Here is a 55,617-nt window from a genome sequence, read left to right on the forward strand (position 1 = left end):
GAAGACGCCACGCCAGCGTGGGTAGCGCCAGCCGGAAATGCCGATGCGCAAAGCCATGCGCCGACCATGCCGGCGGCGGCGTGCAGCGTTCGTGCAGGCTGCGCCAAGGCGGCGTCGTGCCGGCTCGCGCGCGCCGGCGGTCTCAGCCGGCGCGCATCCACGGCGGATCCAACTGCGCGATGCGCGCGAACGCCGGGCAATCTTCGCGGTGCGCGCCGGGCAGATAGCCCAGGCTCATCAGGAACTCGCCGGTGATCTCGCCGCCGGTGAAGCGGAAGGTGCGCTTGAACAGCTTGATCCACTCGGCCTTGCTGCGCGGATGCTGCGCGTCCAGCCAGGCGGCGAAGCTGCCGTGGCTGGCCCGCAGGCCCTGGATCACCTGGGCGTTGTGGATCGCCGCCTGCACCTTGAGCCGGTTGCGGACGATGCCGGCGTCGCCGAGCAGGCGCAGCACGTCGTCCTCGCCGAAGGCCGCCACCGTGTCCACGTCGAACCCGGCGTAGGCGGCGCGGAAACCCGCGCGCTTCTTCAGCATCAGCTCCCAGCTCAGCCCGGCCTGGTTGATCTCCAGCACCAGCCGCTCGAACAGGTCGGCTTCGGCGCGTTGCGGGACGCCGTACTCGTGGTCGTGGTAGTGGCCGTGCACCGGATGGCCAGGGGCGATATCGCAATAGCTGCTCATGCGGCGGGTATCCGTCAGTCGGGCTGGTCGTTGGGGTCGGCGGGGTACAACTCGGTCCGCTGGGTGCCGGGCAGTTGCAGGTCGGGCCAGCGCCGCGGCAGCACCTGCAGCTTGCCGTCGCGCAGCGCCTGATACAGCGCATCGGCGTTGTCGCCACGACGCGGGAAGAAATGCGTCCGCGCCACATCGTGCCAGCCGCTGCCCGGGTCGGTGTGGATGCGGCATTCGACGCCATAGCCGACGCTGGCATTGCACAGCAGCACGTCGTCGTGGCCATCGCCGTCCAGGTCGCGGCGCAGCGCCACGCAGTGCGCGTACTCGCGCCGGCAGTTGGCGTCGTCGATACGCCCGGCCAGCAGCGCCTGCCACCAGGCGTCGCCGGGATCGGCGCTGCCCGCGCCCAGCACCACGCGCTGACGCACCTGCAGCGGATCGTCGCTGCGCGGCATTTCGTCGTCCTCGCCGCCCCAGCGCTTCTGGCGCTGCAGTATCCGCTGCAGGCGCTCGCGCTGCACCGGATCGTCGGCGAACGCGGGCACCTCGCGCAGCGCCTGCACCGCGCGGTAGCCACGGCGGCCGCTGTCGAAGCGCAGGTAGGCCAGGTCCAGTTGCGCGGCGCTGGTGCGGCCATCGGCCAGGCGCTGCAGTTGGTCGCCGACGACGAGGCGGTAGGGATCCAGCAGCGGCGAACTGGTCGCCAGCGCCAGGCCGATCACCACCCACGACAACAGCCGGTTCACCGGCGCCAGCGGCTGCAGCCAGCGTGCGCCCGGGCGCAGCACGGCCCAGGCATAGCCGCATGCGTAGCCGCAGGCGACCACCGCGACCAGCACGCCGGCAAAGCGTTCGGCGCTCCAGCCGTACTGTGCGATGCGCAGCCACAGCGCGTACAGCGCCAGCCCTGCGTACAGCGGCAGGCTCAGCAGCCCGGCGTCGATCACCCGTTGCAGCCAGGCCGGGTAGGGCGCGTCGGCGGTGCCGTCCTGGTACACCGCATTGACGAACACCACCAGCGTGACCACCACGGCGGCCAGGATGCTCGCCGCCGCGCGGGTTTCCCACAGCGGCTGCAGGCCGGTGAACGGCAGGCTGAGCGCGAACAGCACCGCCACGAACGCCAGCAGCGGCAGCAACCCGGTGCAGATCGCGAACAGGATCTGCCGCATCACCTGCACCGCGCGCTGCTGGGTGCGGCCGATCAGGATGCCCAGGCCGAACATGGTGCCGGTGGCCAGATAGATGAAGGCCGTCTGCCGGAACAGGTCGTAGAACAGAGTCAGCTTGACCAGCGCGAACAGTGCGCCCCACAGCCACAGCACCAGCCAGCAGATCCCCACGAACAGCAGCGCCAGCGCCAGGGTCAGCGCGTTCTGCCAGGCATGCTCGAACAGGTCGCGGTATGGCGTCTGCCAGCGCCCGTGCTGCAGCCGGCACTGCAGCCACGGCAGCAGCACGAACATCGCCAGCGCCAGGGTCGCGCCGAACGGGCCCAGCACCTCGCTGGCGCGCAGCCCAGGCGCGCCGGTGGCGTTCCACACCGCCCAGGCGGACAGCGCCGCCACCAGCACCGCCACCGCGATGGTGTGCTGCCACAGGCGCAGCGCGCCCAGGTGTCGCACCGACAGCAGGGTCATGGTCGGCACGGTCAGCACCAGGGAGTACCAGCACACCTGCCCGCCCAGGGAGCCGAACGGCCACAGGCCGCTCTCGGCGCCGCGCTGCGCCAGGTACAGCAGCGCGCCCTGCAGCAGGGCCACCAGCACGATGAAGGCGCGGGTCTGGCGTGGCAGGTCGGGGGGCGTGTCCATGCGTGCGTGCTCCTGGGCGACCGGTCGGGGGCCGCGATCGGGCGGATTATGGCAGCCCGCCGCCGCCTGGGCAGCGCGCACGCGGGAGGGACGATAGAATGGGGCCATGTCCGCTTTGCCCACGCCTCTGGCCAACCAACTGCTGATCGCGCTGCCGGCGCTGTCCGATCCCAACTTCGCCCGTAGCGTGGCGCTGATCTGCCAGCACGACGAGAACGGCGCGATGGGCGTGGTGGTCAACCGCGCTTCCGAATACACCCTGGGCGAAGTGCTGGAGCAGATGGGCATCGAGACCATCGACGCCACGCTGCGCGAGCAGGTGGTGCTCAGCGGCGGCCCGGTGCACCCGGAGCGCGGCTTCGTCATCCACGACGGCGCGCACGGCTGGGATTCCAGCCTGGCGTTCGCCGACGGCCTGTACCTGACCACCTCGCGCGACGTGCTCGAGGCGATGGCGCGCGGCGAAGGGCCGCGCAACGCGGTGGTCGCGCTGGGCTGCGCCGGTTGGGGCGCCGGCCAGCTGGAGTACGAACTGGGCGAGAACAGCTGGCTGACCGCACCGGCCGATGCCGAACTGCTGTTCGAACTGCCGCTGGAGCGGCGCTGGCAGACCGCGGCCGGACGCATCGGCGTGGACCTGTTCCGCCTCACCGACTACAGCGGGCATGCCTGAGTCCGGCCTGCCTGAGGAGGCTGGCGCGCCCGCGCCCGCCAGCGCCACGCCCGCGACGATCCGCCGCGACGGCACCGTACTCGGCTTCGACGTCGGCCACCGCCGCATCGGCGTGGCGGTCGGCAGCCCGTTCGGCACCGGCGCGCGCGCGCTGGCGGTGATCGACGTGCACGCGCAGGGGCCGGACTGGCCGGCGCTGGACCGCCTGCACGCCGAGTGGCGGCCGCACGGCCTGGTGGTCGGCGATCCGCTCACCCTCGATGGCGCCGACCAGCCCAACCGCAAGCGCGCGCATGCCTTCGCCCGCGAACTCGGCACGCGCTACCGCCTGCCGGTGGTGCTGGTCGACGAACGCTCCAGTTCGGTCGAGGCCGCACAGCGCTTCGCGGTGGACCGTGCCGCCGGCCGCAAGCGCCGCCGCGATGCCGCCGCGCTGGACGCGGTGGCCGCTGCGGTGATCGTGGAGCGCTGGTTGGCCGCGCCCGACGACGCCATTCCCCTTTCCTGATCCACAGCCCGGACCCGCCATGACTGATCCGCAACTCGATTCGAACGGGCGCCTGCGCCACCTGCTGACCCTGGAAGGACTGCCGCGGGCGACCCTGCTGCAACTGCTGGATCGCGCCGGGCAGATCCGCGACGCGGCGGTGGGCCGGGTCGGCAAGCGCAGCGTGCTGGCCGGCACCGCGGTGTGCACGCTGTTCTTCGAACCGTCCACGCGCACCCGCAGTTCGTTCCACCTGGCCGCGCAGCGGCTCGGCGCCGACGTGCTGAACTTCGACGCCTCCACCTCGTCCACGCGCAAGGGCGAGACCGCGCGCGACACGCTGAAGAACCTGGAAGCGATGGGCGTGCGCGGCTTCGTCGTGCGCCACCCCGAGGACGGCGCGGTGGAGCGCCTGGCCGAAGCGGCGGGCGAGGGCACCGCGCTGATCAACGCCGGCGACGGCCGCAGCGCGCATCCCACCCAGGGCCTGCTCGACATGCTGACCCTGCGCCACGCCAAGGGCGGCGATTTCTCCAAGCTCAAGCTGGTCATCGTCGGCGACGTCAAGCACTCGCGGGTCGCGCGTTCGGACCTGCACGCGCTGCGCACCCTCGGTGCCGGCGAAGTGCGCGTCTGCGGCCCGCGCGCGCTGCTGCCCGACGACGGCACCCTGGACGGCTGCGTGGTCGGCGACGACTTCGACGCCATGCTCGACGGCGTGGACGCGGTGATGATGCTGCGCCTGCAGCGCGAGCGCATGGAGGAGGGCCTGGTGACCTCGCTCGAGGACTACCACGGCCAGTACGGTCTCACCGCCGAGCGCCTGCGCCGCGCGTCGAAGGACGCGGTGGTGCTGCATCCGGGTCCGATCAACCGCGGCGTGGAGATCACCGATGAAGTCGCCGACGGCGCGCAGTCGTGCATCCTGCGCCAGGTCGCCAACGGCGTGGCGGTGCGCATGGCGGTGCTGGAAACCTTGCTGGGCTGAGCGCAGGCGCTTCGCGCTCCTGTGGCTCTCGTAGGAGCGGCTTCAGCCGCGACGGGGCATTCCCGGCCCCGTGTCGCGGCTGATCCCCGAAAAGGGGACAAGAGCCGCTCCTACGGGACACCGACCGTCGCGACGGTGGCGATCGGCACATTCGCGCCACCGCGATTCGGCCTACCATCGGTGGCGATCCTCCCCACGGACGCCACCATGATCCCTGTCCTGCGCCGCGCTGCGTTCGCCGCGGCCTGCGTTTCCCTTGTCGCCGCCGCCCAGGCCGATGCCGCCACTGCTGCTACTGCTGCCGCGGACAGCGCCGGCACCTACGATCCGCAGGCGCTGTTCGCACCGCTGCAGTTGCCGCAGCCGGCCAACGCCTACCGCAGCGGCGGCGGCGTGCCCGGCCCGCAGTACTGGCAGAACCGCGCCGACTACGATCTGCACGCCACCCTGGAGCCGGCCACGCATACGCTGCGCGGCCAGGAGACCATCACCTACAGCAACCGCAGCCCGGACACGCTGGACGTGCTGTGGCTGCAACTGGACCAGAACCTGTACCGCGCCGATGCCCGCGCCCGGACCCTGCGCGCCGCGCGTGCCGACCGGCCCGCGCCGCAGAGCACCGACGGCTACCGCATCGCCAAGGTCGAACTGGAGCAGGGCGGCAAGCGCGTGGCGGCGACCTTCCTGATCGACGACACGCGCATGCGCGTGGATCTGCCGCAGCCGCTGGCCAGCGGCAAGGCGCTCAAGCTGCACATTGACTACGCCTACACCGTGCCCGGCACCTGGGGCGGTCGCACCGCGGTCACGCCCACCGCCGATGGCGACATCTACGAGATCGCACAGTGGTATCCGCGCATGGCAGTGTACGACGACCTGCGCGGCTGGGATACCCAGCCCTACCTGGGCTCCGAGTTCTATCTGGAATACGGCGATTTCGACTACGCGGTGACGGTGCCGTGGGACTACCTGGTCGCCGGGTCCGGCGAACTGGTGAACCCGGCGCAGGTGCTCACCGCCACCCAGCGCCAGCGCCTGACGCAGGCGGCCGCCAGCGACAGCACCGTGACCATCCGCGGCGCCGAGGAAGTGGGCCAGCCGGCCAGCCGGCCCAGCGCCAGCGGTACCCAGACCTGGCGCTTCCATATGGATCACACCCGCGACGTGGCCTTCGCCGCCTCGCCGGCCTTCGTCTGGGATGCGGCGCGGATCAACCTGCCCGCGGGCAAGCATGCGCTGGCGATGTCGGTGTATCCGCGCAGCGCGGTCGGCAACGATAAGTGGAGCCGCTCCACCGAATTCGTGAAGGCCTCGATCGAGCACTTCTCGCAGTGGTATCCGTACCCGTGGCCGGCGGCGGTGAACCTGGGCGGCCACGGCGCCGGCATGGAGTACCCGGGCATCGTCTTCGACGACATGGCCGACGGCGGCAAGCAGCTGTTCTGGATCACCGCGCACGAACTGGGGCACGGCTGGTTCCCGATGATCGTCGGCTCCAACGAGCGGCGCCATGCGTTCATGGACGAGGGCTTCAACACCTTCATCGACGTCTACGCGTCCGACGCGATCAACCACGGCGAATTCGCGCCCAAGCGCGATGGCGAGTACGCGCCCGGCGGCGGCAACCCGGTGGACGAGATCCTGCCGCTGCTGGCCGATGCGAAAGCGCCGACCCTGCTCGATCGCGCCGACGCCACCAGCGAGACCTACCGGCATCCGCTGACCTACTTCAAGGGCGCGCTGGGCCTGGTGCTGCTGCGCGAACAGATCCTCGGGCCGGCGCGCTTCGATCCGGCGTTCCGCAAGTACATCGCCACCTGGGCCTACAAGCACCCGACGCCGTCGGATTTCTTCCGGCTGATGGAGAGCGAATCGGGCGAGGACCTGAGCTGGTGGTGGCGCGGCTGGTATTTCAACAACTGGCAGTTGGACATGGGCGTGCGCGCGGCGGCCTACGTCGACCACGACCCGGCCAAGGGCCTGCTGGTGACCCTGCGCAGCCGCCAGAAGCTGGTGATGCCGGCGACCCTGCGCATCGACTTCGCCGATGGCAGCCACCTCGACCAGCGCGTGCCGGTGGAGACCTGGATGCAGCAGACCCAGCCGCAGATCCGCGTGCCGAGCACGCAGAAGGTGCTGCACGTGACCCTGGATCCGGACCACGTGCTGCCCGACGCCGACCGCAGCGACAACCGCCTCGACACGGTGGGCTGAGCCGCACGCGGCGGTCCGCAGCAGCACCACGCCCGCGCAAACGTGCTGCGGCCGCAACATTCGCGGCCGCCCGCCATCGGCGCGCGCCTGTCTCTGTTGGGCGCGCCGGTGGTGTTGGCGATGCGCGCGATGCGCGTGCGTTCGCCGTCGTTGCCGGCGGCCTGCACGCACCGTGGCGCGCGTGCAGACGGCCTGTCTCCGCCTGTCGCTGTCTGTCTCCTGCGGACCGTGCGTGTCCGCTTGTCCTGTCCTGTGCGGCGAACGGAGCGTGGGATTCCAGTTCGGCGTCGCGGCGATTGCGTGGGCCGCCGCGCGCATTCCAAGAATGCGCCGGCCCCCACGCCCCCGTGCCGGCGCATGCGCCCACTGCCATGCGGCCTGCACTCATCGCGACAGATGGGAGAGAGATCATGCAGCAGCAGTTCCGCAAGGGCGCGTCGGCGCTCGCTCTGGCCTTGTGCGCCGCTCCGGCCTTCGGCGGCCCGGTCGGGTATGGGGCCAACACCACCGGCGGCGGCAGTGCCATCCCGGTGAACGTCGCCACGATGGAGGCGATGCAGGCGGCGATCGACAACTACGCCGGCTCCGGTGGCCTGGTGCTCAACTACACCGGCAGCTTCAACTTCGCCAGCATCACCGACGTGTGCACGCAATGGAAGCTGCCGGCCAAGACCGTGCAGATCAAGAACAAGCGCGACATCACCATCACGGGCGCGAATGGCTCGTCGGCCAACTTCGGCGTGCGCGTGGTCGGCAACGCGCACAACGTCATCATCCGCAACATGACCATCGGCCTGCTGCCGGGCGGCGAGGATGCCGATTCGATCTCCCTGGAAGGCAATTCCAGCGGGCAGCCGTCCAACATCTGGGTGGACCACAACACCATCTTCGCCTCGCTGACCAAGTGTTCGGGCGCCGGCGACGCCTCCTTCGACGGCGGCATCGACATGAAGAAGGGCGTCAACCACGTCACCGTGTCCTACAACTACATCCACGATTACCAGAAGGTTGCGCTCAACGGCTACAGCGACAGCGACACCCAGAACGCCGCCGCGCGCACCACCTACCACCACAACCGCTTCGAGAACGTGGAATCGCGGCTGCCGCTGCAGCGGCGCGGGCTGAGCCACATCTACAACAACTACTTCAACAACGTCTTCACCTCCGGCATCAACGTGCGCATGGGCGGGGTGGCGCTGATCGAGGCCAACTACTTCGAGAACATCAAGAACCCGGTGACCTCGCGCGACAGCAGCGAGATCGGCTACTGGGATCTCATCAACAACTACGTCGGCAGCGGCATCAGCTGGACCGTGCCCGAGAGCACCAGCAAGCCCTACGCCAACGCGACGACCTGGATTTCGTCCAAGACCTACCCGGAGCCGCTGGGCTATCTCTACACCGCGATTCCCGCCGCGCAGGTCAAGGCCAAGGTCATCGCCACCGCCGGCGCCGGCACCAACCTGGCCGAATGAGACGCGCTGCCTCCGCATGCCCGTGCGGAGGCAGTCGTGACTGTCATATATGTGTCACCCGAATATATGCCGTTTGCAGCATTTCATGTTTGCAGACATGGCTCCCCGTATTGGTGCGTGGTCTCGTCGCATTCGCACCACTGAAGTGCCGCTCGCGCCATTTTTTCACATGGATTTGACGTGGTTGTATGGCTTTCGGCGCCTACGTGCCGCGCCATACACACTCTGGTCACGCTGCTGAGGCGGTTCAAAAATTGTGCGCAGATACGCATCAAGAATTGCGCGCGGCCGCCGTTACCTAAAGCGAGTCCCCGCATGTGACATCCCGATGCGGTCGGTGCTGGAAGTGTCTTCGTCTTCTTCTCCGTCGCATCCCGCCCAGGCCCTCCGCCTGGCGCTGTCTTGCGCGATCCCAGGTCGTGACGCGGGCTCCCCCCCTCCTCCTCACTTGGTGACCCCCTCATGATCGGATTTCTTCAGCGCTACAACGTCGGGACGCGGCTCGCGTCCTCCTTCGGTGTCCTCATTCTGCTGTCATGCGCACTCGTCGCGGCCGGCCTGCTGACGTTGAAGCAGGCGCGCCAGATGATGGACACCATCGTCAATCAGCGCATGCAGATCCTCGATCTCACCAGCGAAATGCGCAGCGCCAGTTCGCTGATCGCGATCAACCTGCGCAACATCGTGCTGCCGAGCACCCAGCAAGAGAACGAGGGTTTCGCCAACGCCATCGACCAGCAGCGGCGTCACTACGAAACAATCCACGACAAGCTCTATGCGATTCCCAACACAAGTCCGGTCGGGGTGCAGATGCGCAAGGCGATCGACGATGCCTACGAGCGCACGCGTAGCGCCAACCAGGAAGTGCTGGAGCTTGGCATGCATGACAAAGACGACGAGGCGCAGAAAGTGCTGATGACCAAGGCGGCACCGGCAACCAATCAATGGCGCGACACGATCAGTGCCTACGCGGACCGGCAGCGCGAGCAGGGGGCCAAGGCATATGCGAGCGCTCAATCCACGATGGATCGCGGCCGCGCCTTCATGATCGTCGGCGGCGCCCTTGTCGTGCTGGTCAGCGGCGTGCTGGCCTGGCTGATCACGCGCAGCCTGACCGTACCGCTGACCCGCGCCACCCGGGTGGCCGAGGCCATCGCGCGCGGCAAGCTGGACAACGATGTTCAGACCGACGCCACGGACGAGACCGGGCGCCTGTTGATCTCGATGCAGGGCATGCAGCAGCAGGTCAGCAACCTGATCAGCGCGCAGATGGAGATGGCCAGGCGCCACGACGCCGGCGAAGTCAGCCATCGCATCGATGCAGAGGCGTTCCCCGGCGACTACGGGCGCATGGCCGCCGAAACCAATGCGCTGGTGGCCTCGCACCTGGCGGTCAAGACGCGCCTTGCGCAGATCATGGGCCGCTATGCGATCGGCGACCTGTCGCAGGACATGGACCGCCTGCCCGGCGAGGAGGCGGTGTTGAGTCAGACCATGGACGAGGTCAAGGCCAACCTGTCGGCGATGAACGAGCAGATCAAGCAACTGGCCACCTCGGCCGCCGATGGCGACTTCAGCGCGCGCGGCGACGCCGAGCGCTTCCAGTACGACTTCCGGGTGATGGTGGAGAGCCTGAACCAGCTGATGGCCACCGCCGACGGCAACCTGCAGGCGCTGTCGACGCTGCTGCAGGCGATCGCCGCGGGCGACCTGACCGCACGCATGCACGGCGAGTTCCGCGGCGTGTTTGCGCAGATGCGCGACGATGCCAATGCCACCGCCGAGCAACTGGCCGGCATCGTCGGCCGCATCAAGCATTCGGCGGTGTCGATCAATGCCGCCGCTAGCGAGATCTCCGCCGGCAACGACGACCTGTCGCGCCGCACCGAGCAGCAGGCCGCCAGCCTGGAAGAAACCGCCGCCTCCATGGAAGAGCTGACCTCCACGGTGCGGCAGAACGCCGAGCACGCGCGTCAGGCCAATCAACTGGCTGCCGGCGCGGCCTCGGTCGCCGCGCAGGGCGGCAGCGTGGTCGGTGAGGTGGTGGCCACCATGAGCGGCATCGAAGCGTCCTCGAAGAAGATCGGCGACATCATCTCGGTGATCGACGGCATCGCCTTCCAGACCAACATCCTCGCGCTCAACGCGGCGGTGGAAGCGGCGCGTGCCGGCGACCAGGGCCGCGGTTTCGCCGTGGTCGCCAGCGAGGTGCGCACCTTGGCGCAGCGCTCGGCCAGCGCCGCCAAGGAGATCAAGAGCCTGATCGACGACTCGGTGAGCCGTGTGGCCGAAGGCTCGGCCCTGGTCGATCAGGCCGGCAAGACCATGACCGAGATCGTGACCTCGGTGCAGCGCGTCACCGACATCATGGGCGAGATCTCGGCTGCGTCGCAGGAACAGTCGGCCGGCATCGAACAGGTCAACCAGACCGTCACCCAGATGGACGAGGCCACCCAGCAGAACGCGGCGTTGGTGGAAGAGGCCAGTGCCGCGGCGCGCTCGATGGAGCAGCAGGCGGTGGAGCTGAGCCAGGCGGTGGCGCTGTTCAAGCTGGACGCCGCGGCGGCCGCGCCGGTGGTCCAGGCGCCGCGTCAGCACGCCGCCCCGGCGCCCGCAGGTAAGCGCAGCGTCGGCCCGGCAGTGGTGAAGGCCTTGCCGGCACGACGTGCGGCGCAGCCGGCAGCGGCGATGGCGCTGGACAAGGATTGGCAGGAGTTCTGAGCCGTACGAGGCGTGTCATCGGGCGGGCGGCGCAGTGCGCGCCGCTCGCTCTGTCGCAGGCCGGCGGCCTTGGTGTCGCCGGTGTCGTGTCCAGCCGACGCGGGCGCCGCGCGCGTCGGTCGAGCGACCGCACCCTGGTCGACGCGGCGGCCTGACCGCAGGGGCGACTCCACAGCGTGCCTCTGCACGGTGCATCGCTCTCACACGGTTTCCCTTGCGCGGTTGCGCGCGTACGCGCGCCGTCTGCTCCAAGCGTCGCCGTCATCCGTGCATCCATCGCGCGTCGCCGTCGACGTGCTTCCATGTCACGCACGCGCCGAGCGCTGTCGCGCAACACCTCAGCTCCGACCGATGCGGCAATGCGAACGCGATCGCATTCCGCGCCTGTTCCGCGCATCTAGAGGTGCGCATGCGCCATTGGATCGACCCAGTTTCTGCGTGCCGCGCGCATATGCAGCATGCAAACGCCATGCCGCTTGTTGCAACACGACATGCACGCGCCTTTCACGCAAAACCGCCAATCGCGCGTCGCGTGCATTCGCCCTCCACACCCCTGTCATATGCCTGAGGGTGTTCAAGAAATTCCCTGCAATCGCCTCTCAAGTCTGGCCGCAGGGGGCCGTTACATCGCCCGCACATTGAGCGGGATGCGGTATCAAGCGTTTGATTCGAAACGCTTTTTCACGGCTTGTTCATCTTGTTTCGATGCGGGCGCACACAACGGCGACTGGTCGGCGTGCGCAGTCCGGGGCACCCGATTGCCCCTCTCAAATTCCCCCAAACAGGTCATTTCCATGATTGCATTCCTTCAGCGCTACAACGTCGGCGCCCGGCTCGCCACCGCATTCGGCATCCTCATCCTGCTGTCCTCGGCGCTGGTCGTCGCCGGGCTGTTCACCCTGTTCCAGGCGCGCGAGCGGCTGGACGGCATCGTCCAGCGCAATATCGCCGCGATCCGTGCCTCCAGCGAGATGCTCAACGCGAGCTCTGTCGTGGCGATCAATGTCCGCAATATCGTGTTGCCGACGTCCCAGGAGGACAACATCCGCTTCGCCAAGGTCATCACCGAGCAGCGCGCGCGCTATCAGGCGGCACGCAATCGGGCGGGTGCCATTCCCAGCGGTGCGCAGAGCCAGGCTGTGCTGGAGGAGGTCGATCGCGCCCGCGCGCTGACCGTGGACGTCAACAACCGCGTCATCGATCTGGGCATGCACTACAAGCCGGACGAAGCACTGGCCCTGCTGATGGGGACGTCTGCGCCGCTGACGCAGAAGTGGCAGGATGCAATCGCCCGCTACGCCGATCTGCAGGCCACCCGCAGCAATGAGGCCTATGCGGCCGCGACGGCCGCGATGGCGCGTGGGCGCGCCATGCTCATCGCCGGCGGCCTGGCGGTGGTGCTGGTCAGCAGTGTGCTGGCCTGGTTGATCACCCGCAGCCTGACCGTGCCGCTGGCCCGCGCCACCCGCGCCGCCGAAGCCATCGCCAAGGGCCGCCTGGACAACGACGTGGCCACCGACGCGCGCGACGAACCCGGCCGCCTGCTGCTGGCGATGGGCGGGATGCAGACGCAGCTGCAGCGCTTCTCGCGCGAAACCGCGTTGATGATCGAGCTGCATGCCGACAAGGACATCAGCCACCGCATGCCGCAGGACTTCCCCGGCGTGTACGGCGAGTTGAGCAAGGGCATCAACACCATGATGTTCGAGCACCTGGATGCCATCGTCGAGGCGGTGGAGATCCTCAACGAGTACGCCAACGGCGACCTGCGCCGCGACGCGCGCCGTCTGCCCGGCAGCCGCGCCGTCCTGCACGAGTCGATGGATGCGGCCAAGGCCAGCCTGCTGGCGATCAACACCGAGATCAAGCGCCTGGCCGCGGCGGCCGCGGCCGGCGACTTCAGCGCCCGCGGCGATGCCGCGCGCTTCCAGCACGACTTCCGGCTGATGGTGCAGGACCTCAACGCGATGATGGAGGTCAGCGACCGCAACCTGGGCAAGCTGTCGTCCCTGCTGCAGGCCATCGCTGCCGGCGACCTGACCGCGCGCATGGACGGCGAGTTCCACGGCGTGTTCGCGCGGATGCGCGACGACGCCAACGCCACCGCCGACCAGTTGACCGGCATCGTCGGCCGCATCCAGACCGCGGCGGTCAGCATCAATGCCGCCGCCACCGAGATCGCCACCGGTAACGACGATCTGTCGCGCCGCACCGAGCAGCAGGCCGCCAGCCTGGAGGAGACCGCCGCCTCGATGGAGGAGCTGACCTCCACGGTGAAGCAGAACGCCGAACACGCCCGCCAGGCCAACCAGCTCGCCAGCGGCGCGGCCTCGGTCGCCTCGCAGGGCGGCGCGGTGGTGGGTCAGGTGGTCGAGACGATGAGCGGCATCGAAGCCTCCTCGAAGAAGATCGCCGACATCATCGGCGTCATCGACGGCATCGCCTTCCAGACCAACATCCTGGCGCTCAATGCGGCGGTGGAAGCCGCGCGTGCGGGCGACCAGGGCCGCGGCTTCGCGGTCGTTGCCAGCGAAGTGCGCACCCTGGCGCAGCGTTCGGCCAATGCCGCCAAGGAGATCAAGACGCTGATCGACGATTCGGTGACCCGCGTCGCCGAAGGCTCGGCGCTGGTCGACCGCGCCGGCAGCACCATGCAGGAGATCGTGGCCTCGGTGCAGCGCGTCACCGACATCATGGGCGAGATCTCGGCCGCCTCGCAGGAGCAGTCCGCCGGCATCGAGCAGGTCAACCAGACCGTCACCCAGATGGACGAAAGCACGCAGCAGAATGCGGCGCTGGTGGAAGAAGCCACCGCGGCAGCGCGTTCGATGGAGCAGCAATCGGTGGAGCTGACCCAGGCGGTGGCGCTGTTCAAGCTCGATGGCATGGTCACCGGTGCGTCGCCGCAATCGGCACTGCCGCGTGGGGGGCGCTTCGCGCCGGCGGCCACGCGCGGCGCGCGTCCTGTGGCGGCCACTGCGCCGGCACGTCGCGCGCCTGCGCACGCGACGGCGCTGGCACTGGACAACGACTGGCAGGAGTTCTGAGGCGGGCGGACCTGGCGGCGAAGGACGACTAGCGAACGCGGCCACCCTCCCGTGGAAGGTGGCCGCGCCGTGCGAACCATGGGGGCGATGGGCTCGGCTGAGCGCATTCCCCCTCCTTTTGCCGATGGTGCGGTTGTTGCGGAAAGGACGCGCGTGTCCTCTTACTTCGGCACCGACCCTCGTGGCGTGCTGATCACGTACGAAGTGATGTACTGACCATTGACGTCGTACACCACCACGATGGTGGTGTTGGCGTCGCGGTAGACCACGGTGGCGTTGCACGGGCAACTGGCCGCGGCGGTGACCATGCCCAGCGGCTGGTTCTTCGCGTCGTTGACCGCGATCATCTGCTCCTCGGCCGCGCTGCCGATCGGCAGCCGCGTGTCGGTGCCCGGCGTGGCGCTGAGCACGGTGATGACCTCGTCCTGCAACGAGTTGATCTGCACGAAGCGCAGGCCGGCCTTCTCGAACGTGTAGACCTTGAACAGCGGCGACAGGCTGACGTTCTTCTTGCCGACGGGCAGGCGTTCGCCCATGCCCTGGATCGCGTCGGCGGCGTTGAGCGGCACACGCTCGGCGGCCTGCAGGCAGGGCGCGGCCAGCGCGGCCGCCAGTACGGTGAGGGTCAGCAGCGGTTTGATCATGGTGTCTCTCCTTGTCTGGATGTACGGACCTGTACGCCATGGGACGAGCGATAGCCGTGGTCCTTTCCGGCTGGAGCGCCCGCAACGGGCCGTCTCCCGGTCCGTCGTCGCCTACCTTCCCCGGCTCCGCGTTCGCCCTCATCGGCAGGTGCGGAAATAGGAGACTTTGCAAGCGTCGAGTTCAGTATTTCTGACGTTAGTATCGATGTCAATAAGCAAAATCAACCGTGTAAGCGGAAATGGCGCTGGTGTTTGATGTAAGGCGATTCCGTACATCGGCGGGGTCAGGTCGTTCCGCCGTGGCGTTTGCAGGGGAAGGGCGGCCGTCGGTATCGCGTGCGGGGCGTTGTTGGCGATCGCGTGCGCGGATCCGCGCTGCGTTGCAGCAGCCATCCCGCGGCGGCGCGTCGATCCGCAGCCGCAAGCGGCCAAACGCGTGCACAGCCGCACCTCGCCGCCGTCAGCCTGTATCGTGTCGCGTTTTCCGCACCCGACCGAGCCGATGCCGCATCCGTCCGCGCCTGTCCCGCCCGCCGCCGCTCCCGCCCTGCGCCACGCGCTGAAACCGCGGCAACTGATCATGATGGGCCTGGGCAGCGCGATCGGCGCCGGCCTATTCCTGGGTTCCGGCGTCGGCGTGCACGCGGCGGGGCCGGCGGTGCTGATTTCCTACCTGGTCGCCGGTGCGCTGGTGATCATCGTGATGAACGCGCTGGGCGAGATGGCCGCGGCCAAGCCGGCCAGCGGCGCATTCTCGGTCTATGCCGCCGACGCAATGGGGCCGACCGCCGGCGCCACCGTGGGCTGGCTGTGGTGGCTGCAACTGGTGATCGTGATCGCCGCCGAGGCGGTGGGCGCGGCCGGCCTGCTGGCGACGGTGTGGCCGGGCTTGCCGGTGCCGGCGGCCGCGATCGCGTTCATGGCCGCGTTCACCGCGATCAACCTGCTGGGCGTGCGCAACTTCGGCGAGTTCGAATTCTGGTTCGCCATCCTCAAGGTGGCGGCGATCGTCGGTTTCATCCTGGTCGGCATCGCCTTGCTGGCCGGCTGGCTGCCCGGTGTTCCCTCGCCGGGCCTGTCCAACGTCACCGGCAACGGCGGCTTCGCGCCGAAGGGCATGGCCGGCATCGGCGCCGCGCTGCTGGTGGTGGTGTTCGCGTTCGGCGGCACCGAGATCGTGGCGGTGGCCGCGGCCGAGACCGCCGACCCGGAGCGCAGCATCGCCCGTGCCATCCGCACCGTCGCCTGGCGCATCCTGGTGTTCTACATCGGCTCGCTGAGCGTGATCATCGCGGTGGTGCCATGGCAGAGCAAGGCGCTGAGTTCGCCGTTCGCCGCGGTGCTGCAAGTGGCCAACATCCCCGGCGCCGCCACCGGCATCACCCTGATCGCGGTGATCGCGTTGCTGTCGGCGCTCAACGCCAATCTGTACGGTGCCTCGCGGATGATCTTCTCGCTGGCCCAGCGCGGCGAAGCGCCGCGCGCGCTGGCCGCGTCCAGCCGGCAGCAGGTGCCGTGGCTGGCAGTGCTGGCCAGCGTGCTGTTCGGCTTCGTCGCCGCGGTGCTGGAGCTGCTGTATCCCAACCGGGTGCTGCCGGTGCTGCTGAACATCGTCGGCGCCACCTGCCTGCTGGTGTGGACGATCTCGCTGCTGTCGCAACTGATCCTGCGCGCGCGCGCCGACCGCGCCGGCACCCGCCTGCCGTTCCGCATGCGCGGCTATCCGGTGCTCACCGTGCTGGCCCTGGCGATCCTGGCGCTGATCTTCGGCCTGCTGGTGGCCTCGCCGGACACCCGCACGCAGTTCCTGTCGATGGCGGCGCTGACCGCGGTGATCGCCGTGGTCAGCGGCGTGGCGCGGCGGTTGCGCGCGGGGTAGGGCGCGCGCTCCATCAGTGGCGGCATGCCGTTGTGGGAGGCGCTTCGACCCCGACCGGGGCGGGTTGCCGATGGTGTCGCGCGTCGCGACTGAAGTCGCTCCCACAGAAGGGCTTCGCGCGCGTCATGTGTGCCGCCGCAGCGGCGGCGCGTGGCGCCGCTTTTCATGGAGCAGCCGCGGCAGGTGTCCGCGATGAGGCCTGTCGCGGCTGAAGCCGCTCCTACGAGGGCATCGGACAGCTCGCAGAATTCCCCTGTAGGAGCGGCTTCAGCCGCGACGCGCTGCGATGGAAGACGCCGCGACCGATCCGCGATCGCTGCAGGCGGAGCCTGGGCGCCCATCCCGCGGGCTTGACCGCCATGGGCGATCCACGACGTGCACGCGCACTCCTCAGCCCAGCAGCAGGCGTGCACCCAGCGCGCACAGCAGCGCCGGCGGCATCACCAGCGCACCGACCTTGAGGAAGCGCCAGAAGCCCACGTCCTCGCCTTCGCGGCGGATCGCGGTCAGCCACAGGATGGTCGCCAGCGAGCCGGTGATCGACAGGTTCGGCCCCAGGTCCACGCCGATCAGCAGCGCATCCACCACCAACTGCGGCGGCTGCGCCTGGGCCACGGTGGTGCTGGCGATCAGGCCGGCCGGCAGGTTGTTCATCAGGTTCGAGCCGAACGCCAGCAGGGTGCCGGCGACGCCGGCGGTGGCCTGCGGCGAGTGCGCGGCGGCGTCGGCCAGGGTGCGCGCGAGCAGGCCGATCACGCCGGTGCGCGACAGCGCTTCCACCAGCACGAACAGGCCGGCCACCAGCGGCAGCACCGACCACGACACCGCCCTGGCCATCGGCAGCGGCGACTGTCGGCCGCCCAGGCACACCACGCCCAGCGTCGCCAGGCCGGCCAGGCAGGTCGGCAGGCCCAGGTCCAGGCCCAGCGCGGAGACGCCGACCAGCAGTACCGCTGTGGCGAGGATGCCGACCAGGGCGAAGGTGCCGCCGCGGGTCAGCGGCACCGTGTCCACGCGCGCGGCGCAATGGCCGGTCAGGTCCTTGCGCTCGGCCCAGCGCAGCATCACGAAGGTCACTCCGATCGCCAGCAGCGACGGCAGCGCGAACGCGGCCATCCAGGCGCCCAGGGTCGGCATCTTGCCGCCGTACAGCACCAGGTTGGCGGGGTTGGAGATCGGCAGCACGAAGCTGGCGGCGTTGGCGATCAGCGCGCAGGCGAACAGCAGCGGCAGCGGCTTGGCGCCGGCCTTGCGCGCGGCCGCGTACACCGCCGGGGTCAGCACCACCGCGGTGGCGTCGTTGGACAGGAACGCAGTGACCACGATGCCGACGCCGAACACCAGCGCGAACAGGCGCTGGGTCGAGCCCTTGGCCAGGTTCACCGCATGCATCGCCACCCAGTCGAACAGGCCTTCGGCGCGCGCGGTCTCCGACAGCAGCATCATGCCGATCAGGAACAGGTACACGTCCAGGCCCTTGAGCACCGCCTGCCAGGCCTCGCCGCCCGGCATCAGCCCCAGCGCCATCAGCAGCAGCGCGCCGCCCACCGCCCAGCACGCCTCGGGCAGCTTGAACGGCCGCGCGATCACGCCGGCGGTGGCCAGCGCGCAGATGCCCCAGGTGGCGAAATTGGCGGTATGCGCGATGGGCATGCTCATGCCGCCGCTGCCGTGGCACGGGCGCGCAGGCGCGCGCGCGAACAGCCCGCTGGGGCGAGGCAGGGGAGGGCGATGGGGGAGGGCACGGGCATGGGGCGTCGGGCAGCGCAGTCCGAGGGGCGTGCAGGATAGCAGCGGGGCAGGTGCAGGCCGGGCCGACATGGGCGCTCCGGCGCCCGCGGTTTAGCTTGCGTAGACACGCGCAGCGGGGCTGTCCGCACATCACTGCACGCCAGGGCCGCGCGGCACCGCGGTGCCGCTACCCCAGATGGCGTGCGATCCACCCTTGCACGAACGCCACAGGTCCGGTCCGTGGCGGCGGCGTCAGCCCGGCGCTGCGCACGAAGCCGGTGGCGGCCTGGGCCAGTGCCTGGTTGGCGCGACGCACGGCCTGCTGCGCGGCCGCCTGCTGCTGGCGCAACTGCACCAGGTGCAGCGACGGCCGCCCGGGCGGGGCGAACTTCTGGTCGCGGCGCAGCGCATCGGCGGACAGGCGGCTGGCCTGCGCGGCCTGGTGCAGGGCGTCCAGTGCGTCCAGCACCTGCAATAGCCAGCGTCCGCTGTCGCTGAGCTGCAGGGGAGAGGCATCGTCGTCGCATGCCGGCAGCAGCAGCGGTGGAATCGCCGTACCGGGGAGCGTCGCCGCAGCTGGATCCAGGGCGCGCAGGCGGGCGTGGAAGGCGGTCTGCGATGAGGAAGGAATGGTCGCCATGCCGGCCCTGTGCGCGAAAGCGCGGACTGTACGCGGTTTGGCGCATCGCCGACAGGTGATGGCGTCGCGCGATGGGGACTCTCCTCGTCGATCCGGCGCGTCACCGCGGGACCACCGCGCCCTGCCTGCAGTGTCGCGCTGCATGGTTGCCGCGTTGTGCCCAATCGTGCTGGCCGCCGACGCATGACGCGCGTGCTGCCGGGCCGAAGCCGACAGACGTGGCCCTGGCGCATTGGCGCGCACAGATCTGCCTCGTTGCGTTCTCCGCGGCGTGCACGCTCGTAGCGCGACATGCGCGGGAGCGTGGGCGTGCCCTAATGCGGTGGCGACGCTGCCGCCTCCATCTGGTCGAGATACTGCAGTTCGTGCAGGGCGACGGCATTGCCGGGTTCCAGCTCCAGCGACTGCTGCAGGGCCGCGCGGGCGCCGGCCTTGTCCGGCGTGTCGATCAACAGCGAGCCGATGCCGCGCAGCGCGATCGCGCGGCCCGCGCGCGCCCGCGGCGAGACGTCGGCCAGGGCAAGCGCCTGCCGATAGCTGGCGAGCGCTTCGTCGGTGCGCCCGAGGTTGCGCAATGCATAGCCGCGTTCGGTGTAGGCGGAGAACAGATACGGCCCGAGCGCGATCGCCTGGTCGAGCCACGCCAGCGCCTCCGACCACTGCCGTTGTGCGGCGGCGGCAAAGCCGCGCATCTGCAGTGCGTTGGCGCAACTGAGGTCGATCCATTCGGTCGGCTGGCCGTCGGCATGCGCGGCCATGTAGGCCTCGTACTCCTGTACGTCGGCAACGCTGACCACGCGCAGGCCAGGCCGTTGCCATGTGCCGCAACGGGCGATGATCCGGTCCAGCAGGGCGATGTCCGCCGCATCCATGTTGTCCAGGCGTGTCTGCAGCGTGGCGATGTCCTTGCGGTACTCCACGCCGGGGCGTGCGGTCGCCGCCTTGCCTTGCAGGTAGGTGGTGACCGGCTCGGTCAGCGCCTGTGCCGCCGCGCCGTGGCCGGCGCAGGCCAACAGCGCGCACACCGTGGCGCGCAGCATCCCCTTGTGTCGCATGCATCCCCCTGCATCGAACGGTGGTGGTGGAAGGTCGCTGTCAGGTGGGCATCCCGGCTACGCCAAGGCAGGCGCGCAGCGCATGGCCGCCGCACTCAGTTGTCGGCGGTGGTCGACGTGGCGGCGTCGCTGCGCTTCTGCGCGAACAGCCACTGCCACATCTTCGGATCGCGGTAGGTGGCATCCCAGGCGTTGTGGTTGCCCTGCGGGTATTCGGTGTAGCGCACGTCGGCGTCGAGGTTCTTGAAGGCGCGGACGATCTTGCGGTCGTCGTGCGGCAGCACCACGTCGTCCTGCGCGCCGTGGAAGATCCACACCGGCACGTGCCGCAGGCGCTGCGCCAGCGCGCTGTAGGGATCGGCCAGATAGGCCACCGGCGTCACCACCAGGTATTCGCGGTCCTCGTGCGGGGACAGGATCGCGCCGCAGATCGGCACCAGCGCAGCGAAGCGCTGCGGCTGCTTCAGGGCGATCTCCCAGGTGCCGTAGCCGCCCATCGACATGCCGGTCAGATAGGTGCGTTGCGGGTCGCCGTTGAACTCGGCGCTGCTGTCGTCCAGCGCCTGCAGCGCCATGGTCGCGTTGGCGCCGTTCCACTCCTCGCCGTCGGGCGCCTGCGGCATCACCACCAGGGCCGGGAAATCGGCCAGGTGGCGGCGCAGGTAGGGGCCCAGGCCGGCCGTGGTCTGGTCGCGGCCGTCGTCGCCGCGCTCGCCGGAGCCGTGCAGGAACAGCACCACCGGCACCAGGCCCTGGCGATGCGCCGGCGCCGGCACGAACACCTGGTAGCGGTAGATGCGTCCATCGAGGGTCAGCTGGCGGCTGACGAAGTGGCCGGTGGCCGGGTCGCTGGGCAAACTGCTGCAGCCGACCATCGACAGGCACAGCAGAAGCAGCAACGAACGCATCGACATGGCTGGCCCTCGGATGGTGAGCCCGCAGTATCGTGGCCTTGGCGTCTTTCCGACAACCCGGACAGCGGCGGCGGACATGCGCCAGTCAGCCGGCGGCCGAGGCGCGTGCCGGTGCGGTGCGCGCGTCGTGCCCGGGTGGGTGCGGCGACCAGCGTCGTCCCGCACGCACCCGCCGTGCCCGCCCGCCCTACAGCAGGACCAGGGTGGCCAGACCGAGGAAGCTGAGGAAGCCCATCACGTCGGTCAGCGTGGTCAGGATCACCCCGCCGGCCAGGGCCGGGTCGAAGCCCAGGCGCTTGAGCGTCAGCGGCACCAGCACGCCGCCCAGCGCGGCGGTGAGCAGGTTGATGGTCAGGGCCGAGCCGATCACCAGCGACAGCAGCGGTTGCTTGAACCACAGCAGCACGATCAGGCCCAGGCCGATGCCCAGCGCCAGGCCGTTGATCAGCGCCACCGACAGCTCCTTGCGCAGCAGCACGATCACGTTGGAGGCGCCGATCTGGCCCAGGGCCAGGCCGCGCACCATCAGCGCCAGCACCTGGGTGCCGGCGTTGCCGCCCATGCCGGCCACGATCGGCATCAACGCGGCCAGCGCCACCAGCTTGGCGATGGTGCCCTCGAACTGGCCGACCACGCTGGAGGCGATGAAGGCCGTGCCGAGGTTGATCGTCAGCCACAGCAGGCGGCGCCGGAATGCGCGCCGCACCGGGCTGAACAGGTCTTCGTCCTCGTCCAGACCGGCCGCGCTCATCGCCTGGTGCTCGGCCTGGTCGCGGATGATGTCGACCACGTCGTCGATGGTGATGCGGCCGAGCAGGATGTTGTTGTCGTCCACCACCGGCGCGGAGATCCAGTCGTGGTCGGAGAACTGCCGCGCGACCTCGTCGGCGCCTTCGCCGACGTCGATGGCCGGCTGCTCGTCGTCGATCAGCCGGTTGATCGGGGTGGAATCCTCGTGGGTCACCAGCGCCGCCAGCGACACCCGCCCCAGATACTGGTGGCGGCGGCTGACCACGAACAGGTGGTCGGTGTGGTCGGGCAACTCGCCGCGCAGGCGCAGGTAGCGCAGCACCACGTCGACGTTGACGTCGGCGCGCACGGTGACCACGTCCGGGTTCATCAGGCGCCCGGCGCTGTCCTCGGGATACGACAGCACCTGCTCGAGCCGCTCGCGGTTCTCGCGGTCCATCGACTTGAGCACCTCGTCGATGACCGTGTCCGGCAGGTCCTCGACCAGGTTGGCGAGGTCGTCGATGTCCAGGTCTTCGACCGCGGCGACGATTTCGTCCGGGTCCATGTCCGCGAGCAGGCTCTCGCGCACTTCCTCGCCGACGTGGACCAGCACCTCGCCGTCGTCCTCCGGATCGACCAGCCCCCACACCACCTCGCGCTTGCCCGGCGGCAGCGACTCCAGCAGGTTGCCGATCTCGGCCGGCGCCAGCGTATTGACCAGGCGCCGCACCGGACCCAGGCGCCCGCTGTCCAGCGCATCGGACAGCATGCGCAGCTGCCGCGCGGTCTTGTCGTGGCGGACGGCGTCGGCCATGCGCTGCTCCCTTGAGGTGAGGCCGCGCTCCGGAGAAACGCGGTCGGTCAGATGTTCATCCCAACATTATCGCCTGCATGTTGCGGGAAGCACAGTGTTGGTTGGGGCCGGAAGTGGGGAATCGGGAATCGGGAATCGCAGGTGCAGAGCGAAGCAGGGTCAGTGCGCGTGGAGAAAAGCGAAGGCTCGGGAAGCGAGCAGCTTGCTGCTGGGGAGGTGGGCGAGAGGCAAAGGGCAGGGGGCAGGAACTGGGGAACAGGGAGCAGGCAGCACGGAGGAGGGGCGCAGAGAGCAGAGCAGAAAGCAGGAAGCAGAAAGCAGGAAGCAGGAAGCAGAAACCAGGAGTAGGAGACTTGAGGTAGGGATGCTGATGGGAGATGCGGCATCGACGCAGGCGCACGGACGGCAGTTTTTGTGGGAGGGACTTCAGTCCCGACGCGATAGGGGTTCAGGCGTCGGGACTGAAGTCCCTCCCACAAGGATGCGATGCAGGCTGAAGGAGTCCGGAGTCCGGAGGCCGAGATCGCGATGCGTGCCTGCGCGTGCGGCCCGGTCTTGTGTAGGAGCGGCTTCAGCCGCGACGGCGGTGCCGACCAGGTTTGTCGTGGCTGAAGCTGTCGCGGCTGAAGCCGCTCCTACGCGATGCAACGCCGCAACACGCGCGGGAACTACCCGATCGCGCAGCCCAGCCAACGCTCGATGCCCTTGCGGTCGCGCGCCTGCAGCAGCTTGGCGCCGCGCTGGCGCAGGGCCTGCAGGTCGGTGTCGCGGATCACCTGGCGCACTTCCAGCATCGTCGCCGGGTGCAGGCTGAACTCGCGCAGCCCCAGCGCCAGCAGCATCGGCGTCAGCGCCGGGTCGCCGGCGATCTCGCCGCACACCGCCACCGGCTTGCCGTGGGCCTGGCCGGTGGCGATCACCTGCGCGATCAGGCGCAGCACCGCCGGATGCAGCGGCGAATACAGCTCGGCCACCGCCTCGTTGTTGCGGTCGGCGGCGAGCAGGTACTGCACCAGGTCGTTGGTGCCGATCGACAGGAAGTCGATGACGTCGATGAAGGTGTCCAGCGCGAGCGCCGCCGCCGGCACCTCGATCATCGCGCCGAGTTGCACCTGCTCGGCGATGGCGTGGCCGTCGCGGCGCAACTGCGCGGCGATGCGCTTGAGATGGCGGCGCATCGCCAGCAGTTCCTCGCGCGCGCTCACCATCGGCACCAGCACCCGCACCGGCCCGTAGGCCGAGGCGCGCAGCAGCGCACGCAACTGCGTGTCGGAGACCTTGGGGCGGGCCAGCGACAGGCGCACGCCGCGCAGTCCCAGCGCCGGGTTTTCTTCGTTGCTCATGGTCAGGCCGGTGCGATCAGCCTTGTCCGCGCCCAGATCCAGGGTGCGGATGGTCACCGGCCGCCCGCTCATGCCGAGCACCGCGTCGCGGTAGGTGTGGAACTGTTCTTCCTCGTCGGGTAGCGCGTCGCGCTGCAGGAACAGGAATTCGGTGCGGTACAGACCAAGGCCGTCGGCGCCCAGCGCATGTGCGCGGGTGACGTCGTCGCGCGACTCGGCGTTGGCCAGCAAGGTGATGTCCACGCCGTCGCGGGTGCGGCTGGGCTTGGAGCGCAGCTTGCCCAGGCTGCGTTGCAGCCTGGCCTGCTCGCGCACGCGACTGCGGTAGTCGCGCAGGTCGTCCGGGGTCGGGTCGACCAGGACCGCGCCCTGGGTGCCGTCGACGATCAGCACGTCGCCGTCGTTGATCTTCTGCAGCGCGTCGGCGACGCCGACCACCAGCGGCAGGTGCAGGCTGCGGGCCAGGATCGCGCTGTGCGACAGACTGCTGCCGGCACTGGTGACGATGCCGACCACGCCCTGCGCCTGCAGTTGCGCCAGTTCCGACGGCGCCACGTTCTCGCACACCAGGATCTCGCCGGCCAGGCCTTCGCTGTCCGGTTGGCGCTTCTGCAGGAACGCATGGATCCGCCCGATCACATGGTCCAGATCGTCCATGCGGCTCTTCAGGTAGGCGTCTTCCATGTCGTCGAACACGGTCGCCAGGCGGTCGCGCTGCAGGCGCAGTGCGTAATCGGCGCTGTAGCGGCCGGTGCGGATCAGTTCGTCCAGGCCGTGCAGCAGTTCCGGGTCGTCGAGCAGCAGCGCGTGCAGGTCGAGGAATTCGCCGACCTCCTTGGCCAGGGCGCCGTGCAGGCGCTGGCGCAGGCCGTGCATCTCCTCGCGCGCGGCGTCCACCGCACGGTGCAGGCGATCGAGTTCCTCGGGGATCTGCGCGGCGCCGATGCGTTGCTCGGCCACCTCCAGCGCATGCGGCAGGCGCACCCGCGCCCGGCCCAGGGCATTGCCGCGCGAGGCACCATGGCCGGCGATGCGCACGCTCACCGCGCGTGCCCCGTGCGGCGGCACCGCGTCCCTGCCTGCGGCCGCCGGCGGCGCATGCTCAGCTGTCCTCGTCGAAGCGCCGCTCGAACAGGTCGACCACGGCCTTGAGCGCCTCGGCCTCGTCGGCGCCGTCCACCCGCACTGTCACCGGCGTGCCCTGCGCGGCGGCCAGCAGCATCACGCCCATGATGCTCTTGGCGTTGACCTCGCGGCCCTTGGCCGCGAGCGTGGCATTGCAGCGGAACGAGGACAGCGTCTGCACCAGCTTGGCAGTGGCGCGGGCGTGCAGGCCGAGGCGGTTGGAGACCAGCAGTTCGCGTTCAAGCATCGTCGATCACCACGCCGTTGCGCGAGCCGGCGGCGGCGGTCGCGGGCAACTGCTCCAGTCCTTGTTCGGGGTAGTTCATGATCCGCAGCAGCATCGGCAGACTCAACGCCGAGACGCGCCGCACCGGCGTGCCCAGGCGCGCCAGCCGCGCGGCGAGGTTGCTCGGGCTGGCCCCGTACAGATCCGTCACCACCAGTACGCCATCGCCGTCGTCCACCCGCCGCAACGCCGCCGACGCCTGCGGGAGCAGCGCGTCGAGGTCGGCATCGAACGGCACGTCGAAGGCTTCGGTTTTCAGCGGCAACTGCCGCAACAGGCGGGTCGCCACGCTCAGCAGCGCGGCGCCGATCCCAGGGTGGGTGATGAGGAGAATGCCACAGGCCATGGGAGAACGTTAACAGGTCAGGCAGGGCGCAGGGAATGGCTGTGGGGTGCTGGGATTGGGGATTCGGGATTGGGGATTCGCAAGAGCCAGAGCAATGCCCGCTTTTGCCAATCCCGAATCCCCAATCCCCAATCCCGGCCTTTCGATCAATCCTGCTCGCGATGGAAGGTGGCCACTTCCGGCCAGCCCTGTTCGCGGGCGTGGCGGGCCAGACGTTCGGCCAGGTAGACAGATCGGTGCTTGCCACCGGTGCAGCCGAAGGCGATGGTCACGTAGCTGCGGGTGTCGTTGCGCAGCCGCGGCAGCCAGGTGTCGAGGAAGTCGATCAGTTGCGCGGTGTAGCGCTGCACGTCCGGTTGCGCGTCCAGGTACTCGCGCACGCCGCTGTCGCGGCCGGTCATCGGGCGCAGCTCCGGGTCCCAGTGCGGATTGGGCAGCACCCGCGCATCGAACACGAAATCCGCCTCGGCCGGCACCCCGCGCTTGTAGGCGAAGGACTCGAACAGCAGCGACAGGGTGTTCTCGGCGGACAGTGCGAACTCGGTGGTGACCCGCCGGCGCAGCTGGTGCACGTTGAGCGTGCTGGTGTCGATCACCGCATCGGCGGCCTCGCGCAGCGGCTCGGTCAGCGCGCGCTCGCGCTCGATCGCTTCCGGCAGCGACAGGCCCTGGCGCGACAGCGGGTGGCGCCGGCGGGTGTCGGCGTAGCGCTTGATCAGCGCCTCGTCGTTGGCATCGAAGAACAGCAGCCGCGCGTCCAGGCCGAACTGCGCCACCGCCTCGCGCCAGCGCGAGAGCTGGGTCAGGTCGCTGTGGCGGCTGCGCACGTCGATGCCCACCGCCAGCTTGCTGGGGCCGGCATCCTCGCGCACCAGGCTCTTGACGAAGGCCGGCAGCAGTTCCACCGGCAGGTTGTCGACGCAGTAGTAGTCCAGGTCCTCGAAGGTCTTCAGCGCCACCGACTTGCCGGAGCCGGACAGGCCGCTGACGATGACCAGGGTGGAGGTGTTGGCACCGGCGGTCATGGCGTGCGCCGCTCCAGCAGGTTGCTGTGGCGGGCGATGAACATCGCCGCCGGGTCGATGCCCTTGGTGCGCAGGATGTGCAGGCGCGTGGCGGCCTCGGTCAGCACCGCCAGGTTGCGGCCGGGCATCACCGGCAAGGTGATCAGCGGCACATCCAGGTCCAGCACGTGGCGGGTGCCGGAATCGCCGGTGAGGCGCTCGTAGCCGTGGGGCGTGGGCTCGGTCATGGGCCGGGTCAGGTGCACGATGAGCCGAAGGTACTTGTTCTTCTTTACAGCCGTGTCGCCGAACATCTCGCGCACGTTGAGCACGCCCAGCCCGCGCACTTCCAGCAGGTCCTGCAGCAGTTCAGGGCAGGTGCCGTCGAGCACGTCGGGGGCGATCTGGGTGAATTCGGGGGCGTCGTCGGCGACCAGGCGGTGGCCGCGGCTCAACAGTTCCAGCGCCAGCTCGCTCTTGCCCGAGCCGGCCTCGCCGGTGATCAGCACGCCGATCGAGTAGATCTCCATGAACACGCCATGCAGGATCACCCGCGGCGCCAGCGTGCGCGCCAGGTGGTAGGAGAGGTGATTGAGCAGTTCGTGGCCGCGCTTGGGCGAGACCCACAGCGGCGTGTCGGATTCGTCGGCGGCCGCGCGCAGGTCTTCCGGGCACGACTGGTTCTTGGTGACCACCAGCGCCAGCGGCCGCACCTGCACGATCTTCTCGATGGTCTCCCAGCGCTGGCGCGCGTCCAGCGAGTCCAGCCAGGCCAGTTCCTCGGTGCCGAGGATCTGCACCTTGTTGGGGTAGATGGTGTTGAGGTAGCCGGCCAGCGACGGCCGCCGCGAGACCGCATTGCCGGCCTCCAGCACCCGGTGCTCGCCCTTGTGCCCGGCCAGCCAGCGCAGGCCGAGGCGGTCGCGCTGCTGGTCGAACAGCTCGCGTGCGTCGATGCTGGTGTTCATGCGGCGGCCCGTGGCGCGCCGCCGAGCAGCGCATACAGTGCGGCGGCGTCCGGCGCGTTGCGCAGGGCGTCGCGGAATTCGGCGATGGAGAACTGCTCGGCCAGTTCGGACAGCAGCATCAGGTGTTGGTGGGTGTAGTGCGCCGGGACGGCCATGGCGAAGATCAGGTCGACCAGGGTGCCCTGGCCGTCGAAATCGATCGGCTGTTGCAGGCGCAGCAGCGCGCCGCGGGGGGCGTCCAGGTCCGGCGCGCGGCCATGCGGGATGGCGATCCCATGGCCGATGGCGGTGCTGCCGAGCTGTTCGCGCTCGCGCAGGCTGGCGAAGAGTTCATCGGCGCCGGCCTGCTGGCAGGCCAGCAGACCGGCGGCGGTGTGCAGCAGGGTGTCGCGATCGGCGGCCGGAAGCACCTGGGTGCTGACGGCCGCCATCAGATCGGTCAAGGGCATGGCGGCGCAACGTGGGGAGGATCACGCGAGATTGTCGCGCACCTCGGCCGCATGGTGGTCGTGCTTCTTTTCCTTGTGCTTGATGATCAGCCGGTCCAGCTTGTCGGCGAGCAGGTCGATCGCCGCGTACATGGTCTGCGCGCTGGCGTCGGCGTGCAGGGTGCGGCCGGGGACATTGACGGTGGCCTCGACGTGGTGGTCGGGCTTGCGCAGCGCCAGCTGGGCGCGGACCTCGATGGTTTCCTCGTAGTGTCGCTTCAGCCGTTGCAGCTTGGTCTCCACATACTCGCGCAGGGCGGGGGTGACTTCGATCTGCTGGCCGTAGGTCTCGATACGCATCGGATACTCCTTGGTTCGGGTTTCACACCTATGAACCATCGCCGCCGCCGCTAGCCGATCCGAACGCGTTCGTGGGAGGCGGAGATGTTCATGGCCTCACGATACTTCGCCACGGTGCGGCGCGCTACAGGCACGCCGGCACTTTTCAGCAGGTCGGCCAGCTTGGCGTCAGAAAGCGGCTTGCGCGGATTTTCCGCCTCGATCAGCCGCCGGATCATCGCCTGGATCGCCGTGCTGGACGCCTCGCCGCCGCTGTCGGTGTCGATGCCCGAGGCGAAGAAGGCGCGCAGCGGGATGGTGCCGCGCGGGGTGCGCACGTACTTGCGGGCGATGGCGCGCGAAATGGTGCTTTCGTGCAGGCCCAGTTCGCCGGCGATCTCGCGCAGGGTCAGCGGCCGCAGCGCCTGTTCGCCGAACTCCAGGAAGCCGGCCTGCTGCTTGAGCAGGCAACGGGTCACCTTGAGCAGGGTCTCGCCGCGCGCCTCCAGGCTCTTCAGCAGCCAGCGCGCTTCCTGCAGCTGCCCGCGCAGGTAGCCGGCATCGCTTTCGCCGCATTGGCGGATCAGCCGCTCGTAGCCGCGGTGGATGGTGACCTTGGGCTGGGCGTGCGCGGACAGCGCCGCATGCCAGACCCCACGCTGGCGCCAGACCACGCAGTCCGGCACCACGTAGGTGTCGCTGCCCAGTTCGCCGATCTGCTTGCCCGGGCGCGGGTCCAGCGAGCGCAGCAGCGCGACCGCGGTGTCGACCTCCGCCGCCGGACGCTTGAGTTCGTGGGCCAGCCCGGCCACGCCGCTGCGCGGCAACCGCTCCAGCGGACCGTTGGCGATGGTGCGCGCCAGCGCCAGCCCCGGCGTGTCCTCGGGCAGGGTGTCCAATTGGAGGGTCAGGCATTCGCCCAGGCTGCGCGCGGCGATGCCGGCCGGGTCGAAGCGCTGGATCTGGTGCAGCACGGTGAGGATCTCGTCCTCCTCGGCGGCGATGTCCGGGCGCAGGGTCTCGGCGATCGCGGCCAGCGGCTCGCGCAGGTAGCCGTCGTCGTCGAGCGCGTCGATCAGCGCCGCACCGATGCTGCGGTCGCGCGCCGACAGCGGCGACAGGTGCAACTGCCACAGCAGGTGGTCGATCAGGGTGTCCGGTTCGGCCACGCGCTCGGCGGCGCTGCCCAGGTCGTCGTCGTCGAACGAACCGCCGCTGCCGCCGGCCCAGGCCGGTTCGGCGTCGGTCCAGTCGGCGCCGTCGCCGGCCGGCGCGGATTCGCCGCGGTCGCCATCCCCGTCGCCGCGTGCCTCGCTCGTTGTGTGGTCGTGATCATGGCCGTGGTCGGCACCATCGCTGCGTTCGAACGCCGGCGCGGCGTCCTCGGACCACTCCAGCAGCGGATTGCTCTCCACCGCCTCGGCGATCTCCACCTCCAGCTCGGCGCTGGACATCTGCAACAGCTTGATCGCCTGCCGCAACTGCGGCGTCATGACCAGGTGCTGTCCCAGCGATGTCTGCAGCCGTGCTTTCATGCCTGTACCGAGCGCGGAAGGAGCGTAGCCGGCGCGTGCGCGGTCAGAGCCTGAAGGTTTCCCCGAGGTAGACGCGGCGCACGTCGCTGTTGGCCAGCAGCGCTTCCGGCGCCCCCTGCGCCAACACGCTGCCCTCGTTGAGGATATACGCCCGGTCGCAGATTCCCAAGGTTTCGCGCACGTTGTGGTCGGTGATCAACACGCCGATGCCGCGCTGCTTGAGGTGGGTGACGATGCGCTGGATTTCGCCGACCGAGATCGGGTCGACGCCGGCGAAGGGCTCGTCGAGCAGCATCAGCCGCGGCTTGGCCGCCAGCGCGCGGGCGATCTCGCAGCGACGGCGCTCGCCGCCGGAGAGGCTGGCGCCGAGCTGGTCGGCGACGTGGCTGATCTGCAGTTCGTCCAGCAGCGCCACCAGTTCGCGTTCCTGTCCGGCGTTGTCCAGATCCTCGCGCAGCTCCAGCACCAGGCGGATGTTGTCGGCGACGCTGAGCTTGCGGAACACCGACGGCTCCTGCGGCAGGTAGCCGACGCCGAGCTTGGCGCGCTTGTACATCGGCAACGCGGTGATGTCGTTGCCGTCGAGCACGATGCGCCCGGCATCGGCGTCGACCAGGCCGACGATCATGTAGAAGCAGGTGGTCTTGCCGGCGCCGTTGGGGCCGAGCAGGCCGACCACTTCGCCCGCCTCCAGGGTCAGTGCGAAGTCGCGCACCACTTCGCGCTGCTTGTAGCGCTTGCGCAGGCCTTCGGCGAGCAGCATCACTGGCCTCCTTGCTTGGTCGGCTTGGCGGGTGCCGCGGCCGGCTTGGCAGCGGGCTTGGCGCCGTTGGCAGGCGCGGCGCCCGGAGCGGCGCCTGCGTTCTTCGGCTGGATCACCGTGTGCACGCGGGTGCCGTCGCCACCGCCCTGCATGTCGCCGGTCTTGGTGTTGTAGACCATGCGCTGGCCGGCGTTGGTGCCCTTGGGCGAGGTCATGCGGTAGTTGCCGGTGAGGATCACCGTGTCGGTGGGCACCTTGTAGTCGATGTTGTCCGCGACCGCGTCCATCGGCGAGCCGTCGTCCAGTTCCTGCTTCAAGGTGGCCTGCTTGCCGGTCAGCACGACGCGATCGATGTCGCCGTTCTTGCGGAACAGATCGGCGGTGTCGGCATGGATCTCCAGCGTGCCCTGGATGATGACGACATTGCCGAAGAAACGGACCTTGCCGTCGTCGGCCATCATGTTGCCGTCCTGCGCGTCGGACTTGATGTCCATCGGCTGGTTGCGGTCGGTGGACTTGGCCAGCGCCAGGGTCGGCAGCAGCAGGGCGAGCAGGGCGAGCTTAGCGGGCAGCATTCGGTTCATAACGGGACTTGACCTGTGAAAGGAGCTTGTACTGCCGGGATTTCAGGTCGACCTGGAAGCCGACGCCGGTCTGCATCATACCGGGCCGGGTCATGGTGACCGGGTCGGCGGTGCGCGCGCTGTTGGTCTGCGGGAAGACGTCCAGGCTCTGGGTACGGAAGGTGGTGGGCGGGATGCTGGGCACCTTGGGGCTGTCGCCGGCGACATCGTCGCGCAGGCGCAGTTCGTCGCCGTTGGCGCTGACCCAGCCGGTCTTGCTGCGCATTTCCCAGTGCTGGCCGTTGGCGTCGGGCAGCAGGAACAGCGGGGTCACGATCGACATCGTCTGGTCGGCGCGGCTGCGTTCCATCTGCGGCGCGCGCAGGGTCATCGCTTCCTTGCCCTGCTTGTCCAGGCTGACGATCTCGAAGTCGCGGGCGATGTAGTCCACGCTGGCTTCGTCGGACGGATTGCGGGTCGGCTTGCTGCGTTGGTTCCAGGCCGACCAGCCGCTGATCAGCGCCCCGACCAGCAGCAGGCCGCCGAGGGTGGTGCGCCAGTTCATGCGCCATGCTCCTGCAGCAGTGAGGGGACGTGGCCCTGTGCGGCCAGCAGCACGTCGCACAGTTCGCGCGCGGCGCCTTCGCCGCCGCGGGCGCGGGTGGTCCAGTGCACGTGTTCGGCGGTCCAGGGGTGGGCGTTGGCCGGGGCCACCGCCAGGCCGACCACGCGCAGCGGCGCCAGGTCGGGCAGGTCGTCGCCCATGAAGCAGACCTGCTCCAGGCCGATGCCGCGCTCGTCGCACAGCGCCTGCACGCCGGCGCGCTTGTCCTTGACCCCGATCTGCACCAGCAGGCCCAGTTCCTGCCCGCGCTTCTGCGCGGCCAGGCTCGGCCGCGCAGTGATCAGCGCCACGTCGATGCCGTGCCGGCGCAACTGCACCAGGCCCTGACCGTCGAGTACGTTGAAGGCCTTGCTCTCGTTGCCGTCGCGGTCGTAGTACAGGCGGCCGTCGGTCAGCGTGCCGTCGACGTCGAAGCACGCCAGGCGGATCCGGGCGGCGCGGTCGATCAGGTCGGCGGGAAGGTCGGCCAGCGGGGAATAGGGCATGTTCGGGATATCGGGGCGGGGAGGCCGGCTTTCCAGCGGCCAGGGCCAGCGGCGTGGGGCACCGCTGGCAGTGAACGGGTTCAGCCTGTTAAACCACTCTGGCGCGCAACAGGTCGTGAATGTTGAGCGCGCCGACCGCGCGGCCAGCCGCGTCGACCACGATCAGGCCGTTGATCTGATGGGTTTCCATCAACCGTGCGGCCTCGGCGGCGAGCTGGTCGGCGCCGATGGTACGCGGTTGCCGGGTCATCACCTCGGCGATGCGGGTCTGGCGCACGTCCAGTGCGCTGTCCAGGGCGCGGCGCAGGTCGCCGTCGGTGAACAGCCCGAGCAGGCGGTCGTCGGCGTCCACCACCGCGGTCATGCCCAGGCGCTTGCGGCTCATCTCCACCAGCGCCTCGCTGAGGCTGGCGTCCTCGCGCACCTTGGGCAGTTCGTCGCCGCGGTGCATGACGTCGGTGATGTGCAGCAGCAGGCGGCGGCCGAGGCTGCCGGCCGGGTGCGAGCGGGCGAAGTCGTCGGCGGTGAAGCCGCGCGCGTCCAGCAGCGCCACCGCCAGCGCATCGCCCAGCGCCAGCGAGGCGGTGGTGCTGGAGGTCGGCGCCAGATCCAGCGGGCAGGCCTCGGCCGGCACGCTGACGTCCAGGTGCAGGTCGGCCTCGCGCGCCAGCGTGGACTGCGCACGGCCGGTCATCGCGATCACCGCGTTGCCCTGGCGCTTGAGCACCGGCAGCAGCATCAGGATCTCGTCGGACTCGCCGGAGTAGGACAACGCCAGGACCACATCGGTGTCGGTGATCATGCCCAGGTCGCCATGCCCGGCTTCGCCCGGGTGCACGAAGAACGCCGGGGTGCCGGTGGAGGCGAGGGTGGCGGCGATCTTGCGCGCGACGTGGCCGGACTTGCCCATGCCGGTGGCGACCACGCGCCCGCGCGAGCCCAGGATCAACCGGCAGGCGGCGGCGAAGTCGGCGCCGATGCGGGCGCCGACCGCCGCCAGCGCGGCCTGTTCGATCTCGACCACGCGACGGCCGCTGGCGACCAGGCCGGCGTCGTCGGGCGTCGTGGGAGACAGGGGCGATACATCCATGCGGGTGCCGGTCGGAGGGTAGAATGGCCGATCATTTTAGGAGGAAAGCCCGGTGGACGCCGAAACCATCCGTAAACTCATCGAGGCCGGCCTGCCGGACGCGCAGGTGCAGGTGCAGGGCGACGACGGCGTGCACTTCGAGGCCACCGTGGTCAGCGCCGCCTTCGCCGGCAAGCTGCCGCTGGCCCGCCACCGCATGGTCTACGCCACCCTGGGCGAGCTGATGGGCGGGGCGATCCACGCGCTGGCCCTGACCACCCTGACCCCCGAGCAGGCCGGGCGCGCCGCCGGCTGAGCCGCCGCGCCCGTTTTTCCCTTTTTTCCCTTCCCCCACGAGACCCATGGCCAAAATCGTAGTGACCGGCGGCAATGCGCTGCACGGTGAAGTGAACATTTCCGGCGCCAAGAACGCCGTGCTGCCGATCCTCTGCGCGACCCTGCTGGCCGATGCGCCGGTGGAGATCACCAACGTGCCGCAACTGCACGACGTGATCACCACGGTGAAGCTGCTCGGCGAGCTGGGCGCGGAGGTCACCATCGACGAAGGCACGCTGTCGCGCGGCAGCGCGATCACCGTCGACCCGCGCAAGGTCGATCAGCACGTCGCCCCGTACGAGCTGGTGCGCACCATGCGCGCCTCGATCCTGGTGCTGGGCCCGCTGCTGGCCAAGTTCGGCGCCGCCGAAGTGTCGCTGCCGGGCGGCTGCGCGATCGGCTCGCGGCCGGTCGACCAGCACATCAAGGGCCTGCAGGCGCTGGGCGCGGAGATCAGCGTCGAGAACGGCTACATCAAGGCCAGCAGCAACGGCCGGCTCAAGGGCGGCCGCTACGTGTTCGACATGGTCAGCGTCACCGGCACCGAGAACGTGCTGATGGCCGCGGCCCTGGCTGACGGCACCACCGTGCTGGAGAACGCGGCGATGGAGCCGGAGGTCAGCGACCTGGCCGACTGCCTGATCGCGCTGGGCGCGAAGATCGAAGGCGCCGGCACCTCGCGCATCGTCGTGCACGGCGTGGAGCGCCTGTCCGGCGGCCGCCACGCGGTGCTGCCGGACCGCATCGAGACCGGCACCTTCCTGGTCGCCGCGGCGATGACCGGGGGCAGCGTCACCGTGCGCCGCGCGCGCGCCGACACCCTCGACGCGGTGCTGGACAAGCTCACCGAGGCCGGCGCCAGCATCGAGACCGGCGAGGACTGGATCCGCCTGGACATGCACGGCAAGCGCCCGCGTGCGGTCAGCCTGACCACCGCGCCGTATCCGGCGTTCCCCACCGACATGCAGGCGCAGTTCATGGCGCTCAACTGCGTGGCCGACGGCGTCGGCGTGATCAACGAAACGATCTTCGAGAACCGTTTCATGCACGTCAACGAACTGCTGCGCCTGGGCGCGGACATCCAGATCGAAGGGCATACCGCGATCGTGCGCGGCGCCGAACGGCTCAGCGGCGCACCGGTGATGGCCACCGACCTGCGCGCCTCGGCCTCGCTGATCCTGGCCGGCCTGGTCGCCGACGGCGACACCACCATCGACCGCATCTACCACCTGGACCGGGGGTACGAGAACATCGAGGAGAAGCTGGGGGCGCTGGGCGCGTCCATCCGGCGCGTCGCATGATCCTCAGCGGCCGCTTCAGCCGCCGGCGCAAGGTGTTGCTGGCGATCGTGGTGGTGCTGCTGGCCTGGGTGGGCTATGCCTGGTACACCGGCATCGCCATCACCCAGGGCATCGAGGAGCGCGACATGGATTGGAACGGCGACGGCCAGGTCACCCGCGACGAGATCTGGCAGTCGTTCTACGCGGTCGGCGTCAGCCGCACCCAGAACGGCCCGCGCGAGTGCAGCACGTTCTACTGGCGCAGCACCGGCGCGCAGATCCGCGTGGATTGCCGCACCACCTTCAAGGCTGTGCCGGCGGAAAAGAAGTAACGGCGTGGGGCAGGCGCCGCTTGGGCGGCGCCCGCCTAGGCTGTGCACCAAGGGAGAGCACTACCTGTCGCCCCGTTGCATGTTCGATGGATGGGCGTTGACTCGCGCCGTTTGGAGCTTCTGCAATCGCTCGCCGGTTTCCGCAGGGCGATTCGCAACCTCGCGTCGGGGCTGAAGCCCCTCCCACATGGGACGCCACGCGCTGCGTTGGGAACTGCTGCTGCGGTTTCCCAATCCCAAATGCCAATCCCGGCTCACCGGGTCGCGGCTGAAGCCGCTCCTACATGGGAAACACAAATAGCGGGGAAACCGCTGTTGCGATTCCCCATTCCCGATTCCCCATTCCCGCGGCGAAGCCGCTGTTACGATTCCCCAATCCCCATTCCCCAATCCCGGCTCTTCAGCGCAACGCCTTGATCGTCAGGTCCAGCGCGTCCTGGCCGTTCTCGCGCTGCAGGATGCGCACCGGCACCGGCATGTCCGGCACGATCCAGGCCACGATTTCCTTGGAACCGTCGGTGCGGCTGACCTTGGTCGCCTGTTCGGTCTTGCCGTTGACGGTGACCGCTTCCTTGCCGGCGATGCGGTAGGTCATCGGCTTGGCGCGGCCCTCGTCGACCATGCGGTAGCTCGGGGTCTTGCCGGCGTTGACGTCGCGCGCGATCGCCAGGTTGATCAGCAGCGCGTCCATGTCGCCCGGCTGCAGCTTCACCGGGCCGCGGCGGTCGGCCTTGAGGTCGCCGCCCCAGGTCGCCTGGCCGGTGCTCCAGTCGTAGTTGGCGGTCACCGCCTTCTTCTTGATCAGGAACACCGAGCGGTCGTCGCTGCTGAGCGGACGCAGCTGCCCGCCTTTTTCCTCGAACACGGTGCTCTGGCTGAGGTCGGCGACCTGGTTCTTGATCGCCAAGCTGTAGCGCCAGCGGTCGCCGCCCTGCTTGGCCAGGGTCATCACGCCGTTGGCCTGCATGCCCATATAGCTGGCCTGGTAGTCCGCGGTGAACGGCTCCAGGGCCAGGGCAGGCAGGCTGGCGGTGGCCAGCAGGGCAGCGGCGAGGGCGGTCAGCGGGCGGGCGATGCGGGTCATGGTCAGGCTCCTTGGTATTCGGTCAGGCGCAGGTCGATGCGGTCTTCGCCGTCTTCGCGCTGCAGGATGCGCACCGGCGTCGGCACGCCGTTGGCGATCCACAGGATGGTCTCATTGCGGCCGCCGTTGGTGCGCGACACCCGCAGTGCGTCGTAGCTGATGTCGCCGACCTGCACGGTCTCGGTCTGGTCGGCGGCGCGGTACACATGTTCGCGCACCCGGCCGACGTCGACGAAACGATAGGTCATGGTCTTGCCGGGCTGCGCGTCGCGCATCAGCGAGAGGTTGAGCAGCAGCGCGCTCTGGTCGCCGGGCTGCAGCGGGATCGGCGCCTGCCGGTCCTTCTTCAGGTCGCCGTCCCAGCGCGCCACGCCCTGTTTCCAGTCGTACACGCCGGTGACCTTCTTGCCGAAGAACACCGCTTTCTTGACCGTGCTCTGGCTCTGCGGGACGTAACGGCCGTCCTGCACGGTGAACACCGTGCTCTGCTCGATGTTCAGGCCGAGGATGCTGGCGAAGCCGCTGCGGCCGTGCACGCCCAGATCGACCCGCCACTGGTCGCCGCCGGTATGCACCACGTCCATGCGCGCGTCGCCGGCCGGCTTGCCCTTGTACAGGGCGTCGTAGGTGGCGACGAAGGGCTGCAGCGGCGGTGGTGTCCAGGCCTCCGCCGGCAGTGCCGGCGCCGTTGCGGCGGCCGGTGCCGGGGCAGCGGTGGCGGGCGTGGTCGGGGCGGGAGCGGTCTGCGGCGCCGGTTGCGCGGCGGGCACCGGCGCAACCTGCGCACCGACGATGGGCGCCAGCAGGCCGAGGCCGGACGCGACGAGGAGGGCGAACGGACGCGGAGCGAGCTTCATGGGATCGGCTGGCGTGGGTGGGAAAGAGGGGAGGGGCCGCGGACAGGGATAGGTGCGGCAGCGCATTCAGGGAAGCAGCACGTCGTCGCAATCTAGGCGCAGCGGACTAAACCGGCACTGACCGTCCAGCCACACCTTGCCGTCCCGTTCAGCCAGGCGGCCCGCCGCCGCCAGCCGCAGCACCGCGCACAGCAGCCGGTGCTCGCGCGGCAGCAGGCGCTGTGCCAGGTCGTCCGGGCCGTCGCCGGCCTGCACCGGCACCCGTACCTGCGCGATCACCGCGCCGGCATCCAGTTCCGGGACCACGAAATGCACGCTGGCGCCGTGCTCGGCGTCGCCGGCCGCCAAGGCCTGGGCATGGGTGTGCAGGCCGCGGTACTTGGGCAGCAGCGAGGGGTGGATATTGAGCAGGCGTCCGTCGAAGCGCTGCACGATGCCGGGGCCGAGGATGCGCATGTAGCCGGCGCAGACCACCCAGTCCGGTTGGGTCGCTGCGACCGCGTCGCCCAGCGCCTGGTCGAACGCGGCGCGGTCGGGGAAGGTCCTGGGCTGGGCCGCCCAGCGGCGGTCCGGCGCCACCATGGCCAGCGCCGGCGCCTCGGGGCGATCGCTGAACACGCCGACCACCTCGGCATCCAGGGTGCCGGCGGCGATCGCGGCGAGGATGGCCTGCAGGTTGGAGCCGCGGCCGGAGGCGAGCACGGCGAGGCGAAGCGTCATCGGACAGGGTTCCGGAACAGGGTGCCCACCGCGGGGCGTTGCAGCGTCAGCAAGGTGGCGATGCCCAGCGCAGTGCCCAGCGGGAAGCCGAAGCAGGTGATCACGGCGCCGGCGTAGCACAGCCCCAGCCGGCGACGTTGGCGCAAGGCCTGCGCGACCAGGATGTCGAGTACCAGGGAGAGCAGGCCGAAGCCCAGCAGGAACGACAGCATCGCGATCGCGACGACGCCGCCCTGGGCCTCGTCCGGGCTCTGGCCGAGGGCGTTGAGCCGCGCCTCCTCGTGCACGCCATAGGCCAGGACGGCGGCCACCAGCAGCATCACCACGATCTGCATCCCCGCCATCACGCCATACAAGGTCGACAGGGTGTTCAGGTCGAAGCCGGCGCGCGCCACTTCGGTGTCGGGGCGGCCGGGCGCGGGAAGAGGCGGTGGCAGCGACATCGTCGGTCTCAGCGCGGCGTGGAGGGGAGCGCGGGCGCACGCCGCCATGGCCAGGCGCTGGCGCAGCCCACGGTGGCGAGCAGCATGTCCATGTGCGCATCCCAGGGATCGCCCTGCTGGCCGTTGTAGGACTCGGCCTGCTCCGGCGACAGCAGCAGCGCGATCAGCCACTCCAGCCATTCGTAGACCAGGCTGGCGCACATGATCGTCATCGTCGCCAGCACGAAGGCCTGGCGTGCCGACAGGGCCGGCCAGCGCTGGCGCGCGTGGTCGCGCAGCGCCGGCGCGAAGCACAGCCCGAACAGCAGGTGGATCAGTCGGTCGGTGTGATTGCGCTGCCAGGCGAACGCCGCACTCGGCGACCAACCGCCGGTCAACGTGCGCAGCCATTGGTCGTAGGGCACATTGGAATAGAGCCAGTGCGCGGCGACGTTGTGCACGCTGATGAAGAGGCAGATGGCGGCGAAGTGGCCGGTGCGCAGTGGCCAGCGCCGGTCGTGCCAGACCAGCCAGACCAGGCCCAGCACCGCCAGGGAGCTGTGCATGGCCTGTTCCGCCGGCCACAGCGGCCGCAGCCAACTGGCGGCGAACACCGCCAGCGCCAGCGTCAGCCAGGCGCGCTTGGCCGCCGCCATGCGGCTCAGCCGATGTGGACGCGTTCGCCGGCGTCCGCGGCGGCCACCACCGCGCCGATCTGCCAGTGCGCCAGGCCCAGGGTGTCCAGGCTGCGCTCCAGCGCGGCCACCTGTTCCGGCGCGGCGACCAGCACGAAGCCGATGCCGCAGTTGAAGGTGCGCCACATCTCGCTGTCGGCCACCGCGCCTTCGCGCTGCAGCCACTCGAACACCGGCGGCAGGGTCCAGGCGCTGGCGCGGATGTCCAGGCCCAGCCCCTCGGGGATGACGCGGATGATGTTCTCGGTCAGGCCGCCGCCGGTGATGTGCGCCATGGCGTGGATGCCTTCGCCCTGTTCGCGCAGCAGCGACAGGATCGGCTTGACGTACAGCGCGGTCGGCGCCATCAGCGCATCGGCCAGGGCCACGCCGCCGACCTGTAGCGCGTCCGGGCGCCCGGCGCGGTCGTAGATGCGGCGGATCAGCGAGTAGCCGTTGGAATGCGGGCCGGAGGAGGCGATGCCGATCAGCACGTCGCCCTGGCGCACGCGGGCGCCGTCGAGCAACTGCGACTTCTCCACCGCGCCGACGGTGAAGCCGGCCAGGTCGTACTCGCCCGGCGGGTACATGTCGGGCATTTCCGCGGTCTCGCCGCCGATCAGCGCGCAGCCGGCCAGTTCGCAGCCGCGGGCGATGCCGCCGACCACCGCGACGGTGGTCTCCACGTCGAGCTTGCCGGTGGCGAAGTAGTCCAGGAAGAACAGCGGCTCGGCGCCCTGTACCAGCACGTCGTTGACGCACATGCCGACCAGATCGATGCCGATGGTGTCGTGGCGGCCGAGCTGCTGCGCCAGCTTCAGCTTGGTGCCGACGCCGTCGGTGCCGGACACCAGCACCGGCTCGCGGTACTTGCCGGACAGGTCGAACAGCGCGCCGAAGCCGCCCAGCCCGCCCATCACCTCGGGGCGGAAACTGCGCTTGACCAAGGGCTTGATGCGTTCGACGACGGCATTGCCGGCATCGATGTCGACGCCGGCGTCGCGGTAGGTCAACGGGGCGGCGGCGGGGGGCTGGGAAGTGGTCACGGGCGGCGGGGTCGGCGGAAAGGCGGCGATTTTAACAGGCCGCATTGGCGCTAGGCCCGCATTCGGGCAACAATTCGCCCCGGATACGTCGAGTACTGGACCCTTCATGCGCCGCAGCCTTGCCTTCCTCCTGTCTTTCGCGCTGTGCCTGCCTGCCGCGAGCGCCCTGGCCCAGGCCGAGCTGCGCACCGAGGGCGACGTGGCCGGCGCCACCGGCCCCTACGACGCCGAAGTGCCGGTCAACAGCCAGAGCGAGGCCGACCGCAATGGCGCCCTGTCCCGCGCGCTCGGCGTGGTGCTGGGCAAGATCTCCGGCGACAAGGGGGTCATGTCGCGGCCCGGGGTGACCCAGGCGCTGCGCAACGCCAAGACCCTGGTCGACACTTTCGACTACCGCCAGGACCAAGGCACCTCACCGAGCGGCGCGCCGACCTTCCGCACCATCCTGGTGGCGCGTTTCCGCCCGCAGGACGTGGACGGCCTGGCCGCGGCGCTGGGCCTGCCGGTGTGGCCGCAGCCGCGGCCCAAGCCGGTGGTGTGGCTGGCCATCGACGACGGCAGCGGTCCGCGTCTGGTCGGCGTGCAGCAGTCCAACGCCGCACGCAGCCTGCTCGACCGCGCGATCGAGCGCGGCTTCCGACTCGGCCTGCCCACCGGCAACGCCGCCGAGCAGGCCCTGGCCGGCGCGATCTGGCGCCAGGACACCGCCGCGGTGGCCAGCGCCTCGTCGCGCTACAGCCCGCCGATGCAACTGATCGGCAAGCTGTACCGCGGCAAGGCCGGCGGCTGGACCGCGGACTGGACCTTCGTCGATGGCGGCAAGGTGCTGTCGACCTGGTCGGCCAGCGACGCCGACGCGCGCCGCGCCATGGCCAGCGGCGCCGACGGTGCCGCCGATGCCCTGGTCAAGCGCTACGCCAAGGCGGTCAGCGCCGGCCCGGCCGGGATCTACCGGGTGGTGATCACCGGCATCCGCAGCGCCGACGACTACCTGCGCGCCTCCGCGGCGCTGCAGAACGCCTCGGTGGTGCGGCGCATCGTGCCGGTCCGCGCCGACGGCGATCGCCTGGAACTGGACCTGGACCTGCTCAGCGGCGTGTCCGGCCTGAACCGCATGCTCGGCCCGGACGGCGCGCTGCAGCCGGTGGTCGCGCCGGTCGAGGGTCCGGTGATCCTCAACAGCGAGCCGACGGAGTACCGCCTGAAATGACGTTGTCGCCCGAAGCCGAGATCGCGCTGTTCCTGCGCCGCCTGAAATGGACGGCGGTGATCGTCGGCGTGCTGTGGGTGGTGTGGCTGCTGGCGCCGATCCTGACCCCGTTCGTGCTGGCGCTGCTGCTCGGCTGGCTCGGCGACCCGCTGGTGGACCGCCTGGAGCGCGCCGGGCGCTCGCGCAACATGGCGGTGACCCTGGTGTTCGTGCTGATGGTCCTGCTGCTGGTGCTGGCGCTGGTGATCCTGGTGCCGATGCTGGAGCGGCAGATCGTCACCTTCATCGACGTGTTGCCGCAGGCGCGCGACTGGTTCATCGGCACCGCGATCCCGTGGGCCGAGCAGAAGACCGGGCTGGAGCTGATGACCTGGCTGGATCCGGAGCGGCTGATCGACTGGATCCGCGGGCACTGGCAGCAGGCCGGCGGCGTCGCCGCGACCTTCTTCGGCTACCTGTCGCGCTCGGGCTTCGCGATGGTGACCTGGGTGGTCAACCTGGTGCTGCTGCCGATCCTGACCTTCTACTTCCTGCGCGACTGGGACCTGCTGGTCGCGCGCGTGGCCGCCACCATCCCGCGCAACCACGTCGCCACGATCACCCGCCTGGCGTTGCAGTCCAACGAGGTGCTGGGCGCGTTCATCCGCGGCCAGTTCCTGGTGATGCTGGCGCTGGGCGTGATCTACGCCGGCGGCCTGACCCTGGTCGGGCTCAAGCTCGGCCTGTTGATCGGCATCGTCGCCGGCCTGATCAGCTTCATTCCGTACCTGGGCGCGACCACCGGCATCCTGCTGGCGGTACTGGCCGCATTGGTGCAGGCCAAGGGGTTCGACCTGCAGTTGCTGATCCTGGTCGGCGTGGTGTTCACCGTCGGCCAGCTGCTGGAGAGCTACGTGCTGACCCCGCGCATCGTCGGCGACAAGATCGGCCTGCACCCGGTGGCGGTGATCTTCGCGGTGATGGCCGGTGGTCAGCTGTTCGGCTTCCTCGGCATGCTGCTGGCGCTGCCGGTGGCGGCGGTGGCCAACGTGCTGCTGCACTACCTGCACGAGCAGTACCGGCAGAGCGATCTGTACGCGGGCGAGAAGTCGGCGATCCTGCTGGATACGGTCACCGAACGCACCACCGTCATCGAACTGCCGCCGCGCAGCCCCGATCAGCCGTGAGCGTGCCGCAACTGCCGCTGGCCCTGCGCTATCCGCCGGAGCAGCGCCTGGACCGCTATCTGGGCGCGCCGGACGGGCTGTTGGCGCAGCTGCAGGCGGTCGCCGACGGCGCCGCCGACGACTGGGTGTACCTGTCCGGCCCCGCCGGCACCGGCAAGACCCACCTGGCCCTGGCGCTGTGCGCGGCCACCGAACAGGCCGGGCGCAGCGCCGCCTACCTGCCGCTGCAGGCCGCCGCCGGTCGTCTGCGCGATGCGTTGGAAGCATTGGAGGGCCGCGACCTGGTCGCCCTCGACGGTCTGGAAGCGATCGCCGGGCAGCGCGAGGACGAGGTGGCGCTGTTCGATTTCCACAACCGTGCGCGCAGCGCCGGGGTGACCCTGCTGTACACCGCGCAGGCGATGCCCGACGGCCTGGCGCTCAGCCTGCCGGACCTGCGCTCGCGGCTGTCGCAGTGCACCCGCATCGCGCTGGCGCCGCTGGACGACGCCGGTCGCGCCGCGGTGCTGCGCGAGCGGGCCCAGCGCCGCGGCCTGGTGCTGGAAGACGCGGCGATCGACTGGCTGCTGACCCACGCCGGCCGCGACCTGGCCGGCCTGATCGGCCTGCTGGAACGCCTGGACCGCGAATCGCTGGCGGCGCAGCGGCGGGTGACGGTGCCGTTTTTGCGCAGGCTGGGAGTCGGGAATGGGGAATCGGGAATGGGTAAAAGCTGAAGCGCGAGAACTCACGCGGTACGCAGAAGCCGGAATGGCAAAAAAAGCAACGTGCAATCGATGCACCGGTTGCTGCTGCAGACAACGAGGGTAGCGGGGCGGGATTTCAACCTGCGGCCTGTGGCGGGCGAGGACGTCTGCGGTGGTTGAGGTTGCCGAAGCTCGCGGGAACTCAGCTGTTCCCCATTCCCGATTCCCCACTCCCGATTCCCAGCTCCAGTTCCGCCAATCGCTGCGGCGTGCCGACATCCGTCCAGCGTCCGTGGTGCCGCAGACCGTGGAGTCGCCCCTGTTCGGCCTGCGCGCGCAGCAGCGGCACCACCGAGAAGCGGGGCGGCACGCCCGGCGCGGTCGGCGCCGGGGCGGCGATGGTCTGCCAGTCGCGCAGCAGGGCGGGGCGGTACATGCCGATGCCGGCGTAGGTGAGCAGCGGGTCGCCGGCGTTGTGCACGCGGCCGTCGTCCTGCAGGGCGAAATCGCCGTGCGCCGCGTAGGCCGGCGGATCCACCAGCACCAGTTGCGCCAGGCCGGGCGGCTCGGGCGCGAGCCGGGCGAAATCGAAGTCGGTCCAGATGTCGCCGTTGACCAGCAGGAACGGCGCCTCGCCGAGTAGCGGCAGCGCGTGCAACATGCCGCCGCCGGTCTCCAGCGGCGTGGCGCCTTCGTAGGAATAGGCGATGCGCAGCCCGAACGCGCTGCCGTCGCCGAGCGTCTGCGGGAACTGCTCGGCCAGCCATGAGGTGTTGATCACCACTTCGCGCACGCCCAGTGCGGCGAGCTTGCGCAGGTGCCAGACGATCAGCGGCGTGCCGCCGACCGCCAGCAGCGGCTTGGGCGTGTGCGCGGTCAGCGGACGCATGCGTTCGCCGAGGCCGGCGGCGAAGATCAGCGCCTTCATGCGCCGGCCGCCGCGCGCTGCGCCAGGGCCGGCTTGATCCGCGTCTGCAGCAGCTGCGCCAGCGGCTGCAGAGTGGGGTGCCGCGGCAACGCCTCGTCGAGGTAGGCGATGAAGCGTGGCACGTTGTCCAGGTACCAGGCCTTGCCGTCGCGGTAGTTCAGCCGCGCGAAGATGCCCAGGTTCTTCAGGTGGCGCTGGATGCCCATCCACTCGGCGTCGCGCAGGAACTGCGCCAGCGGCGGCACCGCAATGCCGGCCTGCAGCGCACGCGCGTGGTAGCCGGCCAGCCAGGCGTCCACCCGTGCCAGCGGCCAGCTGACCGTGGTGTCCTTGAACAGGCTGACCGGGTCGTAGGCCACCGGCCCGATCACGCAGTCCTGGAAATCCAGCACCGCCGGGCCGTCTGGCGCCGGCATCAGGTTGCGCGGCATGAAGTCGCGATGCACCAGTACCTGCGGCTGCGCCAGCGCGTTGTCCATGAGCTGGCGCTGCACCCCGTGCAGGGCTGCGCGTTCGTCGGCATCCAGGCTGATCCCCAGATGGCGTTGCAGGAACCAGTCCTCGAACAGCCCGGCATCGCGCTGCAGCAGCGCCTCGCCGAACACGCCCATGCCTGGCGGCGGCGCGATCGCCTGCAGGCGCAACAACTGGCCGAGCGCAGCATCGAAGTGTGCATCCGCGGTGGTCGCGTCCAGGCATTGCGCCAGGGTCGGTTGCCCCAGGTCTTCCAGCAGCAGGAAGCCGGCCTCCGTGTCCTGCGCCAGGATTTCCGGGACCCGCACGCCGCCGCCGTGCAGCAGCGCATGCATGCGCAGCCACGGCCGCACGTCTTCCAGGTCCGGCGGCGAGTCCATCACGATGCGGCCGACGCCGTGGCCGTGGCTGCGCCAGTAGCTGCGCTGTCCGGCATCCACCGAGGCGCGCTCCAGCGTCGCCTGTGCATCGCCCAGCGCCGTGCGCGCCCAGGCCAGGCGGTGTGCGGCGCGCGCCGCAAGGACATCTGTACTGGTCGGGCTGGCGCTCATCGGCAGGCTGCGGCGGAAACGAGCCGCACAGCGTAAACGGGCACCGCCGCCGTGGCGAGCGGCGCGCCGCGCCTCAGCGCTTGCTGGAGAACAGCCGCAACAACGCGAGCAGGGCGATGGCGCCGAGCAGCGCACCCAAGAAGCCGGCCGGCTCGCCGCGGCTGTACCAGCCCATGTAGTGGCCGAACCAGCCGGCCAGCAACGCACCGGCGATGCCCAGCAGCACGGTGAACAGGCAGCCGGAGCGCCCGCTGCTGGGGCCGAGGAAACGCGCCAGCAGGCCGACCACGAAGCCCACCAGGATGATGTAGAGCCAGCTGTCGCTGCCGAACAGAGTGTGCATGGGAAGCGTTCCGGACGCGGAAGGGAATCAGCGTTTGATCGTGCCAGATCGACTGTGATGGCGTCGATGCTTATGTGTGCGGCGCGGGCGGCAAAGCCATGGAAGGCCGGCTGCCCGCGCCAACCGCAAACAGGGCGTCAGGTACTCAGGAAACCGGCTTCGCCAATCCCCAATCCCGACTCCCCGCTTTTACACAGCCGAATGGCTGGTCATCCCGGCCCCATCAGCAGCACCCATGCCCGCCATGCTGCTCGCCGCCCGCCACCGCCGCGCTGCCGGTGGTTTCGCCGCGCAGGCTGGCGGCGTGGTGGGCGGCGATCACCCGCGACACGCAGGCGGTCACCCGCTTGCCCATCGGGATGTGCAGGAATTCGTTTGGGCCGTGCGCGTTGGAATGCGGGCCGAGCACGCCGGTGATCATGAACTGCGCGCCGGGGAACTTCTCGCCGAGCATGCCCATGAACGGGATCGAGCCGCCTTCGCCCATGTACATCGCCGGCTTGCCGAACGCCGCCTGCGAGGCCGCTTCGATCGCGTCGGTCAGCCACGGCGACTGCGCCGGCGCGTTCCAGCCGGAGGAGGACTTCTCCAGCGCCAGCGACACCTCGGCGCCATACGGCGGGTCGCGCAGTAGCACCTCTTTCAGCAGTTCGCCGGCGCGCTTGCCGTCCAGCGTCGGCGGCAGGCGCAGCGACAGCTTCACCGCGGTCTCCGGGCGCAGCACGTTGCCGGCCGAGGCCAGCGGCGGCAGGCCGTCGGCACCGGTCACCGACAGCGCGGGGCGCCAGGTGCGGTTGAGCACCAGCTCGGACAGGTCCTCGTGCATCGGACGCATGCCGGGCAGGAACGGGAACTTGCTGTAGACCTCGTCGCCCAGCACCTCGGCGACCTTGCGCGCCTGCGCCAGCCGCTCCTCGGGGATGTCGGCGTACAGGCCGTCGACCTTGATCTTGCCGGTGGCCTCGTCCTCCAGCCGCGACAGCAGGTCGCGCAGCACGCGGAAGCTCGACGGCACCACGCCGGAGGCGTCGCCCGAGTGCACGCCTTCGCTGAGCACCTTGACGCTGAAGTTGCCGCCGGCCAGGCCGCGCAGCGAGGTCGTGCACCACAGCTGCTCGTAGTTGCCGCAGCCCGAATCCAGGCATACCACCAGCGACGGCTTGCCGATCCGCGCCGCCAGGTGGTCGACGTAGGCGGGCAGGTCGTAGCTGCCCGATTCCTCGCAGGCCTCGATCAGCACCACGCAGCGCGCGTGCGGGATGCCCTGGTCCTGCAGCGCCTGGATCGCCGCCAGCGAACCGAACAGGGCGTAGCCGTCGTCGGCGCCGCCGCGGCCGTACAGACGGTCGCCCTTGAGCACCGGGGTCCACGGGCCCAGGTCGGGATCCCAGCCGGTCATTTCCGGCTGCTTGTCCAGGTGCCCGTACAGCAGCACGGTGTCCTCGCCGGTGGCGTCGTTGCTGGCGGGCACTTCCAGGTAGATCAACGGGGTGCGGCCTTCCAGTTGCACCACTTCCACCTGCAGGCCGGGGATGGACTGCGCCCGCGCCCAGCGCTCCATCAGCGCCACCGCATCGGCCATATAGCCGTGCGCGACCCAATCGGCGTCGAACATCGGCGATTTGTTGGGGATGCGGATGTAATCGACCAGTTGCGGGACGATGTCGTCATCCCACTTTTCGCTCAGGAAACGGTCGATCTTGGCACTGTCCATGAAAAACTCCGGGGTGATTGCACACGTGTGCAGCCATTCTACGCCCCGGTGCCCGTGTAGGGTTTTTCCTACACGGCGACGCGCCGTTTACCTGCTGTTTGTGACGCGCTCCGACGATAGGCTGTACCCATGTGGCGAGCGATGCTGACCCCGCCGGCAGGAAAGGCCGGCGAAGTCCCCATCCAAGTCACAAGGAGCGTTGCCATGCAGTCTTTTATCGTGGTCCTGAAGTCGCTGGTCGTTGCCCTGATGCTGTCCGGTTCCGCGCTCGCCGCGGACAAGGTCAACATCAACTCCGCTGGAGCGGAGGAAATCGACCAGGTGTTGGTGAACGTGGGGGCCTCCAAGGCCCAGGCGATCGTCGACTACCGGCAGGCGCACGGACCTTTCAAGAGCGCCGAGGAACTGGCACTGGTGAAGGGCATCGGACTCAAGACGGTCGAGCGGAACCGCGACCGGATCGATGTGGGCGCCACGAAGGCACCCGCGCCGACAGCCGCCAAGCAGGCAGCTGCCAAGCCGGTGGAAAGGCGTTAAAGGGATTTGCAACGAAAGGATAGGGCCGGCGCTGGACGCGCGGCCGCAGCCTCACTGAGCAGGATGCGAAGGGGGAAGGCAGGACGCCGACAGGGAGGTACATCGTCGCCCGGTGTTGCACAGTGACGTGCAGCCGGGCGATGTTTTTTTTGGGGCCATCGCGTATCTCGCGTGGCCCTGCAGGCGGGCCGGGGACCGGCGCCGTCGATGCGATCGTGCAGAATGTGCGGATGGATGGATGCACGCTGTCTGCGCGGGTCATTCCCGCCAACGAATATCGCCGCGAACGCTGGCGCAACGGCCTGGGCTGGACCCGGGAGATTCTGCGGCTGCCGGCGGTCGGCGACGACTGGCTGCTGCGCCTGTCCATCGCCGAGATCGAGCAGGACGCCGCCTTTTCGCCCTTTCCCGGGATCGACCGCGAACTGGTCCTGTTGCGCGGCAACGGCGTGCGCCTGCGTTTCGACGATGGCGAGGAGCAGGCGCTGCAGGATCCGTGCGCGCGCCTGCGCTTCGCCGGCGAGCGGCCGCTGCGCGGCGAGTTGCTGGACGGGCCGACCCACGATTTCAACCTCATGTGGCGACGCGACCGGCTGCGCACCCAACTGCTGCACCGGCCGCTGGTCGGGCCAATGCTGTTCTTCGCCGAACCCGGTGTCGCCTGGGCCGTTCATCTTCTGGCAGGGCAAGCGACGTTCGATGCGGCCAGCGGACTGCCGCCACTGGCGGCCGGCGACAGTGCCTGGTTGGCTGCCGATGCCAGGCGCCGCTTCGCTTTGAGCGGGGGTGGGGAGTTGCTGGCGATGCGCATCGAGGCCTTGGCGACCCCCGCCGACTGAGCCTGCGACGCCGTGCGCGCGGGTCTTGCGGCGTCGGCGCCGACCGCGTCCAATGCGCGGACGCGGCCACCCGGGCCGAACAGCGGAAGCCGACAGGTGGTCTCGGATAACAGGTGGATGGCGAAAATTCTGGTGGCGGACGCGGACGCGGCCTTGCGCGACCGGATCCGCGGTTACCTGGCCTGTTTCAACCTGCAGACCCACGACGCCGACAGTGCGCCGCAGCTGCAGGCGCAACTGGCGGCCGGTCATTACGACGCGGTGGTACTCGATGCCGGCCTCGACGGCGCCGAGGGCCTGCGCCTGTGTCGGCACCTGCGCGACCGCGGCGACATCGCCATCGTGATGATGGCCGATCGCGCCGAGCCGGTGGACCGGGTGATCGGGCTGGATCTGGGCGCGGACGACTTCCTGGTGCGGCCGCCCGACCTGCGCGAACTGGTGGCGCGGCTCAATGCGGTGTTGCGTCGGGTACGTGCCACGCAACCGCCGCCGGCGGTGCATGGTGGCTGGCAGGTCGATGCCGCGCGTCACCAGGCGGTGGCGCCGGACGGGCGGACGATTCCGCTGTCGCCCGGCGAACTGCGGTTGATGGCGGTGTTCCTCGAGCAGCCCGGCGAGGTGCTTACGCGCGAGACGCTGCGCACCGCACTCGGTGATGGCGAGGCCAGCGCCGCGGCGGGCAGCCGCGGCATCGATCTGCAGGTCTCGCGGTTGCGCCAGAAACTCGGCGACGACCCGCTGGTGCCGCAATGGATCCGCACCGTGCGCGGCAAGGGATATCTGTTCGAGCCGCATCAGCTGGGGGCGCCCGCCGCCCGCTGAGCCAGTAACGGGCTGGCGGCCTTCTCGGCGGCAGCGCGCCCGCATCGGCGGGTCACGGTGCTGCCGGACCTGCGTTTTCCGCCCGTGTCGCCTTGCTGCCCGACGGATGCCCGGCCTCGTTCTGCCGGCGAAGCGCCCGACCGGCCGGTGCGGCGGCGGCACCGGCCGCCGGCTGCGCGCCCGCTTGCATGCCAGGCGGGAATGCAATGTCTGTTTCGAAGCTGATACAAAGCCGATATCTTGCTGACAAGCCATGCCTCGACACTGCGGGTGTCGGGTTGACCCGTCGGAGCAGCCATGACCGCAGCGATCGCTGCATTCCACGACTGCACTTCATGACACTAGGGGGTTCGCATGATCAGCAGCATCAGCAGTGGCAGTTCGGCCTATGCTGCCAGCCGCTTCAGTACGGCCAGCAGTGCGTCCGCGCAAACGGCGCAAACCACGCAAACCACGCAAACCGCGGAGCAGAATCCGCTGCAGAAGTTGTTCAAGAGCATCGACAGCGACAACGACGGCAGCCTCAGCAGTTCCGAGCTGAGCGCGGCGCTGAAGTCCAGCGGGAGCGACAGCAGTTCCAGCATCGACATCGATGGCCTGATGAGCATGCTGGACCAGGACGGTGGCGGTACCGTCAGCGAGAGCGAGTTCTCGCAGGCCCTGGCGCCGCCGCCGCCCAAGGGCGGTGCCGACAAGGACGCCAAGTCGATCCTGAGCAGCCTGGATACCGATGGCGACGGCGTCATCAGCAGCAAGGAGCTGAGCGCCGCCGCCAATGGCAGCGACAGCAGCGACCTGTTCGCCAAGCTCGACAGCGACAAGGACGGGGGCATCAGCTTGCAGGAACTGAAGAGCGGTATGCGCCCGATGGGGCCGCCGCCGCCGCGGGGTGCCGAGGGCGGCGCCAGCGCCGGTGCCAGCAGTGCCGATGCCAGCGCCGCCAGCAGCTCGAGTTCCAGTGCTGCCAGCGGTTCCGATTCCAGCTCCGCCTCCAGTACCAGCAGCGCGCAGGATGCCTACGCGTTGCTGCTCAAGTTGGCGTCGGACCAGTATCGCAGCTACGGCAGCAACGCCAGCGCGTCGACCTCGTTCTCGGTCGCCGCGTAACCGCGACGGTCCGCCTTCGCGGCGGACCGTGGCCATCGGCGCGCGACGCGTCCCCGCGCCGCTCGCGGTGCAAGGCGGGAATCGCTGCCAAGCCTCCTGCCACACGTGCATCCGGCCGGCATGTGGCGGCCCAATACGGTGCGCCGCCTGCGCTGTAACCGCTATCGCGCGATCACGCCTTCGAGCATCGCGCGATGGAAGCGGGATGCGATCGGTGCGGTCGTGATGACACTGCAGACATCGGTGGCAGAAAGCGGCGGCAGGCAGCGGGTGGCTGCGCACTGGTGTCGAAGCGTGTCCACCGCGACCGACACACGCTCATGCGTCGAGCAACGCGGCGAAGGCGCTGCTGAGCCGTTCCTGCACGCCGCCGGCGTGGCGTAGCAGAAAGCGCACCGCCAGCCCCTCGCGCTCGGCGCAGGCCAGGCCGGCCTCGAGCCCAAGCACGCCCAACGCGGTGGCCCAGGCATCGGCGCGCATCGCATCGGCAGCCGCCACCGTGACCGCGGCCAGCGCCGCGGCGATCGGCCGGCCGCTGTGCGGGTCCAGCAGGTGCCCATAGCGCCGGCCGTCCTGCTCGAAGTGGTGCCAGCGATCGCCGGACGTGGCCACCGCCAGGCCATCGACCGCGAGCGTGCGTGGCGCCACGTCGCCACGCCGTTCCTCTGCAGGCGCAGCCTCGATCAGCACCCGCCACGCCTGTCCATCCGGCTTGCGACCATAGCCGTAGAGGTCGCCGCCGACCTCGACCAAAGCGCTTTCCACGCCATGCGCACGCAGTGCCGCTGCCGCCAGGTCGACACCGTAGCCCTTGGCGATCGCCGACAGATCCAACTGCAGCCCACCCGGCTGCGGCCAGCGGCCAGCGCCGTCGACGTGCAGCCGTCGCCAGCCGCCGGCGGCGCGGGCCTGTTGCAGTGCCGCGGCGTCCGGCACCCGCCGCTCGCCGGCCTCGGCGCCGAAACCCCACAGGCCGACCACGGCGCCGAGGGTGGGGTCGAAGGCGCCGTCGCTGCGCTGCGCCACGTCCAGCGCGCAGCGCAGCACCGTGTCCAGTGCGGCCGGCAAGGCGTGCCAGCTGCCGGCGTCGGCACGGTTGTAGCGGACCAGGTCCGACTGCGCGTCCCAGGTGCTCATCTGCGCGACCACCAGATCGAGCTGGGCCTGGATCGCGTCGCGCAGCATCGGCAGGTCGTGCGCGCGCGGTGCGACCAGTCTGGCGCTCCAGCGCGTGCCCATGCTGCGGCCTTGCAGTGTGGCGATGCCGGCACTGGGGCGGGAGACGGCGGGTGAACCCGGGCGGCTCATGCGTCGACCACGCACGGCAGTGCACCGCCGGGGAGCGGGCACCCGGCGCTGCGCGAACGCATGTTGGCGGTGCGGGCCGCGTCCGCGTTGTCGCGCACGCTCAGGTCTCCGACCAGTCGCGCAGCAGGTTGTGGTAGACGTTGGTCAGGCGCAGCAGCGCCGCTGCGTCCGCGCCGCTGGCGGTCAGCGCCTGGATCGCGGTGTCCAGGTCGAACAGCGTCTGTCGCCGGCCGGCATCGCGCACCAGGCTCTGCACCCAGAAGAACGAGGCCAGCCGCGCGCCGCGGGTCACCGGCGCGACCCGGTGCAGGCTGCTGGACGGATACAGGATCAGGTCGCCCGCGGGCAGCTTGACCTCGTGTTCGCCGTAGGTGTCGTGGATCAGCAGTTCGCCGCCGTCGTACTCCTCCGGCGCACTGAGGAACAGCGTGCAGGACAAGTCGCTGCGTACGGTCAGCGCCGGCTGTGCGGCGCTGGCGGCCTGGGTCATCACCGCGCCGTCGACGTGCAGGCCATAACTGCCGCCGCCGGCATAGCGGTTGAAGCGCGGCGGGATGGTGCGCAACGGCAGCGCCGCGGCGAAGTACAGCGGGCTGCGCGCCAGCGCGCTCAGCACCGCCTGGCCGAGCTCCTGCTTCAGCGGCGAGGCATCGGCCAGTTGCAGATTGCGTTTGACCTGCGCGCCCTGCGCGCCGACGGTTTCGCGGCCGTCCACCCAGTCGGCGGTCTCCAGTGCCTGGCGGAACCGTGCGACCTCATCGGCGCTGAGGATGTCGGGAATGTGCAGCAGCATGGGGCGCTCCGGCGGTGGACGCCCAGGATAGGGCGTCCACCGCGCATTGGCAGGCGCGATCGGTCAGAACCGGACCTCGGCGGTCAGCAGCACCGAGCGCGGCGCGCCGGGCGTATAGCGGAAGCCGCTCTTGTTGATCGCGGCGACGTAGTCCTTGTCGAACAGGTTGTAGGCGTTCAGGCGCAGCGCCAGGTGGTCGTTGACCGGATAGCTCAGCACCGCATCCCACACCGTGTACGACTTCACGAACGCCGGCGTGCCGACCGCACTGTCGCGGCCGCGTTGCATCTCGCCCGAATAGCGCACGCCGCCGCCGACGGTCAGTCCGAACGGCAGGGTGTAGGTGGTCCAGGCGGTGAACGCGCTGTCCGGTGTGTAGGCCAGATCCTGGCTGCCGTCCTGCGAGACCGTCGTGCCTTGCCGCACCCGCGCATCCAGCTTGGTGTAGCCGCTGGACACGGACCAGCGCTCGGTCAGCTTGCCGACCGCCGACAGTTCGATGCCTTGCACGCGCTTTGCGCCGCTCTGGTAGTACAGCCCGTCGCTGCCCTGCACGATCTCGTTGTTCACGTCGGTGCGGAACAGCGCCAGCGTCGCGAACAGCGCATCGTCGAGGAAGTTCCACTTCGTGCCGACCTCGGCGGTCCTGGCCTTCTGCGGATCGAAGCGCGGATTGTTGGCGTTGTTGGCCGAGGCGCTCAGTTCCAGCGTGCTGCCGCCGGGCGGCTGCTGCGAGGTGGCGAAATTCGCGTACACGCTCACGTCTTCGTTGGCCTTGTAGACCGCGCCGAGCTTCCAGCTGAACAGCGTGTCGGCGATGTCGGTATCCAGGCCGACCACGGTGGTGCAGGGCGCGGCGGTGGAGGTGGCGGACGTGCACACCAGGCTGTCGAAGTCGGTCTTGTAGCGGTCCGCGCGCACCCCGGCGGTGACCAGGAAGCTCTCGCCGAACTTCAGCGTGTCGAAGGCATAGGCCGAGTAGGTGGTGGTGGTGCCATGGCTGCGCGCGCCGTTGCGTGCGGTGCGCAGCGGCGTGGTGTTCCAGTCCGGCGCATACAGGTTGGCCGGATTGGCCGCCAGCCAGGCCGCGCGGTCGACGATGTTGTGGCCCCAGCTGCGCAGTTCCTCGCGCGAGGCTTCCACGCCGGTGCTGAGATTGTGCTTCACCGCGCCGGTGGCGAAGTCCACGCGCAGGTTCAACTGGTCGGCGAGGATGGTGTACTGCTGATCCTTGAAGGTCGGCAGGCTGCGCAGCACCGTCCAGGTCGATGCATCGGCCGGATTCGGCGTGCGCAGGTTGGCGGCGTTGGGCATGAACGCGAACAGCAGGTAATCCTGTTCGTTGCGGCCCCAGCGCGCGGTGTTGGTCAGCTTGACCGTGTCGGAGACGTCGTGCTCGATGCGGAAGGTGGCCATCTTCGCGGTCACGTCGTCGTGGTCGGCGCGGGTGCCGTAGAAGTTGCTGCTGTCCACGCGCGCGGCGCTGCCGAGCCACGGCCGTGTGGGATCGGGCGAACTGTAGCCGGGCAGGCCGACGGTCGGCACGCCGCCATCTGGCACGTTGTCCTGCTTCACGTACAGCAGGTCGAGCAGGTAGCGCGTGTCGGTGCCCAGGCCGAACGCCAGCGACGAGGCCAGGCCCCAGCGCTTGTTGGCGACATGGTCGCGGCCGATGGCGTCGCTGTCCTGGCCCATCACGTTCACTCGCAGCGCACTGCTGGCGCCCAGCGCCTGGTTCCAGTCCGCGGTCGCGCGGCGCTGGCCATGGTCGCCGCCGGAAAGCGTGCCGCTGCTGGCGTTGTCCAGGTGCGCCTGCTTGGTCACGAGGTTGATCGCGCCGGTCGGCGCGCTGCGGCCGTTGTCGGTGCCGGCCGGGCCTTTCTCGACCTCGATCTGCTCGATGTTGAACACGTCGCGCGAGATCGAGCCGAGATCGCGCAGCCCGTCGACGAAGATGCTGCTGGAACTGTCGAAGCCGCGCATGTAGATCGCATCGCCGGTGCTGGTGTTGCCGTTCTCGCCGACATAGAACGTGCCCACGCCCGGGCTGTTGCGCAGCGCTTCGGTGAGCGTGGTGGCGCCCTGTTCGTTGAACAGGTCCTTGCCGATGATGTTGAGGGTCTGCGGGGTATCGATCAGCGGCTGGGTGAACTTCGGCGAGTCCGGCACCTCCACCAGGTAGCGCTTGGCGCGTTGGGCCTGCACGTCGACCTTGTCCAGGGTGGTGGGCTGGTCGCCGGTCTCCGCATGCGCGGCGGAGAGCAGACTCAGCCCGCCGAGCAGCACGGCGGTGGTGAGGGTCGGTGCCGCGGCCTGGCGGGTGACGGTGTGTTTGCGGCGCTTGATCGGAGAGGTCATGGGCGGTTCGGTTTGCAGGATGAAGGGCGGCCCGATCGCGCACGCCATCGTCCTTGTTGGAAGCGATGGCGGCGCGATCGGGCTGTTGGCCGAAAAGGTGTCTGCCGCGGATGCGCTGCGAGCAGGACGTTCATTTTCCATGCAAATGCGAATTGTTTGCAATATCTTTGTCGTTGCTGCCGGTCCGTCATCGCTTGGCTCCTTGCATCGCCAGACAAGGCGGAGCAGCGGCCTAGGGGCGCGGTGTGCGCGAGGACGGGGCGTGGGTGCTGAGGCGTCTATGCGGGCGCGCGACGCCAGGCGCCTGCAAGGCGCGGGCGCTGCGGATGCGTGAACGTCGCGAGCAAACGGGAGAGGTGCGCGGCGTCAGGCCGCCGATGCTGTCTGGAGGCGACCGCTGCAGGAAGCGGATTCGCCGCTGCGGGACTGTGCGAGGAAGGAACACGTCGTGGCCGTATCGTGCGCCATCGTGCGCCGCCAGGGTTCGGTCAGCGACAAGCGACCTGCCTCCAGGTCGCCGCATGCAGGCCGTGCAGTGGCGGCGAGCGCCTGAGCGCTTGGGGTCGACCGCGTGCGGCGCCGTCCTGCGGCGCCGCACGCGCAGGCTTCAGGCCGCGGCGGCCTGGGCCAGGCGCGGGCCTTCG

54 protein-coding genes (2 of these 54 only partly in view) are annotated in these 55,617 nt (G+C 69.7%); 18 read left to right on the plus strand and 36 right to left on the minus strand.

What is annotated here, in order from left to right; translation table 11 throughout:
- The 3 genes from PG878_RS07085 to PG878_RS07095 form a co-directional block, all read right to left on the minus strand.
- Positions 1-57 carry the start of a DUF72 domain-containing protein gene (locus PG878_RS07085; protein ID WP_209029714.1) on the minus strand. 858 nt of this gene lie to the left of the window's left edge, so the window shows 57 of its 915 coding nt (coding positions 1-57); it begins with the start codon at positions 55-57; its stop codon lies beyond the left edge, outside the window.
- Positions 58-142: 85 nt separating this feature from the next.
- Positions 143-682, minus strand: a complete 540-nt coding sequence (locus PG878_RS07090) for a DNA-3-methyladenine glycosylase I (protein WP_209029715.1) — start codon at positions 680-682, stop codon at positions 143-145.
- Positions 683-696: 14 nt separating this feature from the next.
- Complete coding sequence (locus PG878_RS07095) at positions 697-2,490, minus strand: DUF4153 domain-containing protein (RefSeq protein WP_209029716.1); 1,794 nt, start codon at positions 2,488-2,490, stop codon at positions 697-699.
- A gap of 106 nt (positions 2,491-2,596) precedes the next feature.
- On the opposite strand from PG878_RS07095, the gene PG878_RS07100 reads away from it, so the two are divergent.
- From PG878_RS07100 to PG878_RS07130, 7 genes are all read left to right on the plus strand, one after another.
- Positions 2,597-3,163, plus strand: a complete 567-nt coding sequence (locus PG878_RS07100; RefSeq protein ID WP_010344126.1) for a YqgE/AlgH family protein — start codon at positions 2,597-2,599, stop codon at positions 3,161-3,163.
- Positions 3,156-3,671 carry a Holliday junction resolvase RuvX gene (gene ruvX, locus PG878_RS07105; RefSeq protein ID WP_244663453.1) on the plus strand — a complete coding sequence of 172 codons (516 nt, stop codon included), beginning with the start codon at positions 3,156-3,158 and terminating at the stop codon, positions 3,669-3,671. Before PG878_RS07100 ends, ruvX begins: the two co-directional genes overlap by 8 nt.
- Positions 3,672-3,690: 19 nt before the next feature.
- Positions 3,691-4,638, plus strand: coding sequence for an aspartate carbamoyltransferase catalytic subunit (locus tag PG878_RS07110; RefSeq protein ID WP_209029717.1), 948 nt, complete (start codon positions 3,691-3,693; stop codon positions 4,636-4,638).
- A gap of 207 nt (positions 4,639-4,845) precedes the next feature.
- A complete protein-coding gene (locus PG878_RS07115) occupies positions 4,846-6,852 on the plus strand; it encodes a M1 family metallopeptidase (RefSeq protein ID WP_209029718.1) in 2,007 nt (668 codons plus the stop codon).
- Positions 6,853-7,262: 410 nt separating this feature from the next.
- A complete protein-coding gene (locus PG878_RS07120) occupies positions 7,263-8,327 on the plus strand; it encodes a pectate lyase family protein (RefSeq protein WP_209029719.1) in 1,065 nt (354 codons plus the stop codon).
- Positions 8,328-8,789: 462 nt separating this feature from the next.
- The gene (locus tag PG878_RS07125) at positions 8,790-11,048 is read left to right on the plus strand and encodes a methyl-accepting chemotaxis protein (RefSeq protein WP_209029720.1); all 2,259 of its coding nucleotides are present in this window, start codon (positions 8,790-8,792) and stop codon (positions 11,046-11,048) included.
- A gap of 794 nt (positions 11,049-11,842) precedes the next feature.
- On the plus strand, positions 11,843-14,095 hold the full coding sequence (locus PG878_RS07130; protein WP_209029721.1) for a methyl-accepting chemotaxis protein: 2,253 nt from the start codon (positions 11,843-11,845) through the stop codon (positions 14,093-14,095).
- A gap of 161 nt (positions 14,096-14,256) precedes the next feature.
- On the opposite strand, the gene PG878_RS07135 is transcribed toward PG878_RS07130, so the two are convergent.
- Positions 14,257-14,739 (minus strand): hypothetical protein, encoded by a 483-nt coding sequence (locus PG878_RS07135; RefSeq protein ID WP_209029722.1) that lies wholly within the window; start codon positions 14,737-14,739, stop codon positions 14,257-14,259.
- A 502-nt stretch (positions 14,740-15,241) separates the two neighbouring features.
- Here PG878_RS07135 and PG878_RS07140 point away from each other — a divergent pair.
- Positions 15,242-16,618, plus strand: coding sequence for an amino acid permease (locus PG878_RS07140; RefSeq protein WP_209029723.1), 1,377 nt, complete (start codon positions 15,242-15,244; stop codon positions 16,616-16,618).
- 390 nt (positions 16,619-17,008) lie between these two features.
- On the opposite strand, the gene PG878_RS07145 is transcribed toward PG878_RS07140, so the two are convergent.
- The 18 genes from PG878_RS07145 to PG878_RS07230 form a co-directional block, all read right to left on the minus strand.
- The gene (locus PG878_RS07145; protein ID WP_209029724.1) at positions 17,009-18,277 is read right to left on the minus strand and encodes an arsenic transporter; all 1,269 of its coding nucleotides are present in this window, start codon (positions 18,275-18,277) and stop codon (positions 17,009-17,011) included.
- Positions 18,278-18,536: 259 nt separating this feature from the next.
- Positions 18,537-18,989, minus strand: coding sequence for a hypothetical protein (locus tag PG878_RS07150; RefSeq protein WP_209029725.1), 453 nt, complete (start codon positions 18,987-18,989; stop codon positions 18,537-18,539).
- A gap of 314 nt (positions 18,990-19,303) precedes the next feature.
- Positions 19,304-20,044, minus strand: coding sequence for a tetratricopeptide repeat protein (locus tag PG878_RS07155; RefSeq protein WP_244672444.1), 741 nt, complete (start codon positions 20,042-20,044; stop codon positions 19,304-19,306).
- A 95-nt stretch (positions 20,045-20,139) separates the two neighbouring features.
- On the minus strand, positions 20,140-20,958 hold the full coding sequence (locus PG878_RS07160) for a carboxylesterase family protein (RefSeq protein WP_209029726.1): 819 nt from the start codon (positions 20,956-20,958) through the stop codon (positions 20,140-20,142).
- A gap of 187 nt (positions 20,959-21,145) precedes the next feature.
- Positions 21,146-22,504: a magnesium transporter gene (gene mgtE / locus PG878_RS07165; protein WP_010344112.1), complete on the minus strand. Its 1,359-nt coding sequence runs from the start codon at positions 22,502-22,504 to the stop codon at positions 21,146-21,148.
- Positions 22,505-23,172: 668 nt separating this feature from the next.
- The gene (gene ptsP / locus PG878_RS07170; protein WP_209029727.1) at positions 23,173-24,891 is read right to left on the minus strand and encodes a phosphoenolpyruvate--protein phosphotransferase; all 1,719 of its coding nucleotides are present in this window, start codon (positions 24,889-24,891) and stop codon (positions 23,173-23,175) included.
- A gap of 58 nt (positions 24,892-24,949) precedes the next feature.
- Positions 24,950-25,219, minus strand: a complete 270-nt coding sequence (locus tag PG878_RS07175) for an HPr family phosphocarrier protein (protein ID WP_010344110.1) — start codon at positions 25,217-25,219, stop codon at positions 24,950-24,952.
- Complete coding sequence (locus PG878_RS07180) at positions 25,212-25,604, minus strand: PTS sugar transporter subunit IIA (protein ID WP_010344109.1); 393 nt, start codon at positions 25,602-25,604, stop codon at positions 25,212-25,214. The genes PG878_RS07175 and PG878_RS07180 overlap by 8 nt, the downstream gene beginning before the upstream one ends.
- Before the next feature lie 146 nt (positions 25,605-25,750).
- Complete coding sequence (gene rapZ / locus PG878_RS07185) at positions 25,751-26,629, minus strand: RNase adapter RapZ (RefSeq protein ID WP_209029728.1); 879 nt, start codon at positions 26,627-26,629, stop codon at positions 25,751-25,753.
- Positions 26,626-27,576: an HPr(Ser) kinase/phosphatase gene (hprK, locus tag PG878_RS07190; protein WP_209029729.1), complete on the minus strand. Its 951-nt coding sequence runs from the start codon at positions 27,574-27,576 to the stop codon at positions 26,626-26,628. The genes rapZ and hprK overlap by 4 nt, the downstream gene beginning before the upstream one ends.
- A complete protein-coding gene (locus PG878_RS07195; RefSeq protein ID WP_209029730.1) occupies positions 27,573-28,025 on the minus strand; it encodes a PTS sugar transporter subunit IIA in 453 nt (150 codons plus the stop codon). The genes hprK and PG878_RS07195 overlap by 4 nt, the downstream gene beginning before the upstream one ends.
- 21 nt (positions 28,026-28,046) lie before the next feature.
- Complete coding sequence (hpf, locus tag PG878_RS07200) at positions 28,047-28,364, minus strand: ribosome hibernation-promoting factor, HPF/YfiA family (protein WP_010344105.1); 318 nt, start codon at positions 28,362-28,364, stop codon at positions 28,047-28,049.
- Positions 28,365-28,414: 50 nt separating this feature from the next.
- Positions 28,415-29,878, minus strand: coding sequence for an RNA polymerase factor sigma-54 (locus tag PG878_RS07205; protein WP_209029731.1), 1,464 nt, complete (start codon positions 29,876-29,878; stop codon positions 28,415-28,417).
- 43 nt (positions 29,879-29,921) lie between these two features.
- Positions 29,922-30,641 carry an LPS export ABC transporter ATP-binding protein gene (lptB, locus tag PG878_RS07210; RefSeq protein WP_152239442.1) on the minus strand — a complete coding sequence of 240 codons (720 nt, stop codon included), beginning with the start codon at positions 30,639-30,641 and terminating at the stop codon, positions 29,922-29,924.
- Entirely contained in the window at positions 30,641-31,225 is a 585-nt protein-coding gene (lptA, locus tag PG878_RS07215) for a lipopolysaccharide transport periplasmic protein LptA (RefSeq protein ID WP_209029732.1), read from the minus strand. The genes lptB and lptA overlap by 1 nt, the downstream gene beginning before the upstream one ends.
- Positions 31,203-31,769 (minus strand): LPS export ABC transporter periplasmic protein LptC, encoded by a 567-nt coding sequence (gene lptC, locus PG878_RS07220; RefSeq protein WP_209029733.1) that lies wholly within the window; start codon positions 31,767-31,769, stop codon positions 31,203-31,205. Before lptC ends, lptA begins: the two co-directional genes overlap by 23 nt.
- Positions 31,766-32,314: a KdsC family phosphatase gene (locus tag PG878_RS07225; protein WP_209029734.1), complete on the minus strand. Its 549-nt coding sequence runs from the start codon at positions 32,312-32,314 to the stop codon at positions 31,766-31,768. The genes lptC and PG878_RS07225 overlap by 4 nt, the downstream gene beginning before the upstream one ends.
- Before the next feature lie 88 nt (positions 32,315-32,402).
- A complete protein-coding gene (locus PG878_RS07230; protein ID WP_209029735.1) occupies positions 32,403-33,404 on the minus strand; it encodes a KpsF/GutQ family sugar-phosphate isomerase in 1,002 nt (333 codons plus the stop codon).
- A 52-nt stretch (positions 33,405-33,456) separates the two neighbouring features.
- Between PG878_RS07230 and PG878_RS07235 the strand changes: the two genes are divergently transcribed.
- The 3 genes from PG878_RS07235 to PG878_RS07245 are packed head-to-tail and all read left to right on the plus strand — an operon-like array spanning position 33,457 to position 35,331.
- Positions 33,457-33,699, plus strand: coding sequence for a BolA family protein (locus tag PG878_RS07235; RefSeq protein WP_017910668.1), 243 nt, complete (start codon positions 33,457-33,459; stop codon positions 33,697-33,699).
- Positions 33,700-33,745: 46 nt separating this feature from the next.
- Positions 33,746-35,020: a UDP-N-acetylglucosamine 1-carboxyvinyltransferase gene (murA, locus tag PG878_RS07240; protein ID WP_209029736.1), complete on the plus strand. Its 1,275-nt coding sequence runs from the start codon at positions 33,746-33,748 to the stop codon at positions 35,018-35,020.
- Entirely contained in the window at positions 35,017-35,331 is a 315-nt protein-coding gene (locus PG878_RS07245; protein WP_209029737.1) for an EF-hand domain-containing protein, read from the plus strand. The genes murA and PG878_RS07245 overlap by 4 nt, the downstream gene beginning before the upstream one ends.
- A gap of 400 nt (positions 35,332-35,731) precedes the next feature.
- On the opposite strand, the gene PG878_RS07250 is transcribed toward PG878_RS07245, so the two are convergent.
- The 6 genes from PG878_RS07250 to purM all read right to left on the minus strand — a co-directional run bounded on the left by PG878_RS07250 (position 35,732) and on the right by purM (position 40,134).
- Entirely contained in the window at positions 35,732-36,415 is a 684-nt protein-coding gene (locus tag PG878_RS07250) for a DUF3108 domain-containing protein (RefSeq protein WP_010344095.1), read from the minus strand.
- Positions 36,416-36,417: 2 nt separating this feature from the next.
- On the minus strand, positions 36,418-37,272 hold the full coding sequence (locus tag PG878_RS07255) for a DUF3108 domain-containing protein (protein WP_209029738.1): 855 nt from the start codon (positions 37,270-37,272) through the stop codon (positions 36,418-36,420).
- A 66-nt stretch (positions 37,273-37,338) separates the two neighbouring features.
- Positions 37,339-37,992, minus strand: a complete 654-nt coding sequence (gene purN, locus PG878_RS07260) for a phosphoribosylglycinamide formyltransferase (RefSeq protein ID WP_209029739.1) — start codon at positions 37,990-37,992, stop codon at positions 37,339-37,341.
- The gene (locus PG878_RS07265) at positions 37,989-38,435 is read right to left on the minus strand and encodes a hypothetical protein (RefSeq protein ID WP_209029740.1); all 447 of its coding nucleotides are present in this window, start codon (positions 38,433-38,435) and stop codon (positions 37,989-37,991) included. Before PG878_RS07265 ends, purN begins: the two co-directional genes overlap by 4 nt.
- Before the next feature lie 8 nt (positions 38,436-38,443).
- Complete coding sequence (locus PG878_RS07270) at positions 38,444-39,070, minus strand: DUF2238 domain-containing protein (protein WP_209029741.1); 627 nt, start codon at positions 39,068-39,070, stop codon at positions 38,444-38,446.
- 5 nt (positions 39,071-39,075) lie between these two features.
- Positions 39,076-40,134, minus strand: a complete 1,059-nt coding sequence (gene purM, locus PG878_RS07275; RefSeq protein ID WP_209029742.1) for a phosphoribosylformylglycinamidine cyclo-ligase — start codon at positions 40,132-40,134, stop codon at positions 39,076-39,078.
- Between the two features lie 106 nt (positions 40,135-40,240).
- Between purM and PG878_RS07280 the strand changes: the two genes are divergently transcribed.
- The 3 genes from PG878_RS07280 to hda are packed head-to-tail and all read left to right on the plus strand — an operon-like array spanning position 40,241 to position 43,226.
- Entirely contained in the window at positions 40,241-41,344 is a 1,104-nt protein-coding gene (locus tag PG878_RS07280; protein ID WP_209029743.1) for a DUF2066 domain-containing protein, read from the plus strand.
- Entirely contained in the window at positions 41,341-42,510 is a 1,170-nt protein-coding gene (locus tag PG878_RS07285) for an AI-2E family transporter (protein WP_209029744.1), read from the plus strand. The genes PG878_RS07280 and PG878_RS07285 overlap by 4 nt, the downstream gene beginning before the upstream one ends.
- A complete protein-coding gene (gene hda / locus PG878_RS07290; protein ID WP_209029745.1) occupies positions 42,507-43,226 on the plus strand; it encodes a DnaA regulatory inactivator Hda in 720 nt (239 codons plus the stop codon). Before PG878_RS07285 ends, hda begins: the two co-directional genes overlap by 4 nt.
- Positions 43,227-43,398: 172 nt before the next feature.
- Here hda and murU read toward each other — a convergent pair whose 3' ends face one another.
- From murU to PG878_RS07310, 4 genes are all read right to left on the minus strand, one after another.
- Positions 43,399-44,124 (minus strand): N-acetylmuramate alpha-1-phosphate uridylyltransferase MurU, encoded by a 726-nt coding sequence (murU, locus tag PG878_RS07295; RefSeq protein ID WP_209029746.1) that lies wholly within the window; start codon positions 44,122-44,124, stop codon positions 43,399-43,401.
- On the minus strand, positions 44,121-45,149 hold the full coding sequence (locus tag PG878_RS07300) for an aminoglycoside phosphotransferase family protein (RefSeq protein WP_209029747.1): 1,029 nt from the start codon (positions 45,147-45,149) through the stop codon (positions 44,121-44,123). The genes murU and PG878_RS07300 overlap by 4 nt, the downstream gene beginning before the upstream one ends.
- A 73-nt stretch (positions 45,150-45,222) precedes the next feature.
- Positions 45,223-45,492 carry a GlsB/YeaQ/YmgE family stress response membrane protein gene (locus tag PG878_RS07305; RefSeq protein ID WP_010344083.1) on the minus strand — a complete coding sequence of 90 codons (270 nt, stop codon included), beginning with the start codon at positions 45,490-45,492 and terminating at the stop codon, positions 45,223-45,225.
- A 223-nt stretch (positions 45,493-45,715) separates the two neighbouring features.
- Positions 45,716-47,206 carry a M20 family metallopeptidase gene (locus PG878_RS07310; RefSeq protein ID WP_209029748.1) on the minus strand — a complete coding sequence of 497 codons (1,491 nt, stop codon included), beginning with the start codon at positions 47,204-47,206 and terminating at the stop codon, positions 45,716-45,718.
- A gap of 204 nt (positions 47,207-47,410) precedes the next feature.
- On the opposite strand from PG878_RS07310, the gene PG878_RS07315 reads away from it, so the two are divergent.
- The 4 genes from PG878_RS07315 to xopAW all read left to right on the plus strand — a co-directional run bounded on the left by PG878_RS07315 (position 47,411) and on the right by xopAW (position 50,514).
- Positions 47,411-47,743, plus strand: coding sequence for a ComEA family DNA-binding protein (locus tag PG878_RS07315; RefSeq protein WP_017909203.1), 333 nt, complete (start codon positions 47,411-47,413; stop codon positions 47,741-47,743).
- A gap of 230 nt (positions 47,744-47,973) precedes the next feature.
- Positions 47,974-48,582 (plus strand): HutD/Ves family protein, encoded by a 609-nt coding sequence (locus PG878_RS07320; RefSeq protein ID WP_209029750.1) that lies wholly within the window; start codon positions 47,974-47,976, stop codon positions 48,580-48,582.
- Positions 48,583-48,699: 117 nt separating this feature from the next.
- Positions 48,700-49,407: a response regulator transcription factor gene (locus PG878_RS07325; protein WP_209029751.1), complete on the plus strand. Its 708-nt coding sequence runs from the start codon at positions 48,700-48,702 to the stop codon at positions 49,405-49,407.
- A 354-nt stretch (positions 49,408-49,761) separates the two neighbouring features.
- On the plus strand, positions 49,762-50,514 hold the full coding sequence (gene xopAW / locus PG878_RS07330) for an EF-hand domain-containing protein (protein WP_244672445.1): 753 nt from the start codon (positions 49,762-49,764) through the stop codon (positions 50,512-50,514).
- A 318-nt stretch (positions 50,515-50,832) separates the two neighbouring features.
- Here the strand turns inward: xopAW and PG878_RS07335 are convergent, their stop codons facing one another.
- From PG878_RS07335 to PG878_RS07350, 4 genes are all read right to left on the minus strand, one after another.
- A complete protein-coding gene (locus tag PG878_RS07335) occupies positions 50,833-51,753 on the minus strand; it encodes an FAD:protein FMN transferase (RefSeq protein WP_209029875.1) in 921 nt (306 codons plus the stop codon).
- Positions 51,754-51,922: 169 nt separating this feature from the next.
- Positions 51,923-52,615, minus strand: a complete 693-nt coding sequence (locus PG878_RS07340; protein ID WP_209029752.1) for a Fe2+-dependent dioxygenase — start codon at positions 52,613-52,615, stop codon at positions 51,923-51,925.
- 63 nt (positions 52,616-52,678) lie between these two features.
- Complete coding sequence (locus PG878_RS07345) at positions 52,679-54,973, minus strand: catecholate siderophore receptor Fiu (protein WP_209029753.1); 2,295 nt, start codon at positions 54,971-54,973, stop codon at positions 52,679-52,681.
- Positions 54,974-55,580: 607 nt separating this feature from the next.
- Positions 55,581-55,617, minus strand: partial view of an aminotransferase class III-fold pyridoxal phosphate-dependent enzyme gene (locus PG878_RS07350; protein WP_209029754.1) — the end only. The gene runs 1,460 nt beyond the window's last position; 37 of the gene's 1,497 nt are visible here — the last part of the coding sequence; its start codon lies beyond the right edge, outside the window; its stop codon occupies positions 55,581-55,583.

Source organism: Xanthomonas hawaiiensis (genome assembly GCF_031834635.1).
Taxonomy (GTDB): Bacteria; Pseudomonadota; Gammaproteobacteria; order Xanthomonadales; family Xanthomonadaceae; genus Xanthomonas_A; species Xanthomonas_A sacchari.

Bases quoted from the DNA above. Each gene is read 5' to 3' on its own strand.
- PG878_RS07090 (WP_209029715.1), bottom strand. From the start codon at position 682: ATGAGCAGCTATTGCGATATCGCCCCTGGCCATCCGGTGCACGGCCAC.
- PG878_RS07095 (WP_209029716.1), bottom strand. From the start codon at position 2,490: ATGGACACGCCCCCCGACCTGCCACGCCAGACCCGCGCCTTCATCGTG.
- PG878_RS07100 (WP_010344126.1), top strand. From the start codon at position 2,597: ATGTCCGCTTTGCCCACGCCTCTGGCCAACCAACTGCTGATCGCGCTG.
- ruvX (WP_244663453.1), top strand. From the start codon at position 3,156: ATGCCTGAGTCCGGCCTGCCTGAGGAGGCTGGCGCGCCCGCGCCCGCC.
- PG878_RS07110 (WP_209029717.1), top strand. From the start codon at position 3,691: ATGACTGATCCGCAACTCGATTCGAACGGGCGCCTGCGCCACCTGCTG.
- PG878_RS07115 (WP_209029718.1), top strand. From the start codon at position 4,846: ATGATCCCTGTCCTGCGCCGCGCTGCGTTCGCCGCGGCCTGCGTTTCC.
- PG878_RS07120 (WP_209029719.1), top strand. From the start codon at position 7,263: ATGCAGCAGCAGTTCCGCAAGGGCGCGTCGGCGCTCGCTCTGGCCTTG.
- PG878_RS07125 (WP_209029720.1), top strand. From the start codon at position 8,790: ATGATCGGATTTCTTCAGCGCTACAACGTCGGGACGCGGCTCGCGTCC.
- PG878_RS07130 (WP_209029721.1), top strand. From the start codon at position 11,843: ATGATTGCATTCCTTCAGCGCTACAACGTCGGCGCCCGGCTCGCCACC.
- PG878_RS07135 (WP_209029722.1), bottom strand. From the start codon at position 14,739: ATGATCAAACCGCTGCTGACCCTCACCGTACTGGCGGCCGCGCTGGCC.
- PG878_RS07140 (WP_209029723.1), top strand. From the start codon at position 15,242: ATGCCGCATCCGTCCGCGCCTGTCCCGCCCGCCGCCGCTCCCGCCCTG.
- PG878_RS07145 (WP_209029724.1), bottom strand. From the start codon at position 18,277: ATGAGCATGCCCATCGCGCATACCGCCAATTTCGCCACCTGGGGCATC.
- PG878_RS07150 (WP_209029725.1), bottom strand. From the start codon at position 18,989: ATGGCGACCATTCCTTCCTCATCGCAGACCGCCTTCCACGCCCGCCTG.
- PG878_RS07155 (WP_244672444.1), bottom strand. From the start codon at position 20,044: ATGCGACACAAGGGGATGCTGCGCGCCACGGTGTGCGCGCTGTTGGCC.
- PG878_RS07160 (WP_209029726.1), bottom strand. From the start codon at position 20,958: ATGTCGATGCGTTCGTTGCTGCTTCTGCTGTGCCTGTCGATGGTCGGC.
- mgtE (WP_010344112.1), bottom strand. From the start codon at position 22,504: ATGGCCGACGCCGTCCGCCACGACAAGACCGCGCGGCAGCTGCGCATG.
- PG878_RS07175 (WP_010344110.1), bottom strand. From the start codon at position 25,219: ATGCTTGAACGCGAACTGCTGGTCTCCAACCGCCTCGGCCTGCACGCC.
- PG878_RS07180 (WP_010344109.1), bottom strand. From the start codon at position 25,604: ATGGCCTGTGGCATTCTCCTCATCACCCACCCTGGGATCGGCGCCGCG.
- rapZ (WP_209029728.1), bottom strand. From the start codon at position 26,629: ATGACCGCCGGTGCCAACACCTCCACCCTGGTCATCGTCAGCGGCCTG.
- hprK (WP_209029729.1), bottom strand. From the start codon at position 27,576: ATGAACACCAGCATCGACGCACGCGAGCTGTTCGACCAGCAGCGCGAC.
- PG878_RS07195 (WP_209029730.1), bottom strand. From the start codon at position 28,025: ATGCCCTTGACCGATCTGATGGCGGCCGTCAGCACCCAGGTGCTTCCG.
- hpf (WP_010344105.1), bottom strand. From the start codon at position 28,364: ATGCGTATCGAGACCTACGGCCAGCAGATCGAAGTCACCCCCGCCCTG.
- PG878_RS07205 (WP_209029731.1), bottom strand. From the start codon at position 29,878: ATGAAAGCACGGCTGCAGACATCGCTGGGACAGCACCTGGTCATGACG.
- lptB (WP_152239442.1), bottom strand. From the start codon at position 30,641: ATGCTGCTCGCCGAAGGCCTGCGCAAGCGCTACAAGCAGCGCGAAGTG.
- lptA (WP_209029732.1), bottom strand. From the start codon at position 31,225: ATGAACCGAATGCTGCCCGCTAAGCTCGCCCTGCTCGCCCTGCTGCTG.
- lptC (WP_209029733.1), bottom strand. From the start codon at position 31,769: ATGAACTGGCGCACCACCCTCGGCGGCCTGCTGCTGGTCGGGGCGCTG.
- PG878_RS07225 (WP_209029734.1), bottom strand. From the start codon at position 32,314: ATGCCCTATTCCCCGCTGGCCGACCTTCCCGCCGACCTGATCGACCGC.
- PG878_RS07230 (WP_209029735.1), bottom strand. From the start codon at position 33,404: ATGGATGTATCGCCCCTGTCTCCCACGACGCCCGACGACGCCGGCCTG.
- murA (WP_209029736.1), top strand. From the start codon at position 33,746: ATGGCCAAAATCGTAGTGACCGGCGGCAATGCGCTGCACGGTGAAGTG.
- PG878_RS07245 (WP_209029737.1), top strand. From the start codon at position 35,017: ATGATCCTCAGCGGCCGCTTCAGCCGCCGGCGCAAGGTGTTGCTGGCG.
- PG878_RS07250 (WP_010344095.1), bottom strand. From the start codon at position 36,415: ATGACCCGCATCGCCCGCCCGCTGACCGCCCTCGCCGCTGCCCTGCTG.
- PG878_RS07255 (WP_209029738.1), bottom strand. From the start codon at position 37,272: ATGAAGCTCGCTCCGCGTCCGTTCGCCCTCCTCGTCGCGTCCGGCCTC.
- purN (WP_209029739.1), bottom strand. From the start codon at position 37,992: ATGACGCTTCGCCTCGCCGTGCTCGCCTCCGGCCGCGGCTCCAACCTG.
- PG878_RS07265 (WP_209029740.1), bottom strand. From the start codon at position 38,435: ATGTCGCTGCCACCGCCTCTTCCCGCGCCCGGCCGCCCCGACACCGAA.
- PG878_RS07270 (WP_209029741.1), bottom strand. From the start codon at position 39,070: ATGGCGGCGGCCAAGCGCGCCTGGCTGACGCTGGCGCTGGCGGTGTTC.
- PG878_RS07280 (WP_209029743.1), top strand. From the start codon at position 40,241: ATGCGCCGCAGCCTTGCCTTCCTCCTGTCTTTCGCGCTGTGCCTGCCT.
- PG878_RS07285 (WP_209029744.1), top strand. From the start codon at position 41,341: ATGACGTTGTCGCCCGAAGCCGAGATCGCGCTGTTCCTGCGCCGCCTG.
- murU (WP_209029746.1), bottom strand. From the start codon at position 44,124: ATGAAGGCGCTGATCTTCGCCGCCGGCCTCGGCGAACGCATGCGTCCG.
- PG878_RS07300 (WP_209029747.1), bottom strand. From the start codon at position 45,149: ATGAGCGCCAGCCCGACCAGTACAGATGTCCTTGCGGCGCGCGCCGCA.
- PG878_RS07305 (WP_010344083.1), bottom strand. From the start codon at position 45,492: ATGCACACTCTGTTCGGCAGCGACAGCTGGCTCTACATCATCCTGGTG.
- PG878_RS07310 (WP_209029748.1), bottom strand. From the start codon at position 47,206: ATGGACAGTGCCAAGATCGACCGTTTCCTGAGCGAAAAGTGGGATGAC.
- PG878_RS07315 (WP_017909203.1), top strand. From the start codon at position 47,411: ATGCAGTCTTTTATCGTGGTCCTGAAGTCGCTGGTCGTTGCCCTGATG.
- PG878_RS07320 (WP_209029750.1), top strand. From the start codon at position 47,974: ATGGATGGATGCACGCTGTCTGCGCGGGTCATTCCCGCCAACGAATAT.
- PG878_RS07325 (WP_209029751.1), top strand. From the start codon at position 48,700: ATGGCGAAAATTCTGGTGGCGGACGCGGACGCGGCCTTGCGCGACCGG.
- xopAW (WP_244672445.1), top strand. From the start codon at position 49,762: ATGATCAGCAGCATCAGCAGTGGCAGTTCGGCCTATGCTGCCAGCCGC.
- PG878_RS07335 (WP_209029875.1), bottom strand. From the start codon at position 51,753: ATGGGCACGCGCTGGAGCGCCAGACTGGTCGCACCGCGCGCGCACGAC.
- PG878_RS07340 (WP_209029752.1), bottom strand. From the start codon at position 52,615: ATGCTGCTGCACATTCCCGACATCCTCAGCGCCGATGAGGTCGCACGG.
- PG878_RS07345 (WP_209029753.1), bottom strand. From the start codon at position 54,973: ATGACCTCTCCGATCAAGCGCCGCAAACACACCGTCACCCGCCAGGCC.